The following is a 51468-nucleotide window of genomic DNA, read 5'->3' on the forward strand; positions in this document are numbered from 1 at the left end:
CCAACCTCACAAAGATGGCACAAGAAATCCAAGCGACTATTTTTGTGAAAAATGGCCCATCTGTAGCTGGTCTTGGCTTTGAGAGTGAAGGGTTCACAACACTTACAATTGCCGGTCCGACTGGTGAAGGCTTAACAAGTGCAAAAACATTTACACGTCAGCGCCGCTGCGTCTTAGTAGATGGATTAAGAATTATTTAGTGGGGTGTATTTATTGGCAAAGTCTAAAGAAGAAAAAACCGTCACTTCACAAGAAGAAAAAGCGACAACACCAATATTAGAAGTTACTAAAGGAGGAAATAAAATGAGTCAAGAAGCATTAGGAATGATCGAAACAAAAGGTTTGGTAGCAGCAATTGAGGCAGCAGATGCAATGGTGAAAGCGGCAAATGTTACATTAGTAGGCAGGGAATTCGTGGGTGCCGGTCTTGTTACCGTTATGGTACGTGGTGATGTTGGTGCCGTTAAAGCAGCGACCGAAGCAGGAGCAGAAGCCGCCCAGCGCGTTGGCACACTTCTTTCAGTACACGTGATTCCACGTCCAAACGGCGATGTAGAAGGTATTTTACCGAAAGCAGAATAAGGTGAATTCTAATGGAACAATCCATTGAAAGCTATATTAGAAATCTTGTCAGAGATGTAATTGGCCAAACACTAGGCGGTCTGCAAATTCAAGGTGATCGGCAGACATATGTGATTGCGAATTGGAAAATGAACAAAACGCTGGCAGAAACAGCTGAATTTTTTCAAGAACTCAACAGCAGCAAGGATGTGACGGTGGTCGTTTGCCCGCCAGCCCAGCTGCTTTATCCGGCCCACCTGTTTATTAAACAGTCAGGAAAGCCGGTTCACTTAGGCGCGCAAAATGTCCATTGGGCAGACAAAGGTGCATACACCGGAGAAACATCCATATCGATGTTGAAGGATGTCGGCTGTGAATACGTCATTATCGGCCATTCCGAAAGAAGACAATATGCCGGTGAAGATGATTCATTGGTCAATATGAAAGTAAAACAGGCGCTTTCCGCAGGTCTTACTCCGATTATTTGCATCGGAGAGACGTTAGAACAAAAAAACTCATTACAGACCGAAGAGGTTTTAGCTAGTCAGCTTTTCGGTGCCTTGAATAAGATTGATTCCAGTCAATTTATCATTGCCTATGAGCCTGTTTGGGCGATTGGAACTGGCCAGTCAGCTACTGCTGAATTAGCGCAGCAAACACACACCTATATCCGTTCTGTTTTGAAACAAATTTTTGGTGAAAAAGCAGAGAGTATCTCGATCCTATATGGCGGTTCGGCAAATGAAAGCAATGCAGCCGAATATAGCAAGATGCCGGATATCGACGGAGTGCTCGTCGGCGGCGCCAGCTTGAAGGCTAAGTCTTTTGATGGAATGATCAAGGTATTTGCCAAAGGAGATCAAAATTGATGAAAAAAGTTGCGATAGGTTGCGACCATGGTGGATACGAACTGAAAGAAACCTTAAAAGTCTATTTAACAGAATTAGGCTATGAATATTTGGATTTTGGCTGCAAGGCGGGCGAATCGGTGGACTATCCAGATATTGCCTTCCTTGTTGGTGAAACAGTTGCGACAAATGATGATTATGTTGGCATTATGATTGATGGTGTCGGCATTGGCAGCGGTATGGTGTTAAATAAGATACCTGGTGTCCGCGGCGCAGTCTGCTGGGATTTATCCTCTGTTATTAACAGCAAAGAGCATAATAACGCTAATGTGCTATCGATCGGCGGGCAATTTATTGGCGAGGGATTAGCCAAGCAATTAGTGAAGACATGGCTGGAAACCGAATTTGCCGGCGGCCGTCATGATCGCCGTGTGACAAAAATTATGGAAATTGAAAGCCGGTTTTTACACCGATGAAGGCAGGTAATAAAAATGTTCGTAGCCAAAGTGATTGGTAACATGGTCTGTACCCATAAAAATGACAATTTAAAAGGGCTAAAGCTGCTGATTGTCCAACCAGTTGATGACCAGTTGAAGGATAAGGGTAAACCACTTGTGGCTATCGATACGATTGGACAGTCAGGTCAAGGGGATCTCGTTTATCTAGCGAAAAGCAGAGAGTCCTCCTTACCGCTGAACAAAGATTTGGTCCCATCGGATGCGGGAATTTTAGGAATAATCGACTACTATAACGTAACGAAACGAATGGAGGAATAATAAATGAGCAACGCATTAGGAATGATTGAAACAAAAGGTTTAGTAGGAGCAATTGAAGCAGCAGATGCCATGACGAAAGCAGCAAACGTGACACTACTTGGAAAAGTGAATGTTGGCGGCGGCTTAGTTACTGTAATGGTACGCGGTGATGTTGGTGCCGTTAAAGCAGCTACTGAGGCTGGTGCTGACGCAGCACAGCGTGTTGGCGAGTTTTTATCCGTTCATGTTATCCCAAGACCACACTCAGATATCGAGAAAATTCTTCCTGCAGCAAAATAATGAAACTAGCAAAAGTGGTTGGGAATGTCGTATCAACGATTAAAACACCGAGTCATCAGAATAAAAAGCTGATGGTTGTCATCCCTGTTGATGCAAAAGGCAATGAATGCGGTGAGGCAATGATCGCCTTTGACCGCTTTCAAGCAGGCGTTGGCGACTATGTGCTTATCCTTGAAGAAGGTGGATCGGCACGGGACATCCTAGAAGACCCGAAAGGCTCTTTTGATGCGGTCATTGCCGGAATCGTTGATCGACTACATTAATGTGAGGTGAACAATGGTGCAAATTGAGGCATTAGTAGAACAAATTACAAATCAAATTATGGAACAATTAACAAATAAACAAGCGCTGAAGGAAGCGAAGCCAGCTGTTTCCGGCAACGTGACCTATAAAGAAGGTTCTGCGTCAAACATTATTACTGGTCCATCTGTTGCGCGGATGATTGACCATACGTTATTAAAGCCGGAAGCATCGAAAGAGCAAATTGTGAAGCTTTGCGAGGAAGCGAAGGAGCATAAATTTGCCACTGTCTGTGTTAATCCATATTGGGTGTCTACAGCTGCGAAGGAACTTAAAGGTTCTGGTGTCGGCGTTACCACGGTTGTCGGCTTCCCATTAGGGGCAACAAGCACGTTTGTAAAAACCGCTGAAACTCGTGATGCGATTGCAAATGGCGCGACGGAAATCGATATGGTGATTAACATCGGTGCGCTTAAATCAGGCGACTTCGAAACAGTGAAAAAGGACATTGAAGGTGTTGTGTTAGCGGCAAAAGGACACGCTCCAGTAAAAGTGATTATCGAAACTGGTCTTTTAGAAATTGAAGAAAAGAAAAAAGCTTGTATTCTTGCTAAGATGGCAGGCGCGGATTTTGTGAAAACATCGACTGGATTTGGTCCTGGCTGTGCAACGGCTGAAGATATCAAACTTATGCGTGAAGCAGTTGGTCCAGATTTAGGCGTGAAGGCTTCTGCATGTGTAAGAGATTTAGATACAGCTAGGAAGCTGATTCAAGCTGGTGCCACAAGAATTGGTGCAAGCTCCAGTATTGCGATTATTACTGGCGGACAAGGTACAGGCTATTAATTTTTATGTTGAAATGTTCAAGTTGGATTTTGGCCGATAGGAAAGTATAACTTTCCTATCAGGCATAAGTGCAACTATGCTTCATGAACCGCCTAACGGCTTGCCAATCGGCGAGTTTTCTTTAGAGTTTTTCATCTCGTTGTTGCTGCCAGATGAAAAACTCTTTCCTCTTAATCTAAAAAGTATTGAAAATTTTTAGATATTTTACTATAATTAAATAGACTAAATGTAATCGCTTACATATATGAGGGGTGTTTCGAATGAACAATATTGGACATCAACTAAAGAAAATTAGATTAAACCGTGAAATGGAAATAGAAAAATTAGCGTCTTTATCAGGACTGCACACAGAAACAATCGCAGCAATTGAGGATGGCGAGCTGGATGTACAGGTTTCAACGTTAGCGAAGATTTCGGAAGCGTTGAACTGCATTTTCTCAATTGGAGATGTATCCATTTAATTTATCGGCAAAAGCATTCGTTCTTTATTGGAACGAGTGCTTTTTTATTTTCTACTTAAAAATGATATGATAGGACAATCAGTAAAATGGTCATTCCAAATATGGATGACCGGTTCATAATTAAAGGAAGAGATCCATGACAAGTACAATTACATACATAAAAGAATGGCAGCAAGCACTGCAAAATGAGATTATCCATTTAAAAAAATATGGCAGTAACAAATTCATTGTCTCAAATGGAAGGTTACTATCGAGTGAAGGTTCATTTACCTATTATTTTGATACCGTTTATGCATTACGAATCCCCGTTGGATCTTCAGTTCGTCTTGAATGGGGCAGCATGAAACAAAGTGGACGTGTGCTTTCTTCAGAAGGCAAAGGTGTGATGCTGGCCCTCGAGAAATCATTCGGAGACCTAATCCCCGAGGCATTTCTGTTTCACGATCCATGGGAACTGCTTGAACAACTTATCCAACGGCTAGATGAAATCAAAAAAAATAAACAAAAAAGGTTACGGGTAAAAAAATTGATGGATCCTTCGATGCCGGCAAAGCATCCGGTTGAAAAAATAAAAAGCAATGTTCATGAATTAGTTTTACGTTCAAAATACAATCCTGTTTCCTTTGTTTGGGGGCCGCCCGGAACAGGAAAAACCTACACATTGGCGCGGGCTGCGGCAAATAAATATTTTCAGGAAAAGCGGGTCTTGGTTTTATCGCACAGCAACCAAGCGGTTGATGTCCTCATCGCTGAGATTTCTGCCTTTATTAATAAGAAAAACCGCTTCCGTGAAGGGGATGTTCTTCGCTATGGCACTAATACAGGAGAGCAGCTCGAAAATCATAAAGCGATTACCACAAGTCAGTTATTAGAGAACCAAGATCCCCATCTCGCTAAGGACAAGGAAATTTTACTAGATGAAAGACGGAAGCTAAAGCAGGATTTAGCCCGTTCGTTTAGTAAACGAGACACGAATCATTTGCTGGAGCTTGAGACCAAAATTGCCAGAGTCCTCGAAAAAATTCGGCAAAAGGAAATTCAGTTTGTGAAGGATGCGTTTGTTGTCGGATCAACACTGGCAAAAGCAGCGAGCGACCCGGCAATCTATGAAAAGGAATTTGATGTTGTGATCCTTGATGAAGCAAGCATGGCTTATGTCCCTCAGGCAGCTTTCGCCGCATCACTTGGGAAACGCGTTATTATTTGCGGTAACTTTAAACAATTACCGCCAATTGCCTCCGCAAGGGATTCTTTGGTCACGATGTGGCTGAAGGAGGATATCTTTCACCGGGCAGGTGTAGTTGATTGGGTGAATGACGGAAAGCTGCATCCGCATTTATTTTTATTAAAAGAACAACGGAGAATGCATCCGGATATCTCTGCCTTCACTAATCAGTACGTCTACAATAAGCTTGTGGGTGATCATAAGAGTGTTCTAAAGAGCAGAAATGAGATTGTTGAAAAAGCACCGTTTTCCGGCCGTGCATCGATTCTTGTTGATACAAGCTTCACGGGAGCGCATTGTATGACTGAGCGGACGTCAAATTCGAGAATGAATCTTTGGCAGGCGTTATTATCGTTTCAACTTATTCACGAATCCTACTTGAATGGTTTACGATCGATTGGATATGTTACTCCATATCGTGCCCAAGCCAATTTAGTGGAGCTGTTACTCGAGGATTTATATGAAGAAGAACGGTTAACAGCCGATATTATTGCGGCGACAGTCCATAAATTTCAAGGCAGTGAGCGGGATGTCATGGTTTTTGATACCGTCGATGGAGAGCCGCAAGCGCGTGCCGGTATGCTTTTAATTGGAAAAGATAGCGAACGATTGATTAATGTCGCGATAACGAGAACGAAAGGAAAGTTTATTCAGGTCAGCAATCAATCATTTATTCGAAAGCATGTTTATCATAGTAAAACACTTCGGCAACTTGTAGAGCACCAGGAGAAGCAGAGGCAAACAGTTCGAACGAGAGAAATCGGGACCTGGATTAAGAATCAGCATCCAAGATTGCAATGGATGCATGCGATGAAGTTCGAAAAAGTGTTTCGGGATATAGCAGGGGCGAGATCATCTATTGTCATCTCTATACCATCGCAAACGGCACTTTCGCTGCAATGGAAGGAGAAGCTAAACAATCGGGACAAACGCGTAAAATTAACCGTGATTTCTCCAGAAGCATGGATCGAGCTCTATCCAGATTACAGGCTGGAGGAAAACTTGTCGTTTCCATTTATAATCATCGACCGGCGGCTGCTCTGGCTGGGAATGCCGATAGAGGGAGCAAGAGGTATTCAACCGCCCTTTATTGCAGCAAGACTTGATTCGGAAAAGGTTTCAGAACATTTTTTAGGTCAATTTTTAATGAAAGAGTAGGAATTGCAGAGTTTCAACTCCTTTGGCGGGAATCCTTTAAGGTTTCCCACCTTTTTTTTAGGGAATAAAAACATATGAATAGGGAACGATAAATTTGTTAGTCGTGAAACAAATGGGACATGGCAATTTTCAATGAAAAGGAGACAAGGATGATGACAAACGTTAAATTAGCTGTCATATATTACAGCATGGGTGGAACGAACCATCAGTTATCAATGTGGGCTGAAGAAGGGGCAAAAGAAGCAGGTGCAGAGGTAAAGGTATTAAAAGTGCCTGAACTTGCACCACAATCCGTGATTGAAGGAAATCCAGGCTGGAAAGCACATGTGGAAGCGACTGCGCATGTGCCAGAGGTAAAATTAGATGATTTAGAGTGGGCGGACGCGATTATTTTTAGTGTTCCGACTCGATTTGGGAATATGCCTGCTCAAATGAAACAATTCCTTGATACTACGGGCGGTCTTTGGTTTAACGGCAAGCTGACGAACAAAGTGGTAAGCGCAATGACTTCGGCTCAAAATCCTCATGGAGGTCAAGAGGCAACGATTTTATCCCTATATACAACGATGTATCATTGGGGGGCAATTGTCGCTACTCCTGGTTATACAGATCCAGTTATTTATGGTGCTGGAGGTAACCCCTATGGAACCAGTGTTACCGTTGGTCAGGATGGGAAAATGATTGAAGATGTACAAGCAGCAGTGAAACATCAGGCAAAGCGTACGGTTACCGTCGCAGAATGGATAAAAAAGGCAAACCAATAATAAATTAAGTGCTAATCGATGATATTTCGATTAGCATTTTTAAAATTAAATCTCGAATTCGAGATATTTTTCCTTGACTTGATATCACTTGAGTGGTAAATTGATGATGAGGTTAGCGTTGAGGGGGGAAACGAAATGCGTAATAATACGATTGGGTCGCTAATTTGGTTACGTCTAGTGCGTTTTACTAACCTTAGTAACCAGCTGTCCAACGATTTTTTAAAGCAATTTAATTTAACTACTGCACAATTTGATGTGCTTATGCAAATTCAAGTATATCAGCCGCTCACGCAAATGGAGTTAGCTGAAAAAGTAACAGTCACGCAAGGTGGCATTTCCCGTATGGTTGCTCGTCTTGAGAAGGAAGGCTATATTGTACGCAAGCAAGATTGGAAAACGAAAACGATTAGCCTAACTGTCAAGGGTGAAGCAATCTTAGAAAAGGCCTTCCCAGCTCAACTGGCGTTTCAAACGTCATTTTTTGAAGATGTTTTAAACGAGGAAGAAACGAAAACGTTGTACAGGTTGATGACACGTGTTCATAAATATAGCCAGAAAAAAGAGTTTCCGTCTGAGTAATTTTTTTACAATATCACTTGACTAGTCAAGTCAAGTTAAAAACAAGGAGGAACCACTATGTATAAAATTCCTGGACATCATCATATTTCAATGATTACAAAAAACGCAAAAATGAATAATCAATTTTATCAAAAAGTGTTAGGTTTACGACGTGTTAAAAAGACCGTCAACCAAGATAATCCTTCGATGTATCATCTATTTTACGGAGATTTAACAGGAAGTGCAGGCACAGAGCTATCCTTTTTTGAAATGCCGATGGCTGGAGGAACGGTTCGCGGAACCAATGCCATTACACAAATTGGCTTACTTGTCCCATCATTTGCAAGTCTAGAATATTGGAAAAGGCGCTTTGAGCTATTAGATGTTAAGCATGGAGAAATTACTACCTATGCAGGGCGAGGTGCTTTACATTTTGAAGATACAGAGGGTTTACGAATGATTCTGTTAAATAATAATGGCGAAGAGGTACCAAAATATTGGTCTGCTTGGGAAGATTCCATTGTCGAACAAAAGCACCGCATTTTAGGGATGGGTACAGTGGAAATAACAGTCCGCTATTTGGATCGAACAGCTAAAACGTTAACGGAGATGTTGGGCTATGTAGAAGTTGCCCGTTCAGAAAATGAGGCAATTTATCAGTCTGTTTCAGGGCAAGCATTTGGTGAAATTGTCCTTAAGCAGGAGATAGGGCCGAGTGAAAAGCCAGGTCGAGGCAGTATTCATCATCTGGCGATTCGTGTAAAAAACGAGGAAGAACTACGCTATTGGGAGGAAAAGGTGAAAGAGCGCGGCTTCCATTCTTCAGGCATTGTTGATCGGTACTACTTCCAAAGCTTATATTTCCGTGATTCGAATGGAATTTTATTTGAAATGGCAACAGACGGACCCGGATTTACAGCAGATTCAACAATTGAAGCGTTAGGAAAAGAATTAAATTTGCCACCTTTTTTAGAAGAAAAACGGGCAGAAATCGAAGCAAAGTTAAAACCAATTGATTAAAAGGGAGAGAGCAAACATGGAAAAATATCGTATTAATCCAAAAAAAGGACTTGAATTCGGATTATATTCGATAGGCGATCATACACCCAACCCTTTAACAGGCAGTCGGATCAGCGCCGAACAACGGATTCACGAATTAATTGAGGCAAGTAAACTGGCAGATGAGGCGGGACTAGATGTATTTGCCGTCGGAGAAAGTCATCAAACGTACTTTACAACCCAAGCACATACGGTCATTTTAGGGGCGATTGCCCAAGCGACAAAAAAGATTAAAATTGCCAGCTCGGCAACGGTGTTAAGCACCTCGGACCCCGTTCGAGTGTATGAAGATTTTGCGACACTTGATTTAATCTCACGCGGACGTGCCGAAATTGTCGCGGGACGCGGCTCTCGCGTTGGGGCTTATAGCTTGCTGGGCTATGATGTACATGATTATGAAGAGCTTTTTGAAGAAAAAATGGACCTTCTACTAAAATTAAATACCGAAGAAGCTGTAACATGGGAAGGTCAATTCCGAGCACCGCTTAAAAATGCTTCGATCCTGCCGCAGCCTCAAAATGGCCATATGCCGATTTGGCGTGCTGTAGGCGGTCCGCCAGCGAGTGCTATTAAAGCAGGATATGCAGGTGTACCGATGATGCTAACAACACTTGGCGGCCCGGCGATTAATTTTAAAGTAGCTGTAGATGCTTATCGTGAGGCATTAGAGCGAAGTGGCTTTGACCCGGCAGCACTGCCCATTGCGACAACAAGCTTATTTTATACAGCAGAAAATTCGCAGGATGCTCTCCGTGAATATTATCCACATCTAAATACAGGGATGCAGGCATTACGAGGAGGCGGCTATCCAAAACAACAATTTGCTCAAGCCATTGACCATCGTGATGCATTAATGATTGGCAGTCCGCAGCAAATCATTGAAAAAATGCTCTATCAATATGAACTATACGGTCAACAGAGATTCATGGCCGAAATCGACTTTGGCGGCGTCCCATTCGATAAAATTGCGAAGAATATTGAGCTGATTGCAACAGAAATTTTACCGGCGGTAAGAAAATATACCGCGAAAAATTAGGAGGGACGTAAATTGAAAATCGTCGGCTTATCAGGTTCAAAGGTTGGTTCTAAAACAAGAACAGCGATGAACTACACATTAAAAAAAGCAAATGAAAAATATCCAGATGCAGAAATTACCATGATTGATTTAGCAGAATTTGATGTTCAGTTTAGTGACGGACGTAATTATTGGGAATATGAGGGCGACACAAAGTATGTGACCGAAACCATCATGGGAGCAGATGCGATCATCATTGGCACTCCTGTATTCCAAGCATCAATCCCAGGTACATTAAAAAATATTTTTGATTTACTGCCAGTAAACGCTTTTCGCGATAAAGTGGTCAGTATGCTTGTAACAGCTGGCACTCCTAAGCATTATTTAATGGTCGAGCAACAATTAAAACCGATTTTGGCTTATATGAAAGCACATATTGTTCCAACGTATGTATTTATTGAAGAAAAGGATTTCCTCCGAAAAGAAATTGTTAACGATGATGTTCTTTTTCGAATCGAGCGGTTAGTGGAGGATACTGTAATGCTTGTCGAAGCATATGCAGGAATACGACAAGCGAAAGACGCTGAATATGATTTTTAATTATTATGTGCTGATCGAATATTTTTCGATTGGCATTTTTTGTATAAATATGCCGATTTTTTAAAAGGATAATATCTATGTGTATTGGTAAAGGTAATAGTGTCAAATTTAAATCCTTTGAAAGGATGTAATTTATGGAGAAAAAACTATTAAATGTACTTACTGCTTTATGTATTGTTTCTCTGCCATTTTTATTTAAAGGCTCAAAAATGAGAGAAAATCTCGTTATTTTTTTCTCCAAAGGAGTTCTTTCCACTCTTATTGATGCTTATGTTGTCGGAACCAAAAGGATTGAATATCCATTTCGTCCTTTAGCAAATATTTTCAAAACCAACATTCTTTATGACATGGTGTTTTTTCCAATTTTAAGTGTCATTTGGGTGAAAATATCCTACAATGATAATTTTGGAAAAATCCTATTGAAAAGTTTGATATTTAGTGTCCCGATGAGTATCGGTCAATGGTACTTCGAAAAGACTTCGAGATTATTTAAATGGAAAAAGTGGACAGTACTTCACACTTTTGGAAGTGTAAGTTTTACTTTATTTACGATTAGAGCGTTCGTGGGTTTAATAAAAAAATTAGATAAATTTAAGAGTAATCAAAATATAACCGATTAATAAAGCTAGATATTTGAATAAAACGTATAAGTTAGAAGCTACCTTTGGAGTGTTGCTTTACCTGGTTTCGATAGTGGGAGACCTTCCTAGTAGAAAAGGTAAAATGAGCAGATAATCGGTCTAACCAACAATTCAATAATTTTGTTAAGGGCTAACTTGGAAAAACTCGTTTGCTCTTTTTTAATTTTCAAAAAATTATATTGACATTTTCGCTATTTCTATGGATAATCATAGGAAATTATCAAAAGAAAATGGTATGGGATTAGTAAATCATTGGTATGTGATAGAGAGTGAAACCCAAAGGCTGAAAGGTTTCTCACGGAAAGATGATTGAACCTGCCCTTAAAATGCCGCTTATGTAAACATAAGCCGTCATCCCACGTTACGGGTTCGAGTGGATGCTTGGCATCAATGAAGGTGGTACCGCGGAATCGATTTTTCCGTCCTTTTTTTAAGGACAGAAGAATCGTTTTTTTTTATTTTTTTAAAGGAAGGTTCGAACAGTTATGAAAAAACAGCTTGTGGTGGTGAAGATTGGCAGCAGCTCGCTAACAAATGCCTCAGGGACGATTTCTGATGCTAAAATACGTGATCATGTTGAGGCACTTGCCTTTTTAAAAGCGGAGGGGCATGAGGTCATTTTGATTTCCTCCGGTGCTGTTGCAGCAGGATTTGGCTCACTTGGATACTGGGCACGGCCGAAAAGTACTGCCGGGAAACAGGCAGCCGCAGCTGTCGGGCAGGGACTATTGATGCAGCAATATATTCAGCTGTTTAAAGAGTTCCAAATGATACCAGCGCAGATATTATTAACTCGTGAAGATTTTTACAGCCAGATTCGATTTCAAAACCTCTATTCAACGATCCATGAACTGCTTCAAAGAGGTGTCTTGCCGATTATTAATGAAAATGATTCGGTCTCGATTGAGGAATTGACTTTCGGGGACAACGATTTGTTATCAGCCCTCGTCAGCGGATTTTTACATGCCAATGCGTTGATTATTTTAACAGATATCAACGGTCTTTATGATGGTAATCCAAAACACTCAAAAGAGGCCAAAAAGTTTAATTTTATCCCTGAGGTTTCTGAAGAAATGCTCGATTTTGCCGGTGATAGCGGTTCTTCCGTTGGCACTGGCGGCATGAAGTCGAAGTTACTCGCAGCGAAAAAGGCATTATCCTTGGGTGTCAGCGTCTTTGTCGGAACTGGAACCGGCAAAGAAAAGCTGGCGGATATTTTGGCGGGAAAAGGCGATGGCACCTATATTGGCGGCCCGTTCCAATCACAAATGCAAATGCGAAAGCAATGGATTGCCTATCATTCAAAGGTCGGCGGGGTAATTGAAATCGACGATGGTGCAGAAAAAGCCATTCTGTTCCAGGGAAAAAGTTTATTGCCGGTTGGAGTTACAAATGTCGTCGGAGAGTTTAATGCCCTCGATGTTGTGGTTGTCAGAAATCAAAAGGGGAAAACGGTTGGAAAAGGGCAGATTTATTATTCTTCTAAGGATTTATTAATGGTCAAGGGGTTACCAAGTGAACAATCGAAGGGTTATTCGATTAACAAAAAAGCAGAAGTGATTCATCGGGATAATTGGGTCACCATGCCAAAGGAGTGAGTGAGAGATGGGTGAGTTACTCGAAAAAGCTAGTAAATTAAAAAAAGCAGCGAAACAGCTGGCGATGCTTTCAGCTTCGGAAAAAAACGATGCCTTAGCGAAAATGGCGGACCATTTAATGACTGAGAAGGAATGGATTATAAGCGAAAATGCCAAGGATCTTGCAGTTGGAAAGGAAAAGGGATTACCTGTTCCACTGTTAGACCGCTTGCTTTTATCAGAAGAAAGAATGGACCAGATTGTCGATGGCGTTCGCCAGTTAATTAAATTGGAGGATCCGATAGGTGAAACAATCGATGCATGGGAGCGGCCAAACGGGTTGAAAATTGATACGATTCGGGTCCCGCTTGGGGTTATTGGCATGGTATACGAAGCCCGACCCAATGTTACGGTTGATGCTGGAAGTCTTTGTTTAAAAGCAGGAAATGCTGTGCTTTTAAGAGGCAGCTCCTCTGCGATACATTCCAATAAAGCACTTGTTCATGTAATGCGAGGGGCACTTGCAGGGTCGGCGATTCCAGCTGATGCCGTGCAGCTGCTAGAGGATACGAGCCGCGAAACAGCGGCGGAAATGTTTAAATTAAACGAATACTTAGATGTTCTCATCCCTCGTGGCGGTGCAGGGTTGATTCAATCGGTCATCCAAAATGCTACTGTTCCAGTGTTAGAAACTGGCGTTGGAAACTGTCATGTATTTATTGATGAAACAGCGAAACAGAAAATGGGTATTGATATTGCCATAAATGCGAAGTTGCATCGGCCATCTGTCTGCAATGCAGCCGAAACGTTGCTTATTCATGAAAAATGGCCATATGTCTCAAACCTATTACATGCGCTTCATGATCAAGAGGTTGAACTGCGAGGAAGTGAAGAATTAGCCTCTGCCTATTCTTTTGTCGCTCCAGCAACAGAAGAAGATTGGTACACGGAATTTCTTGCACCGATTTTAGCAGTAAAACTCGTGAGTGACGTGAAAGAAGCCATTGAACATATCGATCAATATGGAACAAAACACTCTGAAGCGATTATTAGTGAAGATACAGGAAATGTGCGTTTATTTTTCAAGGCAGTGGATGCGGCGGTGCTTTATCATAATGCCTCGACTCGTTTCACCGATGGCGAACAATTTGGCTATGGGGCGGAAATCGGAATCAGCACCCAAAAGCTGCATGCCCGCGGGCCGATGGGTCTTAAGGCTTTAACGACAACAAAAGCAATCGTCCAGGGAACTGGGCAAATTCGGTCTTAAAATTTATGTTTAGCGCTGAAAATGCGCTTATTTTTTTTGCTTTCTGTTATACTTAAAAGATACAAACATACATTCTCGTATAGTAAGTTGGTGATCAAATGTCAGATAAAATTCATATATCCGTTAGAACCCTTGTTGAATATGTGTTTCGGAGCGGCAGTATTGATTCCCGTTTCCGCTCCCAATCGACACTTCTAGATGGGACAAGGATTCATCAGAAAATCCAAAAAACGTATCAAGAGGGGGACCAAAAGGAAGTTTATCTTCAAGCTGAAATTTTCCATGATGGCCTTACCTTCCTTATTGATGGCAGATGTGATGGGCTTTTGTTTCGTGATGGCGGGGTAATGGTCGATGAGATTAAGTCGTTCTCGCTGCCACTCGAACAAATCGAAGGGGAAGGTTACCCTGTTCACTGGGCGCAGGCGAAACTGTATGCCTATATGTATGCCAAAGACAACTCACTAAAGGAAATCCTTGTCCAGCTAACCTATGTCAATACGGAAACAGAAGCAAAAAGATACTATCAAAAGAACTACTCCTACTCAGAACTAGAGACATTTGTAGTAGAGGTGATTGATGGCTACGCACCGTATGCAAAGCTGCAGCACAATCATCGAATCAAACGAAATGAGAGTTGTAAAGAATTAGCTTTCCCGTTCGAAACCTATCGCGATGGCCAGCGGAAACTAGCTGGAGCTGTTTATAAAACCATTGTAGATAATAAAAATCTGTTCGCAAAAGCACCAACAGGAATAGGCAAGACGATATCCACCCTCTTTCCTGCAGTGAAGGCGATGGGAGAAGGGCCACTAAACCGCGTTTTCTACCTGACTGCAAAAACAATTACCAGAACAACAGCGGAAGAGGCATTCACCCGGATGCGTACAGGCGGTCTTTGTATCAACACGGTCACCATTACAGCAAAGGACAAGGTTTGTTTCAAGGAAGAAACGATCTGTCAAAAGGATTACTGCGAGTTTGCGGATGGGTATTATGACCGAATTAATGAAGCAATTCTTGATATTTTATCAAATGAAAACGGGATGACCCGTGAAGTTATCGAAGCCTATGCCCGTAAGCATACCGTCTGTCCATTTGAATTTTCGCTTGACCTTGCCTATGCCGTTGATGCCATCATTTGCGATTACAATTATATTTTCGACCCAAGGGTGTCGCTAAAGCGATTATTTGAGGAGCAAAAGAAGTCGACCGTATTATTGGTCGATGAGGCACATAATCTTGTTGACCGAGGGCGGGAGATGTTCTCAGCTTCATTAAACAAAGAGACGTTCCTCCAGTTGAAAAAAGACTTTAAGGGTGTCAACAAAGTGATTTATGAGGCTGCTAGCAAGTTGAATTCCTCGTTCATTTCCTTGAAAAAAGTAAATGCCGATAAAAATGAATTTATCTTAGAGCAGCTGGGTGAAGCGTTTTTAGAACAGCTTGTTCAATTTGTAGAGAATGCAGAACAGCAACTTCTAACAACTACCTCCCAAAGTCTCTTAGAAGCCTACTTCACGGTGAATAATTTTTTAAAAATCGCTCAGCTGCTTGATGAGCACTATGTTATTTACGCGGAGAAAAATAAAAACGATTTGGTGATTAAACTGTTTTGCATCGATCCCTCGAAGCTGCTTAAGCAAATGGGGAAAGGGTATCGCTCAAAGGTGTTCTTCTCAGCAACACTCTCACCATTACCATATTATCAAGATATCCTTGGCGGGAATAAGGAGGATTATGCGCTCTCCATCCCGTCCCCATTTTCAAACGATCAGGTCGATATCTTTATTAAACCATTGTCCACTCGCTTTAGGGATCGGGAACAGACGAAGGATTCGATGGTAACGATGATAAAGTCGTTAATTAAAAACCGGCCGGGTAATTATCTGATATTTTTCCCGTCCTATCACTATTTACTATCCGTTTATGAACAATTCAAGCAATCAGATGAAGAAACGAAAACAATCATTCAATCGACTGGGATGACAGAAGCAGAAAGAGAGGCCTTTTTAGCGGCATTTATGCCTGGTCAAAAAGAAACCCTACTTGGATTTGCTGTTCTTGGCGGAATTTTTTCTGAAGGAGTGGACTTAATCGGCGATCGTTTAAATGGAGTTGTTGTGGTTGGGGTTGGGCTGCCACAGCTTTGTTTTGAGCGAAACCTTATCAAGGATCATTTTTATAAAAAGGATAAGAATGGCTTTGATTATGCTTATGTGTACCCCGGTATGAACAAGGTCTTGCAAGCAGGGGGACGATTGATTCGCTCGGAAACCGATCATGGGACGATTGTCCTTGTCGACGACCGCTTTCTCCAAAAGCAGTATCAATTGCTCTTGCCTCCCGAATGGAGAGAGTATACAATCATTTAGCAATCAGGCGAATTTGCACTAAATAATCGAATTAGAATGAAGTTTGACTATTTAATCGAACTTTTATAAAATTAGACTAAATAATCTAATTAGGGTGTGCGAACCGTGGAAACAAAGCAAAATCCAATCTCAATTTTTATATTAGATGTCAGTAATTCGACGGCCGAAGATATGGGAGATGAACTGACCGTCTATCTAGATGGGATGGTGAAATGGATCACCATTTGGACCAAAAACAACGGACCAGTAAAAGTAAAGCATCGAGCTGGTGATGAAATCATCTTTGTTGGCAATGGCTATTCAACAGCCTATATCATCGCTTTTTATGTAAGCAGGTTTTGGAAATATCGCAATCATAAACCTTATTTTGGTTTGTCTTTTGGGGATATTGATCGAAATTTAGAAGAAGTCGATATCGAGACATGGATCCATCCGTTGATTAAGCAGGCCCGATATGCGAATGATTTGTTGAAACAAGAACAAAATCGGCCTCCCTTTAAATTTGAGCTTGACCAATTTTATTTAGGTGATCGAAATATCCCTGTTTTATACAACCAGTTTCGCTATGAATTCGAAACGTTATTTAACACAATCCTGCAATTGCAGCACACTCTCATCAAAGACCAAACGAACATCCAGGAGCTCGTATGTTCTTTATATCTAATCTTACAGCAGCAAAAAGCAGTTGGGGAACTGCTTGGTAAAACAGCGCCGACTATTTCGAGCCATTTTAAAAAAGGAAAAAGCGAAGAAGTCCTCCGTACCTTTCATGAATTGGTTAACGTCCTAAATTCATTACAGAAAAACACCTTTCAAGGTATAGCGGGTAACCCAATGGAAACAGCTGAGAGGTTACATGATTCGATTAGGAGTCATTTGAAGGACAATATAAACATGCTGCTTATTAACTAGAGAGGAGAAACCATGCTTATTTTAAGTCTCATTCTCGCCCATCTAATTGCTGATTTTTATTTGCAAACAGATAATATGGTGAGGGAAAAATATAAAAACCTTAAGAAGCATCTGGCGCATCATTTTTCTATGACTGCGTTAGTTCTTGGCGGCGATTTGATTTTTCACTTTACCCTATTAAATACCCTTCATTATTTCCTTTTCCCTTTGGTTTTTATTGTTTTTTCTCATTTTCTAATCGACTTCATTAAAATCAAACTGCTGGATACCATTAAAATTACTAACGAGGAGAATATGAAGCGGCTTAGTTTTTTCCTATTGGATCAATTACTTCATCTTGGGATGATTTTGCTTGCATGTCATTTATTTATTGGTTTAGAGATAACAAATATAAGTAAAGTTTTCCAGGAAGGGCATAAGTTAAGCCCTATTAATGCCGTTTTGTTTATCTTCATCATTGTGATTCTAACCACAAGTGTTAGCGGACATTTAATAAGGATTCTTTTAGGGTCGCTGCCGAACCAGCTGTTAAGCTTTGAAGGAAAATATGCATTCAAAGCTAACAGACATGAGGATCAGTTTGCCCATTCAAGGATTGGAAAAAAGGAGCTAACAGAGGAATATCATTACACCATTTTTTCTAAACACGATCTATCTCGCGGGAAATTAATCGGTTATATTGAAAGATTGCTAGTTTTAGTGTTAACATTTTACAGTGCCTACCCAGCCATCGGGTTTATTGTTGCGGCAAAATCGATTGCCAGGTTTAAACAAATGGATGACCGGGATTGGGCAGAGTATTTCTTGCTCGGCACTCTTACTTCAATGTTCATTGGCATCTCACTTGGAATTGTATTACGGGAAGTATTGACTTGAAAATATAGATAAATTCCGTTGAATGTGGATTATTTTCTCTTTTTAAGAGATACTGTTTGAAGGAAGATTTAAAAAATAGGAGGGAACTACTATTATGACTAAAATCGAAGTAGGCGAAATTTTTACAATCAGCGATGAAAATGACCAAGAACAAGAGGTTGAAGTACTAGGAGTAATGACAATTGAAGGAGCTGACTACGTCGCGGTTGGATTTGCGGAAGACGTGCAACAAGAAACGGATGATGATATTGATATCTTCTTTCTAAAGATCGACGAAGATGGGGATTTTACCGCGATTGAAAGCGACGAAGAATTTGACAAAGTGTCGGCGGCGTTTGATGAAATGATGGATGAGGACGAGTAAATTGTTGTAGCATGAGAGGGGGATTTAGCCTCTCTTTTTTTTGAAATCTACTATGACATCAATTGGAAAAAATATGTATGTAACAGGTAACTTATGGCATACTGTTAGGGAGAATATCATCAAAGGAGAGACGTAATGCAAATTGAAGAGGGAACGAAATATCAAATTTCTCAAGGGGTTCAGGAAAATTTTAACTCCGCTGAATCGCTTACGGTGATTGCTTACAATGGAATTACGGTTCAGTTCACACTTGGAGAGGGTAAAGGCCATGGTTCAATGCCCATTGATCATTTATCCTATCTTCTAAAAAAATCAAACCTGACTCAAATACCAAATAAAAGAGCCTTATTGCAAATGGAAAACAATGACGAACAGATTGGATAGTTTCCTTTTTAACCGCCCGTATCCTGCCTAAAAAGAATTCCCAACCGCGTAATGGTTGGGAATTTTCGTTTTAGTTAGAATCCCCTGGCTGGATGCCCATAAATACTCCATCAAAAAAAACGGCCATTAAGACAAGTCCCTTGGAATTAGTAAAAGGAACACCAACCATTATGGTTCCGGTTTCATTATGCTTCATTACTTCGATTGAATTTGCGCCATTCCATTTAAATCCATCTTGATTAAGTTTTTTTTCGACCGTCTTAAATTCATTACAGCTAATTATCTTAGCTACAATTTTATTTCTTTCAGCTCCAAAAAGTTGGGTAACGTCGTGGCAGCCACAATCTTCTGAATCGGTGACTGCTGCTAGATTGGTTGGTCCCGCTGCTTTTGCCGTATTCCCTGTGGTTACGAACAAAGTTAATGCAATTAAGCCTCCACATAATACTGTTAAAAATTTCTTCATCTGTTTTCCTCCTTTTTTTAAACTCCTTTACTTGATTCTCTTTATTGCGACAAAATCCTGCAAAAACTTTGGAAAAATATACGACAACTGCCATAATTTATTACAATTCTGTGTCATTCCTCTTCATTATTGGAGGTTTTATACAAATTCGTGTCGATAATGTACAAGTATAAAAAAAAGCTGTCTCCCAAAAATTTGAGAAGACAGCCTTTTTTTATTTATTTTTCTTTATCGTATAATATTTCACCGGATTATTACTTGAATTTTTCAATTCCGCAGAAATAGTGCTGGTAAGACTGTGTGATCCTTTTGCATCAAGTCCTGCTTCCCACAGCATCATCCCGCCAAAGCCATGTTCAAGCGCTAATTTTGTTTTCTTTTTCATCGTGGTATCCCCATTATAGTAATAGGTCGTCCCATTCATTTTTACTGTATCGCTGGCAGCATTTGCAGGATTATTGTTGATAATTGCTTCATAAGAAACCTGTTTTATTTTAGGATTCTCCGGCTGAGCATAAAGCGGAACACCCAAAACAAGTTTTTCCTTTGATAAATGGTTGGCTTCAAAATAGTTTGCCCAGTAACCTACAATTTTCTCAATGTAGGGATAGGGGGATAAATTAGCGGCGTGGTAGCCGTCATCCCACTGACCATCATAGGCCATGATGTTAACATGATCGACATGTTGAAACATGGCTGTTTCATAATTGACAAAACTGGTTTCGGTCAAGGTTACTGCATGAATTTTTGCATAAACGGCAACCGATAATTCCTTGTGTTTGGGATGAAGCTGTTCGCTTAGCTCTTTAGTGAAAGCGGCTAAGTTTACAGCATCTTCTTGATTGCGCGGATGCTCGAAGTCAATATCAATGCCGTCTACGTTCTCACGGTCTGCAAAACTAGTAAGCTCCTGAACAAGCTTTGCCCGGGTGGCAGGATTAGAAATCGCCGCCTTAAAATAAGGATACGATTCCCCGCCATTGATGTGGAACCAGCCGCCAACACCAAGGATTACCTTTGTGTGATATTTCTTGGCATTTGCAACGGTGGCCCGTAAGTTTTTTAAGGCAGGATCGCCATTGATCAAAATGCCGCCTTCCTTTGTCGGATGGGCAAAGGAGAAAATGACGTGTGTCAGTTTGGCATAATCAATTCCGGTTGGGTCGCGGAAATCCTGAACATAGGCGATAAGCGCTTTTGAACGTTCTTTTTCTATTTCTGGCAATGCTTTTTCTTTGGGTTTTAGTGCTGATTTAGGTGCGTTTACTATATTTTTAGATAGTGTATCATTATTTTCTATTGCATTATTTGTAGAATATAATACTCCGGTTATAATTCCTCCTATGAAGGTAATGATAATTACCAAAGCAAAGAGGAGAATACGTTTGTTCATAGACAGAATTCCTCCTCAATTGTCTTCCTCATAAAAATTGTATCAGAAAAAACAGGTTTTAAGGGTTGGTAATATCAACCTCTATGCTGGGGAAAGAAAAAAATTTGTGCAGCAGGCCGGATTTTTGATATAGTAAATAGGTTAATCATTAATTAAGAGGTGTAAGTGTTCATTATGAATCAAGAATATAGAGTGTTATTGTATTATAAATATGTCGTAATCGAGAATCCGGAAGAGTTTGCGAAAGAACATCTTCAAGTATGTAATGATATTGGTTTAAAGGGTCGAATTATTATTGCGTCTGAAGGAATTAATGGAACGGTGTCAGGCACCATCGAACAGACGGACGCGTATATAAAATACATGGAGGAGCATCCTCTGTTTGCCGGAACAATTTTTAAAATAGATGAAGCATCAGGGCATGCCTTTAAAAAAATGCGGGTCCGTTTCAGACCTGAACTTGTTACTTTACGTTTGGAAGATGATGTTAATCCGAATGTCGTAACTGGGAAGCATTTGAAACCAAAAGAATTTTTCGAGGAAATGCAGAAAGAAGACACCGTGGTTATCGATGCCCGCAATGATTATGAATATGATTTGGGCCATTTCAGAGGTGCCGTCAGACCGGATATTTTGAACTTCCGCGATTTGCCAGACTGGATTCGAGAAAATAAACAGGATTTTGAAGGCAAAAAGATTCTCACGTATTGCACCGGAGGGATCCGCTGTGAAAAATTTTCAGGCTGGCTTCTTCAAGAGGGATTTGAAGATGTGTCACAGCTTGAAGGCGGGATTGTTACTTATGGAAAAGATCCTGAAGTTCAAGGGGATTTATGGGATGGACAGCTCTATGTGTTTGATGAGCGCATTAGTGTACCCGTAAATCGTAAAGAGCACGTAGTTGTCGGGAAAGATTATTTTACAGGTGAACCATGCGAGCGTTATGTGAATTGTGCCAATCCGGCATGTAATAAAAAAATTCTTTGTTCAGAAGAAAACGAACATAAACATTTACGCAGCTGTTCCCACGAATGCAGAGTTCATCCGCGGAACCGCTATATCGCTGAACATGGATTAAGCGAAGAAGAGGTACAGGAAAGATTAACAGCTATTGAAAAGATTTAACCGTATAAGTAAGTATAGGGAAGCAGGCCGGAAATACGGTCTGCTTTTTCTATATATCAACCATTATTATGTAAAACTGATAGAGTATTAGCGGAATTTAATGTAGAATTAAGAATGTTAGAAAAATAAAGGAGCTATATATAGAGATGAACAATAGAGACAGAAGCGGGAGAAAAACGAGAAAAGAACGCCATCAATCAAAAGGGACTGTTCGGTTCGCGATCCTAGCGATTATTTTGCTCCTTGCCGGAGGCTTATTCTACGCTAACAAATTGAAATCAGAAAATGTTTCTAGTAAAGTTTCTCATGCTGGGGGAAAGGCAACAGAAAAGGGAGAAGAAGAGGAGCCGAAACAAGAGGTAGCAGTCGAAGAAAAACCAGAAATCAAGCCGGAACCAGATATAGAAACGACAATCAAAATAAGTGCAGCCGGGGATTTTACGCTTGGAACCGATGAAAGTTTTACCTATAGCGATTCGTTTGTAAAGACGGCGTCTGCCAATGGTCTGGCTTATTTCGTTGAGGGCTTGGATAAAATATTCTTGGAGGACGATTTTACGACCGTGAATTTAGAAACCACGCTCACAAATGCTACGCAAAAGGCCGAGAAGACATTTCGCTTTAAGGGTGACCCATCTTACGCCAAAATTCTTGAATTAGGCAGCATTGAAGCTGTAAATCTAGCAAACAATCATAGCCATGATTACCTGGAGAAGGGATACAATGACACGATTTCCGCATTGCAGAATCAAAATATCGGCTATTTTGGCTACGATCATCAGTATATTACGACCATCAAAGGAACTAAGGTCGGGGCTTTAGGTTATGAAGGCTGGTCAGATACAAAAGAAATCCGTCAAAAGGTGGAACAGGATATAAAAATCCTAAGAAATCAGGGAGTACAGATTATTCTAATCCACTATCACTGGGGAAATGAGAATCAGTACATACCGAATGATTCTCAGAAATCGCTAGCCCGCTTTTCAATCGATAGTGGTGCAGACCTTATTCTTGGCCATCATCCCCATGTAGTCCAAGGAATAGAAGAATATAAAGGGAAATTTATTGTCTATAGTTTGGGCAACTTTATGTTTGGCGGGAATCGAAACCCAAGGGACAAGGATACATATGTGTTTCAACAAACCTTCCATTTGAAAAACGGTGTTCTCACCGATAAAAAGGAAATTAACGTTGTGCCATTTTCGATTTCATCTGTGTCTTCTAGAAATAACTATCAGCCTACTAAATTAACAGGTGCTGAACAGGCGCGAGTGAAGAAAAAAATCATAGAAGGTTCTAACAAAATCAATGGCTCCGATTGGCTTGTCTATGAAAACCAGCAAGAAGTAGTCAAAAAGGATGAATAAAATAGTACACTACTAATTTTATTCGTTACTATTTTTATAACGATCTACGGTAAATATGTCAGAATAATGTTAAAATATGTTTTATTAAATCATTTCTAGGAGGATTCAGTCTATGGATACAAAGTTTAACAAACCAAAAGGTTTTGGGGAAATCCTCGACCATACCTTTAGTTTAACCAAAAATCGCTTTAAAGATTTTTTCTTGATATTACTTATTTTTATGGGTCCGGTCTATTTGCTACAAGCAATCATTCAGCTCGCTGCTGGTACTAGCTTTTTTAGAGAGTTGGGGAGTGGGGATGCCTGGTTTGAGCAAATTCTCTCGGGTTTTACTGAAAACGGAACAATTGAGACAAACGGCTTGGGCCCTGACATTGGCATCATAATAGTAGGCTTGATCGGTGGGATTTTGGGTCTGGTGGCGGAGGCAGCCATCCTATTCGCCATTGCAAATATTCGAAAAAATGATGAATATACCGTTGGTTCCGTCATTAAACAAGCTTTTTCGCGATTTTGGCCGATGATTGGAAGTAGTATTTTATTTGGAATTATCTCGGGTCTGATTATCATTATTCCGATTATCCTTGTTACTGTAACGGCCATATTTGGTTATCAGGCGAATCCGGTTTTAGGGGTTCTCGGGGCCATCGTGCTATTTTTAGGCTTTGCTGTCGGAATTGGGCTGTTATTAACGCGCTGGAGCTTTTACTTTGCTTCCGTCGTGCTGGACAAGGATTCGCCTGGATTAGATCGAAGCTGGAGACTATCCAGAAAACGTACTTGGACATTGATGGGTCTTTATATCGTCTTTTATTTAATTATTTACGCTATTGAGGTCGCCGTCCAACTGACGTTTGGTCTCTTTTTAGGAAATAGTGTGTTGTTATCACTTATTTCAAACCTCGTCACCTTAATTACGACAATGATTTTCTCTGTAGGCTATGCTGTCATGTATCTTGATTTGAAAACGAGACATGAGGGTGATGATTTAAAGGATATGATTGAGAATTACAACAAAAAAACAATCTAAACTAAATACCTAAATAAGTTAGGTGAGGATTATGCTTGATGCTAATAAAGCAAGGGATGAACTGAAAGACATATTAAATACAAAAGAATATCAGATTTATCACAATGAATCAAAAGGCTTGATTGAAACCCTATGGGAAAAAGCAAAACAATGGATAGCCGAGCAGCTGATGAAATTATTTCCTTCCATGGAATCTGCCGGCAGTGCCTCTGGGCCCATACTTATTGTGATTATTGTCGTGGTTGTATTCTTTTTGGCCTTTGCTGCTATTTTTATGATTCGCAATCACAACCGAAATAAATTGTTGCATAACAAAATGCCGCTTCAATCGATGAACGAAATCAATTGGTCGTCCGAAAGGCATTTACTGGAGGCTACAAACAAAGAAAGTTTAGCGGAATACACGCTTGCTACCCGTCACCTGTTTTTAGCCCTGCTCCTTTATTTTCATGAAAAAAATTGGCTTGAGGCACGGATTTGGAAAACAAATTGGGAGTATTATGAGGAACTCCGAAAAGTCAATCAACAATGGGCAGTAAAATTTTATGATCTTGCAGCGTTTTTTGATGAAGTGACCTATGGTGAGCGGAAGGTTCAAGAAAGAGAATATCAACATTTTCAAACGGAAGTTAGAAGAATGCTTGGGGAATATGAGCAAACACTTGGCAGGACGGAGGAGAACACTTGAAGAATCTTAAACCTAAGAGACAGGGATGGATTTGGCTGACAGTTCTGCTCCTCGTTTTTATCCTGATTAGTTTATATGTCAGCTCTCAAAGACCAAAGCAATATCCCAATTTTGTCGCTGATTCTCCTTCTCCAACTGGTGTGAAGGCATTTTATACATATTTAAAGAAGGAAGTTCGTGTTAACAGCTGGACAGCAGACCCTCTGAAGCTGCCGAAACAGGGTGAAGAAAAACTCCTGGTAATGGTTGAACCTTTTTTCACTCCGGAAACGGAAGATATGGATGCCTATAAAGACTTCATGAAGGCCGGCAATACAATTCTTTTATTTCAAACCAATCCTAAAGGAATGTTTGATTTGGATACAGTTCCCGAACTGCCTTCCCCCAATCATGAAGTAAAATGGTATAGGGAAAATCAAGGAACATATAAGGCCGAAATGAACTCCTTCATCCGCTTAGTTACAAACAAGGATGACGCAATTCTCCTTGGTGATGCTGGCGGCGGTGCGATTGCGCTGAAACGACCTGTTGGAAAAGGACAATTGATCGTTGCGATTACACCAGAGTGGCTGACAAATGACAACCTGTTAAAGAATGACAATTTAACACTTGTTCTCAACTTGTTCAATGAAACAAAAACGGGGACTGTCTTTTTTGATGAATACCTTCATGGCAGTCAGAATGGCTCATCGATTATGACGGTATACCCGATGTGGTTTTTACTACTCATTCTCCAAGGAATCCTGCTAATGATGCTTTGGCTATGGTTCAAAGGAAAGCGGTTTGGACCATTGCTTGTTTCAAGGGAAGAGTCGGTTCGTTTTAGCGACGAAGGAATTCGGGCGATCACGGCTTGGTATCTCCGCGGCAGACGGTACCACGATTCCTTATTGATTCAGGCTGACTATCTTAAATTATTGTTACAAGAGCATTGGCGAATTCCATACCGGGTTGAATGGAGGGAGTTGTCTAGTTTCTTGGAGCGACAACACAGTGGGATGCAGGCAAATGAGATTCGCCCATTTTTAATTGGGTTGACCAATATACTTGAAAAAGAAAAAGTAAGCAAACAGGAATTTTTGCTTTGGTCCAGGAGTCTTGAGCAATTACGGAAAGAGGTGGAGGAAGGATGAACGAAGAATTAACATCCTTTTTAGAAAAATATGAGCAGCGGATTTTAGGTCAAAGTCTAAATCTAAGGCTCTTGCTATCGGCGATATTGTCTGGGGGTCATGTCTTGCTCGAAGGGGTGCCAGGCACCGGAAAAACACAAATGGTACGAACACTGGCCAGTCTGCTTGGCGGTGACTTTAATCGTATTCAATTTACGCCGGACCTGCTTCCAAGTGATATTACCGGAAGTACGATTTACAATATGAAGGAAAGCAGCTTTCAAACCTTAAAAGGTCCGATTTTCACGAATATTCTCCTAGCTGATGAAATCAACCGGACACCGGCAAAGACCCAGGCAGCTCTACTTGAGGCAATGGAAGAAAAACAAGTCACAATCCAAGGTGAAACCTATCCATTACCAGAGGTGTTTTTTGTAGTGGCCACCCAAAACCCAATCGAATTTGAAGGGACCTATCCACTGCCGGAAGCACAGCAAGATCGTTTTCTTTTTAAACTGTTCATTGATTTCCCTTCTTTTGAGGAAGAGAAAAATGTCTTAAGACAGGTAATTGAAAACAGTTTTGACGCAAAGCTTGTTTCTACTATTCTTGATTTGGACAGTTTTATTTCGATTAGAAGACAAATTGAAAGAGTTACCGTTGGCGAAAACGTCATCGATTATACGATGCAAATTGTCAGGAAAACGCGGGAATCAGAATCGATTCGCTTCGGTGCAAGTACAAGGGCAGGAATATCGATTGGAAAAGCGGCACAAGCATGGGCATACCTTACAGGCCGGAACTATGTGACGCCGGATGATATCAAAATGGTCGCCAAACCGGCCTTAAGACACCGTATTCAGTTATCCCCGCATGTAGAATTGGAGGGTGCTACCGTTGACCAGATCATTGAAGAACTTGTGGGGTCGGTTCCTGTTCCAAGATAGAGGAGTTTTACCTACCAAACGGTTAATGATGATGGTTCTCATCCTGTCGCTTAGTTTAGTGATTGGTACGGCTTTTTTGGAGATTTCATGGGGATTCATCATCACCGTCAATTTGATTGTTTTTTTGGTCAGTCTAGGTGATTTACTGTTTTCACCGAAGAAAAAGGAGCTTAGCTTTAAACGTTTTCTGCCCTCAGAGCTGGAACGAGGGATACCCTATCAGGTGGAGCTGGAAGTAAGCAATCGCTCTCAGCGTGCTCTAACCTTCCGTTTCATCGATGGATTACCACAGACTTTTGAACGGCCGTTTCCAGTGACTGGAGTCATCCAGAAGGAAGTATCGACAGTGATTACATATGAGACAATCCCCATGGTAAGAGGTAAGTTTGATATAAACAAGCTTTACTTTCGCTATACCAGTTTATTCGGATTATGGGAAAAGCAAACAACAGTCGGATTAGAGGATTCAGTCAAAGTCCTGCCGGATTTAACAGAAACTAAACAATATCTCGAAAATGCTCAGAAATTTCTTGTCTACGAAGGATTGAATATCCGCAGACAACGCAGTGGTGTCGGTGATTTTGCAAAGATTAGAAGTTATGTAGTTGGTGATGATCCTCGTAAAATCAATTGGCGGCAAACAGCGAAGCTGCAAGAAGTGATGACGAATGAGTATGAACCTGAGCACGGCAAATATGTTACCATCTTAATTGATTGCGGGAGAATGATGGGGGCGGAATTGACAAAAGGGAACCGCCTTGAGAGAGTTTTAGAAGCAGCGCTGACCGTAACAGCTGCCGCGCTGCAAAAGGGAGATTATGTTTCTGTGTTGGCTTTTTCGAAGGAAATAAAAGTCTTTGTTCCGCCAGCGAAAGGAATGGCCCATTTACAGACAATTCTCCAAGCGATTTATCATCTGCAGGTGGATGCAGCCGAGTCCAATTATGGGACCGTCCTGCAATATTTAGAAATGGTGCAAAAGAAGCGAAGTCTGCTGTTATTATTCAGCGACGTAAGGACGTTTCTACATGAGGAAAGTGCGCTAATCTTTTTAAAACGCCTCAGACAACGGCATCTTTTTTTGATGATTGGGATTGAGGATCAGACACTTGTAAAGAGAACCAAAGCAGAGCCAGTCGATGTGCAGGCAGCCATGCTGAAAAGTATCGCACAGCAGCAAATTGTTATTAAGAAACGGGAAAAAATAAAATGGGAAAAACAAGGCCTCCAATTAATAGAGGCCCGGGAGGAGAAACTTGCGATTGCGGCCGTTTCCCATTATATCGAAATTATGAATCAAAACCTTTTGTAGTTTTCAGGAGTCTAAGTCTTCCAATGATAACATAAAGGATTAAACCAATTACCGTTACGATGGCAACGATATACTTTAATTCTAATGAGATGGCGGCCGGTGTGATAAAGCCTTCAATCACGCCGGCAATAACAAATAAGGGAATCGTGCCTAACAGGAGCTGCACGGAACGCTTCGCTTGCTGCTTTAGCTGATAGCCTCTAGAAAATTGCCCCGGGACAAAGAGCTTGTAGCCCATTAACAGTCCTGCACCGCCGGCAATGAAAATTGCTGTAAGCTCAATCATTCCATGAGGGACAATATAGGCCCAAAAATCATAGGATTTGCCGTGATGCCAAAACAGAGCTGCAAGTGCGCCAATAAGGATTCCGTTATAAACCATTAAATAGACGGTTAAGAGCCCAATAGTAATCCCGCCGGCAAAGGCTAATATTGCAACCTTTATATTGTTCGTCATAATACTAGCGGACATCAATGAGGAGTCTACCGCACCATCATGGCTTCCCAGCTGCTCAGGGTTCACGCTTTGAGCCATATCCGCCGGAAGAATCGAATAAAGATGGAGCGGGTCATTCATGACTGAGAGGAAGCTCCCTAAGGCACCAATAGTAAACAAAATCAGCGCGATCAAGACAAATTTCCATTGTTCTAACAATAAGCCAATAAATTTTGTGCTGAAAAAATAACGAAGTTGTTTAAAGCTTGAAACTTGATCTTTGTACAACAGGTTATGTGATTTAGAAACCAGTCCGTTCAAATAGTGTGTTACTTCATCTGCGGGAAAATAGGTCTGGCTGTAGGAAAGATTCTGCGCTGCCTTTTGATAGAGTCGATGAAAGAGAGTAATATTGGCACCGGTAATCTTATTTCTCCGCTTCCCTAAAGCGGTCACCAGCTGTTCGAGCTCTTTCCATTCGTCACGATGCAGTTTTACAAATTGCTTTACATTCATTCTGACACCTCTTGTTAGCATTACGCGGCTTTGTATTTTTTTACTATTCTTCTTATTATAATAATTTTAGAGAAAAATAGAAACAGCTATAGAGAAAATCACCTAAGAGAATGGGGGATACCTTATGAATCAAGAACAAATGGAGATTAAAACACCGGAATACGTCTCACTTCAATTTCAAGTCGCTGGTTTAGGCAGCAGAGCAGCAGCCTTTATCATTGACCAAATTCTATTAAACATTGTTAACCTTCTGGCTCTTATTGTTGTATGGCTGATCATGGAAGGAACGTCACCACTGCCTTTTTTTTTCTTTGAGGACACTCTTCCTATAGCGATTACGATTATTGTCTTGTTTATCATTAATTGGGGATATTTTTTTGCATTTGAATTTTTTTCAGGCGGAAGGACGATTGGCAAGAAGCTAATTGGGATAAGAGTTATCCAAGAAAATGGTCACAGTATCACCTTGCTATCGAGCTTTATTCGCAATCTGATGCGGGTTATTGATACCTTGCCGACAGCTTATTTTCTAGGGATTATCATGGTATTTTTCCATTCGAAGCATAAGCGGCTTGGAGATCTTGTCGCTGGAACGATTGTGGTCCATGAGCGAAAGGCGAAACGGAAAAAGAAACTAACTCCGATTGAAAAAGCAATCGCGAGCAGAGGGATTTCAAAGAATGACCTCATAATCGATGAATGGACGTTCAAGGCTTTTACAGCGAAAGATTGGAAGCTAATGAATATATATGCCGGCCGTTTTACGCAATTACCATTGGTAGAGAAGAATCAACTCACGAGACAAATTGCCGAGATTCTGTTTCCGAAAATCGGACAAGATGTGCTTGGGAAAAGCGAACAGGAATTGGAAGATACACTGCTTGTACTCTATTTAAACCTTAGAGATGAATGGGAATTTGAAATCTGAGGATAGACTGCCATTCTTGGTAGTCTATTTTTTTAAGTGGCTCTTTTACTTTGATAGGTTCATAGTGCCCTGGGACAGGGAAAAAGACCCAGACGGGCACTATGAAAAATAAAAACAGCAAACCATTTTAAAAAAGTGTCACATTTTTTAATTGATGACGACTTATGGGTAAGAAAGAAAAAAAGAAGGTGATGGGGGCTTGAGTAAGGACAAAGAAGAGATTGTGATGGAGTGGTATGAACAGTATTATGATGATATTTATCGGTTTATTTTATTTATGATTGGTGATAAGCAATCATGCGAGGATTTGGTTCACGACACTTTTTTACGAGCATTCACAGGACTTGAGCGATTTGAAAACCGCTCCGCTGTGAAGACATGGCTTTTCGGAATTGCGAAGTATTTAGTGTTAGATGAAATTCGCAGACGAAAACGAAAAAGGCTGTTCAACGTGATGGGATTTTCTAATGAAATACCATCTTCAATCGATGTCGAACAGATTATCGAAAATAGGGAAATGATCCTTGAACAAATGCAGTATATTCAATCGCTAAAACCAAATTATCGTCTCGTGATTACGTTAATTAAGATTGAAGATTGTTCAACAAAGGAAGTGGCGGAGATTCTCGATTGGTCAGAAGCAAAGGTGAGAAAAACATTATCAAGGGCACTGCAATCTCTTAGGAAAATGAACGAAAAAGGAGGGGAAATACGTGGCGAACAACCATTTTGATGATCAATGGGAGCTGCTAAAGCAAGTTGGGTCAACTGACACGGAAAAAGATGAAATCAGAAAAAGGATTCGACAATCACTCGCACAAGCCCCCTCTAAAGCTCGTCCATTTAAATTCCTGCAATGGAAAAGCATCGTCGCCGCCTCATTGCTTGTTGTGATTTTTGGAGGATTTCTGTTCATGCTGTTGGAGAAAAACACTAGACTAAATAGTGCTGACTATTTCACAGTTGATGATCAATCATTCAGCTGGAAGCTTGAAGATGTGACTAGTAAAAAATCAGGTAAGAAATTAGAGCTATACTACAAAAATAATCCGATTCCATTTGGGACCGTGATTGAAGTAACCGAAGCAGAAATGAACTCGATTATCCAATCAAAGCCGATGTTTGTTAACAAAGAACTTGAACATTTTCCTAATAAAACCAACATGTATATTGAGCACGTAAAAATGCAGGACGTCGTCATCAGGTATTACTTCTTTATACCATTGAGAGCGGAAAAATGGCTACAGTTTACGTTTGATTATCCAAAGCTTGAGTATGCAAATATTTTTAAAGCGATGTCAACATTAGAACTTAAAGGGAAAACTTCTTATCATCATAATGAGCCGCTTTACGTGACCTATGGCTACGGAAGGATGATTTACCCAGTTGATTTAGAACCAGTTTCCGATACATCTAATAATAACGAAGTATATCGTTGGGAAGGTGCATCCACTAAGGCCTATCATCAGTATGTAGATAAAATTCTCCAGGATGTCAGTTGGCAGAAAAAATCCGAAAAAGGATTGTCAACTACCTTTGTTTCAGTAACCTTCCAGAATGAAGTTACCATCACATTAAATGGCAATGAACTAACCTATGAATATTTCTACCCCGAACAGGATGAATAATTACAAAGTACAGTGTGTAGAGTGAAAATTAATTAAGAAAATTCGTGACCGATTCAACACAAGTTGATTCGGTCTTTTTTTTGAAAGAGCGTAGCGCAAATCATTTACTACCCGTCTATTATGGTGGAGGTGGTCAAATGGGAAGGCCTTCCCACAAAGATAATAACCTAAACTTCTCTAAAGATCCTTCTGCGGCGATTGAAGATATGATGAATCAATACGGTACACTTGTGTTGCGGACTGCCTATTTTTACTTAGGTGATCGTCATCTTGCTGAGGATATTAGTCAAGAGGTATTTATGCTCGCTTATCGAAACTGGACGAAATTCCGTGGCGACAGCAGTGTGAAAACGTGGCTGATAAAAATAACGATTAATCGCTGTCGAGACCATTTACGTTTAAAGCGATCCGCAGAGATCCCATCCGATACTCTTTTCATAAATGAACCAATTACCAGAAACCTTGAAGAAGAAGTTATCAAACGGATGAACAGGACCGAGATTTTAAAGCATGTTTTAACATTGCCCCTACATTATCAAGAGGTGCTCTATTTATTCTATTACCTGGATTTTAATACGATAGAAATTGCCAAAGCTACCGGCAATCCAGAAGGTACTGTTCGCGGGAGACTCCATCGCGCAAGAAAATTATTAGGAGGACTACTGGAAAAGGAGGGGTTTCAGTAAATGACCGATCCGAAAAAAGACATAAAGAAAGTATTCTCGGAAGAGCTAGATCAGACATTATTTGAATCGCTGGTTTTCCATTCGCGGCTTCAAGACGAAGTGAGGAAAAAATTTACTGCAGATAATCAAAAGCGAAGTGGAGCAACCTGGATCGCAATATTTCGAAAAAGAAAAGTTTACAGCACATTGTTAGCTGTTGCAGCTGTTTGTCTAGTCTTCTTTTCTAGTTGGTTATTAAGAGGAGACAATTCAAATCTGGCCCAGCCAAAGACAACATCGGATAACCCTAGCCTATTTCGAAACGAGGGCAATAACTCCACTGATCCACTTGTGAGACAGTCATGGGTTTTGAACAGTGAGAACGAAGCAAAACAAGCATTTGGTACGGATGTGCTGTTGCCGACTTACACTCCGGGTCAATTTAAATTGGATGGGATCCATGGTTATGGCAGCAATCAGGAGCAGATCCATAAGCTTGTTTTCACTTATTTCCATGAAGATCAATCTTATTTAGTCATCATTGAAAGAAACATGTTTGATGGTATTCCACATCGATTTGAAGATGTAGATATTAACGGGACCAAGGGGTATCTGAATCCAGAAGACGGGAATACGGATACTGAGCTTCATTGGTACCTGAATGATGTGCATTATTGGATAGCTGGGCACGTCTCCAATGAAGAAGCCGTAAAAATCGCGAAATCATTTAAATAAAAAATTAGGAGGAACAAAAAATGAAACTTAAAATGCTGATGGCAATTATATTGGGGTTATGCGGACCATTTATGACAACCTTAACGACATCCGCAGCCTCTGAACCAACTGCGGCTATGCTTGAAAAACAAAAAGAGGTCGATAAGATTATTTTTGAAGATAAAAAGGAGGAGTTAGCTGATAAAGGCATTACAGTTACGCATACAGCGCCGCTAGAAAATACAATTGAAATTGGTGTGCAACCGTATAACGAAGAAACAATCCAATATATAATTGAGTTTTTTGGAGAGAAAAATGTCACAGTTGTAGATGGCGGACAGCAGGCTGGGATTATGACCGCAAATAGTAACGAACTGGTACGGGACGGCGGGACTCCTGAAGAAAGTGGCTCAGAGCAAATCTATATTTTAGCTGCGATTATTGTCCTTTTCGGTGGAATAACAGTTATTTTGATTAGAAAAAAACTGCGAAAAAGATAATTTAACGAACCATCTTGGTCATCCATTTTCAAAAAGGAGATAACTAAGATGGTTTCTTTTTTATTCCCAAGAATTCAAAATATACGCTAAGTTACCGAACTGGTATTTGTTTTTAATTTTAGAGGAATAAACTGTTTTTTGTAGAATATTGGTATTTAGAGTTGTTTTTTAACAAGAACAAGTGACCACAAATTACCGAGAATAATGATTACTAGAAGATTGCAGCATGTACGTTTAAGTATGAATAAATGGAGTGTGAAAAATGGGTTCTCAAGAAGAAATCATTCAAGTAATCAATCTAGTGAAAACATATGGCGATTTCACAGCGGTAAAGGGAGTCGAATTTCAGGTTCATAAGGGAGAAGTTTTCGGTCTTCTCGGTCCAAATGGTGCGGGAAAAACCACAACGTTAGAAATGTTGGTAGGGCTTAGAAAACCCGATCAAGGGACAGCGATCGTTGGTGGGTTTGACATCACAAAAGAATTAAAAAAGGTGAAAGAGGTCATCGGTGTTCAATTACAATCAACGTCACTCTTTGAACTGCTTACAGTGGAAGAAATCTTACATTTATATGCAAGTTTTTATCCGAACCAGGTTTCCATTCCTACCTTAATTGAGGAGATGCTGCTAGGCGATAAAAGGAAAAGTCGGATAAAAAGTCTATCAGGAGGACAGAAACAAAGATTGGCCATTGCTCTGGCACTTGTTCATGACCCATGGATCATTTTCTTAGATGAGCCGACAACAGGGCTTGACCCACAGGCACGAAGAACGCTTTGGGATATTATCCTCCTTTTAAAAAAGAAAGGGAAAACCATCGTGTTAACCACCCATTACATGGATGAGGCACATGTATTATGTGACCGAATTGCGATTATGAACCAAGGCGAGCTGATTGCGTTAGACACACCGTCCCAGCTTGTTAAAAACCTTCAGTCAGATAGTGCGGTTGAGTTTCGGTTTGAAAATGAATCCTTTGATGTTGCATTACATGAAATCGAAGGTGTAACAAAGGTTGGGAATCAAAAGGATATTTTTGTTCTATATACAGATGATCTTCAACTTACCTTAACCAGTTTGATTCAGATGGCTTCAGATCAACAGCTTAAATTAACAGATTTGCAAACAAGAACAGCTACATTAGAAGATGTGTTTTTACATATGACCGGAAGGAGATTAAGAGAAGGATGAGAGCTTACTGGCAACTTACATTATCGCAGCTGCGGATTTTCCTTCGAAATCGTCAGGTCTTGTTTTGGACGCTGGCTTTTCCGCTTTTCCTCATGGTGATCATGGGTTCATTTTTAGGAAATGGAAATGGAATTTCTTTAACGATTGGTGTGGTAGACCAAGACCAATCGTTTCAATCAAAGATATTAATAACCACACTAATTGATAACAAAGCATTAACTGTCCAAATAGAAAAGAGCGAAAGTACAGCTTTAAACAAATTGAAAAAGGATGATTTACAGCTAGTTGTCGTCATCCCAAAAGGATACGATGCAAGCTTAACTAGTCCACCAGCAAAAAATGCCCCCTACTTACTTCCTGTTTACTTCAATGAAACGAACATAGCCGTATCACAAGTCGGTCTTCAGGTAGTAAGTAATATAGTTGATGGAATTAGTAAAGACATGCTCGATTATCATCCTGTAGTTGCAATGGATATGAAAGGGGTCGAAACACTAAATTTAAAGTATATTGATTTCTTAGTGCCGGGGATTGTTGCAATGATGATTATGAGTAACAACATGAATGGCGTCGCTGGTCAAATCGCTGCCTGGAGAGAGCGGGGAATATTAAGAAGAATGCAAGGAACCACTCTAAAGGCTTCTACTTTTATTGCGACGCAAATTACTGCCCGCCTTGTATTGAATGGCTTGCAAGCACTTATTGTTTTAGGAGTAGGGCATCTGATTTTTGGTGTTGAAGTCCGCGGGTCGTGGTTTACTTTAATCAGTTTTGTCCTTTTAGGGACACTGGCGTTTATGGCGATTGGATTTATTATTGCAGGCATCGCCAAAACCCCAGAAAGTGCATCGCCCATTGCCGGTTTTCTGTCCTTTCCGATGCTATTTTTGGGAGGGGTGTTTTTTCCGATTAAAAATATGCCAGAATTTTTGCAGCCAATTGTTCAGATTTTACCGATTGCCCATCTTAGCCATGCATTACGAGAAACGATGAATGTTGGAGCATCGTTTATGAGCTTAGGGACAGAGGCACTGATTTTGAGTGGTTGGCTCGTAGGCGCATTTATTATTGCCAGCTATGTGTTTAAATGGGAATAAATGAACGGTTATGATGAATAGGATTGAAAATAGGAAAAGTAAAGGGAGGAAGCAGATGCAAAATCAAGATTATAAATCTCATGTACGAGTGCACCCGATTTATCATTTTGTTTTACAGATATTACTATTAGGGACCTTAATAACTACTATTGTTTTTCTAGTTCGTTCGATTAAACAGGAGGAAAACATTCTACTATCGATAATCCTTTTTCTGATGATGATAATCATTGTAATCATCGCAGTACTTTTACGATTTTATCCATTAAAGGCACAAGATCGTGCAATACGTGCGGAAGAGAATCTTCGTTTTTATGTTTTAACGGGGGAGTTATTGGATCCTAAACTCAGTTTCTCTCAATTGGCAGCTTTACGTTTTGCAAGTGACAAGGAATTTCCAGAGTTAAGTAAGCGGGCAGCAGCGGAAAATTTAAAACCGGATGAAATTAAGAAAGCGATTCAAAATTGGCGAGCAGACTATAATCGAATTTAAATACAGAAAAACACGTTTGATTTATCTCAGACGTGTTTTTTTAATAAAATTTAGGGAATTAATACCTCGTAAAGTAATTGCATGAATATCTTAATAGCTGAGAATCTAGTATTAAGAAAAAATGAGAGGTACACTTACAGGAAGTATATAATATCTACGATAACGAAAATGGTTTTGAATATTACAAACATATCAAAAGATATGTAATCAGTATTAAATCTAGATAATAACACATAATTCTATTATGAAAATTAATATGAAATAAAGGAGTATGTTCATGCATTGGTATGAAAAGTTGAATCAATATTTTCCAGTTGAAGAGATGAAATCAAGAGAGCATATGGAAACTTTGCTTAAAGAGCGTTCTGAAATCTATCATAAAGACGAAGGACCCAATCATGTTTTAATGTATGTGGAGCTCGACAATTTTGTTTTTATCGATTACCTTTTCGTTTCGAAGAATGCCCGTGGCCAGGGTCTTGGTCATAAACTTATGGAAAATATGAAAAGAAAGGGAAAACCGATCATTCTTGAAGTAGAACCAGTTAATTATGAGGACAGTGATACAGAAAAAAGGCTGCGTTATTATAAACGCGAAAGCTTTGAGCATGCGAAATCTATCGGGTACGAGAGAAGATCTCTTGCGACAAATGAGATTAATAAGATGGAAATCCTTTATTGGGCACCACATAATGAATCGGAAGAAATGATATTTGAAGCCATGAAAAAAACCTATGATATGATTCACACCTATAAGGACAAACATTTCTATGGTGAATCCTACGAGCCAGTTGATGATGTTCTTACCTTTAACAAAGAATCCCGGAATAGGAATATATTAGATAATCTTTAAAGAAATTAACTAACTTCAAAAAAGGATAAGCAGAGGTATATAAAAAGGTTAATATCAATTGGAATAAAACTCTATTTTTAGTTATTCCATTAAAGGGCGCTATCCGTTATAAGGAGTAGCGTCCTTTTTGCATGAAAAGGCCATGATTTAGAATGATAATAAAGAGTTTATACCGTAATTAACTTATTCACACCTGGAGACAGCTACACTGGTAATACACCTAGATACTTATTTAGATTTCACCTTGACCCTTATCAGAGTTCATTTCCAGTTTGGCCGCTATACTTGTGCTTATGAGGAGTGGATTCATTAATAGTCGTCGTTCCTTTAAACTCATGATAATGACCTCCAAAAGGAATTTCTATTGCGGGCCCAGTAATACCTTCAATTCGGTGTTCATGTCCATGATTAAAAGATGTCATCGTAAAGTAACGATGAACATGCGGAACCCCACTTTGAGCCGGTTCAGTCCTTCCTAAATAATCATGACGATGATCAACATCAAAGGAAGTAAACCCACTAAATCCATGAATGTGAACCCGTCGGCCGTCAAAAGAAGTCACGTAAAGAACATGGGAATGTTCCCCATTTAAACTCTTATCGTCTGACTCATAAATAAAACCAGTGATCGGGATTTTCATTTTAAACTCCCCCCTCGAAAATTAATAATTCACTTTAAATGTATGAGGAACAAAGGTAAATATGTGTTCTTCTTAAGGTGAATAGTTTCTATAATCTTCCTTGTAGTTAATGATTGGTTTTATTTAAAAAGTGTGAGTTGGCTTTAATAGGTTGGAATCTTCAATAATCGGGCGCTTTGATTTAAAAAAAAGGAGAAAACATATTATACATTCCTAATATGTTTTCTCCTTTATTTTTATGGCTTTTGATAATTTAGGTCTTGATAAGTTAACTTTGGTTCACATTTTTTTATGGACTTTGATTACTTCATAAAAAGCTTAATTTTTTTCAGTCCGTTCTTCACATTTGGATAACGAAACGTTATCAAATAAGGTCGTTTGTTTGAGAACGCTTTTTTGATGGGAAAACGTATCAAAGTTTCCTTTTCCGTGATAGGCGCCAATCCCGCTGTTGCCAACACCGCCAAAGGGAAGGTATGGGGAGGCAAAATGATAAACTGTATCATTAACACAGCCGCCGCCAAAAGAGATGCTATTTAATACTTCCTTTTGTATTGCATTATTTTCTGTGAAAATATAGAGGGCGAGCGGATTAGGGTGACGATGAATTCCTTCCAGTACATCTGAAAGCTCATTATATTCAAGCACAGGCAGAATTGGCCCGAAGATCTCGTCCTGCATAATCGGATCCTCCCAGGTGACATTTGTGAGGACCGTCGGCTCAATCGTTAACTTTTCTTGATTTGCCTTCCCTCCCATATAAAGATCCCCATTGTCGAGAAAGGAGCATAACCGCTGAAAGTGTCTATCACTCACGATTCTCGTGAAATTAACATTGTTTAACGGCTGTTCCCCATACAATTCATTCGTTGTTTCCTTAAATTGTTGAAGGAATTGATCCTTAATGCTTTTATGAAGGTACAAATAATCCGGGGCAATACAGGTTTGTCCAGCATTGGTGAACTTCCCCCAGGCAATCCGTTTTGCTGCCAGCTTTAGATTGGCATCCTCGTGAACGATACAAGGGCTTTTTCCGCCCAATTCTAATGTCACTGGGGTTAAATTTTTTGCTGCTGCTTCCATAATGACCTTTCCAACAGGGACGCTGCCGGTAAAAAAGATATAATCAAATTTTTCATTAAGGAGTGCTCGGCTTGTTTCTACACCTCCTTGGACTACTGAAATGTACTCTTCGGGGTAAATATCATTAATGATATTAGCTAATACTTCAGACGTTTTCGGCGTCAATTCTGAAGGTTTGATAACCGTACAGTTTCCCGCGGCAATGGCACCAATTAACGGGGCTATCGCCAATTGAAAGGGATAATTCCAAGGAGCGATGATGAGCGCAACTCCGTATGGTTCCGAATAAATGTAACTGCGGGAGCCAATATGCGTTACCGGTGTTTTAACCTTTTTTGGCTTTACCCACGAACGTAAATGTTTAAGCGTAAATCGTAATTCCTCTAGGACAAAACCAATTTCAGAGGTATAGGCATCAAATTCGGATTTATTTAAATCCGCCCTCAAGGCATTCATCAGCACTTGCTCATTATTTTTAATAGCGTTTCTCAATTTGTGAAGAGCTTCGAGTCGGTATGAAACATCTTTAGTCATGTCAGTTCGAAAAAAAGCTTTTTGCTTAGCAATTATGGAATTGAAATTTTCCATTTCATTAACCACCTTAGTTCATTGGAGATCCCAGTTATTCTTTTATTAATTGGTAAAGAGCAAATATATCATCCTTATTTAATATCCTTGGAACAGGATATAATGGGTTCGCTTCTTTGAATGCACGCTCAACCATCAACGGTATATCACGATCGACAATCCCACTTACTTTTTTCGGAATCGCCATACTATCATTAAGCTTCTTGATCGCTTCGATAAACTTCACTGCCTTTTGCTCGGCAGTATCCGCGGGTTCACCAATACCAACTAATGCTGCCAGCTCAGCTAAAGGTTTGTGAACGGACTCGCCGTAATACTCCAAGACATAGGGGAGGATAATCGCATTTGCCATACCATGGGGAACTGAATAAAATCCACCAAGCGTATGGGCAATAGCATGGACATAACCAACATAGGCACGTGTGAATGCCATTCCAGCTAAATAGGCAGCTTTCTGCATATTCGTTCGTGCCTGGATGTTCGTCCCGTTTGAATAGGACTCATAGAGATTTTCAAAGATTAGTTTCACCGCATCTAAACTGTATTGAGTGGTTTCCTTCGTGTTACTTTTGCCGATGTATGCTTCAACTGCGTGTGTTAAGGCATCAATCCCGGTTGCTGCTGTAATATGGGGGGGAAGATTAACGATAAGTAATGGATCAAGAACAGCGTAATGTGGAATAAGTGATGTGTCCATTATGGCATATTTTTCATGTGTCTCGCTATTAGATACAACTGCAGCTAAGGTTGCTTCACTGCCTGTTCCGGCTGTGGTGGGAATCGCGAACAGGGGAGGCATTTTTTTCAGTACCTTCAAAACACCCTTCATTTGAGGAATGCTCTTATTTGGTCTTGCTGCCCGGGCACCAACACCTTTCGCGCAATCCATTGGCGATCCACCGCCGAAGGCGACAATCGCCTTACAATTATTTGCCGTGTACATTTGAAAGGCTTCCTCGATATTATCGATTGTTGGGTTTGGGACAGTTTTATCGTATACGTAATAGTCGATTCCTTCAACACCGAGGTCATTCAGGAATTCATTCATGAGACCAACAGAGACGATTCCTTGATCAGTTACAATTAAAACGTTTTCAATTTTATTCCGTTTAATAAGTTTCGGTAATTCTTTTAAACTATTTTCTCCAACTAAGAGCTCAGGTTCCCGCCAAGGCATGAAGGAGGAAGCAATTTTCATCACTCCTTGAAAAGACCTGCAATACACCTTATACATACCATAACCTCACTTTTTTTGAAAAATTAAATGTAACCTTTATTGCAGTCTACGAAGTTAAAAAACTATCAGCCGGATACCCAAAAGACCCAAAAAGAGGGGGGTAAAACCCAAAAAGCCCAAAAATCTATAATACTTTTATAGCGCATTTATTTTAGAGATGTCAAGGAAAATATTATGAATATAATTAATATTCAGAAAATAAGGTGGATCTTACTTTTGAATTTGAGAAAAAAAGCCGCCTTCATATATTTTAGGCTGGCTAAGAATTGTTAACTTTGTTTAATAAACTCAATTAAAAGGTCCAATTCAACTGAATCTAGTTGATTGGTATTATCAAAAAACTGTTTTACTAATGTGATCATTTCAGGGCTTAGTTCCTCACGAACAGACTGAATAATCATTCCGACAACAGCACCAACAAACACTGACAGCTGTACTTTTGATTCCTGTGATGAATTCACTACATTAACAGTTAAATCCTTTATAGCATCACCGAGGCTATTTAAAAATAAAATGAGCACGCAAAGGAAGTAGGCACAGAATTTAAGCTTAACATCGACGGTTTTCATTAACTCCAATATAGTATTGATTGCATCCATCAACGGGAGATCTTGGTGGTTTTTAATTAAGTCTGTTACCTCGTCAAGAATCATTTCCCATTCATCTGGATTTGAAGTTTCTTTTCTTTCTTTTTGGAACAGATGACCAGCCAGATCTGTAGGGGAGAAGACGACAACGGAGCGGCCAGTTTCATTTTCATTGGCATTATACGTTCTTTTTAAAAGTCCTTGACTTTCCAGGCTTTTCAACACATCATAGGCAGTCCATTTACTCACACCAATTGCTTCGGCCACGTCCGAATAATGAACAGGATGATTGGTGGTCTTATATTGATGCCAAATTTGGTCTAAGAATTCCCGTCTTCTTTTTGTTAAAGAGATTATAGCAGCCACCACCCATTAGCGTTGTTTTGGAAGTGATTTTACATAATCTAGAACCATCTCAACTGTAACGTGTTTTCTTATTGGGATAAATCGTAAGTTAAGTTTATTTATTTTTTTTGGGACTTCATTTATTTTTTCGGTTGAGAAGGGAATACCCTGTTTACATAATGCTATTGCTTCCTCAATGAAATTTTCACGTTGTTGATCCAGAGCAAGAAACTCTTGATATGTTTTGTTCTGATTAGCAGCATGTTTGATTAAATCTTTATGTACACTCATGATCTCACTCCTAAAATAGTTGACTTTATTAATAATACCATAGTTTTGAAAAGGAGGAATTTCTAAATTAATTGATTTATTGGAAATATAATTAGCCCTCCAATAATAAAACCTCCAAGGGATTTGGTGACTTTATTATGAAGTTAAACGGCTCTATTAGCGATAAAGATAAACAGCAATCTTATTTTACAGCTGGTCATTCGAAATTCCGAAGGAGTCGTATAATCCTGCCTTGCCCGCCTTTGTAATCTTAAGAGCCCGATCAGGCAGTTTTTCAATCCAATGTAATTCTAACAACCGCATTAAAACGGCATGTCCTAATGACCCTGCTAGGTGGTAACGTCTTTCGCTCCAATCCAGACACTTTCGAGCGAAATGTCTTCGTTTTATTCGTAAAGCATCGAGGTCAATTTTGAAATCACGAAAGAATTTCTCTCCTTTATCCGTTATAAGAAAATCAACTTGATCCTCAACCAAATATCCTTTTTCTATGAAGGCTTCAGTTAATGATACCCCGAGTTTTCCAGCCAGATGGTCATAACAGGTTCGGGCAATTCGAACCTTTTCGACACGTGAAGAATCTTTCAAGGAATTAATTCTTGGAGCTGGCGCAATAACAGTCAACATTTCTATCGCCTGGGCAACATCAGTGCTAGCTAGACGAAAATAGCGATGGCGACCATGTTTTTCTACATGGATCAGATTTCCTTCTACCAATTTTGCCAGATGGCCACTTGCCGTTTGCAAAGTGATATTTGCTTCCCTTGCTAACTCATTTGCTGGAAGCCCGTCAAGCCCGAGGAGAGCTTCTAACATAGCAGCCCTTGATGAATCAGCCATTAGTTTTGCAACGTATGAAAAATCAGGTTTACTTCCCATTCATCGTCATCCTCCAAATAACATTTATACTTCGATTATAACCGAAGTTTTTACGTGATAAAATAGTGGAAACGTGATAGGAGGAGTTAATAAATGAACGTATTTGATTTAATAATATTAAACTTTGAAGAAGTTAGGCGGAGGAGTATTAAAGTATGGAAAGCAATACCGCAACAAATGTTGAATTGGAAGCCTGACGAAAATGCTTTAACTTGTGCTGAAATGATCAGACACATACTGGAAGGCGAGTATCTTTATCACCAAATTCTTATCGGAAGAGGTAGTCAAGCGTTATCTAATTTAACTAATCCATTTGAGACAAGAGAATTTGCCACAGTAGATGATGAACTTGCATTCGCTCAGCCGTATCGTGAAGAATTCTTGAGATACATAAACACAATAAGTCTATTCGATTTGGAAAATGCTGTAATAGACCGTTCCGACGTAGGCTATAGAAGAACACAAGGAGATATGTTATTGCGAATTGCTTACCACGAATCCGTTCATACCGGACAGTTGTTAGACTATATGAGAACAATGGGGATTGATCGTCCTTTGATATGGGATTGATAGTTTGGCTTTTATTGTTTAAATCTAAAAATTTTTTTCTTACAACTAAGTAGATTTATGAATGTAAAGATTTATTTTCATATTAGAAAATATGACTTCTAAGCATTGTAATGAATCTGGTTTTATTGAAATGAAAAAGGCAAGTTCCAATAATATGCTATAATGTTGGTACCTATGGGTGAAGTCATTCGTCAAGAAGGAGAATTACACACAGGCTTAGCTCATGTTATTCAATTTGTCGTCCAAAAACCAGAATAATTTGCGAAGGTGGGAGCGAATATCGACGTTATCCAAATTGGTTCTTTCCCTATCATGATGAGATGGGTTATTCTCGGAATGGCTTTTGTGGTGGGATTTACTTTTCTAAAGATCTGGCTGCTTCGTTCACAAAGTAAAGATTTAGGTAAAAAAATATTCGATGCAGTATTAAATAGTGTTTTTGGGGGCTTTCTAATCTGGAAAGGCAGTTTATTGCTGCTAGAGCCAAAATTAGTTATTGATAGTCCCTTGTCGTTATTGTATTTTACCGGAGGGACTAAGGGATTAATTTTAGGGATAATTGGAGCAATCATTTACTTCTTTTTAAAAGCAAGGAAGCTAAAGTTAACTAACTTTATGATCCTGCAGCCCACTCTTATTTTTTTGTTTGCTGTTATGAGTGGGTATTTTTTATTGAACCTTGTTTTAACTGAAAAACACCCGAATGTAAGTACTTCAAGTACAATAAAAGCTGAAAAAATTGGACTTGAAGAAGGAAATATGGCTCCTGATTTTCAATTAATGATGATTGACGGCACAGAAATCAAACTGTCTAATATGAGAGGGAAAAAGGTTATTTTAAATTTTTGGGCAACCTGGTGTCCGCCATGTAAAGCTGAGATCCCACACATGCAGGATTTTTATGAGGCCCAGGATAATAATAAGGTTGAACTACTGGCGATAAATCAAACCTCATCAGAAAAAAATACACAAAGCGTTAAGGAATTTGTAAAAGAACGTAAATTAACTTTTCCTGTTTTACTCGACCAAGAAGGTGACATTGGCAGCCGATTTCAAGCAATTACGATTCCAACAAGTTATTTGATTGATTCTAAAGGTATTGTCCGCAAGAAAATAGTAGGGCCGGTGGATAAAAATATGATGCACCAATTAATAGAAAATGTTGATTGATAGGTGAGAAGGTAGCTGCCATTTTTGCTTGCCATATATTAAAGAGGTTGGACTTTCCAATCTCTTTTTATATTCCCAAAGCGTACATTTTTTCATCTGTTGGAACAGAAAATTAGAAATATTTCTGGATAAATGGAGAAAAATTATACGGAGAAACAGGATTGTCCTATAACCAGACAACCCTTTTTGCTGTTATTTATTCAATTCAACCGTTTCATTAACATCTGTCGATTTAGAACTTTTCCCTGTCATGCGTTTATAGAGAAAGGCGATTTTCTTCGTAAAATTACCGGTTTCCCAATATTCGGCTGCTTCCGCTTTTACTTTTATCAAGACAACGTTAGGATCATCATAAGAAGTTTGCATAATTTTCTCATATGCCTTGCTCCACAATTCCTTTTTCTTGTCTAAATCATCAACGATTTCTGCTCTTCCACGAACAGAAACATAGGATTTACCTGCATAAGCCACATTAACTTCTTGATCATGTAAAATTTCTTCATATTTATTAGTCTCTTTTTTAGTGAAAAACCATAAGTCACCATCAAACTCTACTTCTTGTGTTTTCATAGGACGAGAAACAAGCCCTACTTCAGTTACCGTAGTCAGCATGGCCGTGTCTACGTCTTTGATTAACTCTCTTAATGTTTCCATTTCTTCTTGTTTCATCATGTTAGACATTTCCATCACCTCATTAATGTTCATAGATGTAATCTACCCTTTACACCAACTTTTATTCAGAAATAGAAAATGTTGATTGATAGGTGAGGAGGTAGCTGCCATTTTTGCTGGCCATATATGATAGAGGTTGGACTTTCCAATCTCTTTTTATATTCCCGAAGCGTACATTTTTCATCTGTTGGAACAGAAAGTTAGAAATATTTCTGAAAAAATAGAGAAAAATAAAACGGAGAAACGGAAAGGTCCAATTAACTGGGGGGACATCATGGCGAACATCTGGAAGGTAGTTCCGGCAACACTATTAGTCCTTATTATATTTAGTGGAATGGATTCAGCGGGAATAAGTACGGCTGAGACAATAGTTCCACAAATTGCGGGAGAGTTTGGAGTGGCCATAGATGTTGGAACTAGCGAGATTCTTTACAATAAAAATGCCCATTCAAAAGCTTATCCTGCGAGTATGACTAAAGTGTTAACGGCAACTATTTTAGATGAACGAATGGATGATGGTGAAATATTAACGGTTAGCCCAAATGCTGCAGGTCAAGAATGCATTTGTCTAGGGTTAAAAACTGGAGAGAAGATTTCTAAACAAGATGCTATGAAAGCTTTATTATTAGTAAGTGCTAATGATGTCGCCGTTACAATTGCAGAAAATGTAGGTGGCAGCGAAGAAGGATTTGCTGAGCTTATGAATCAGAAGGTAAGAGAATTAGGTCTCAAAAACACCCATTTCGTTACTCCAAGTGGTCTGCATGATCCAAACCACTTTACAACTCCATATGATATGGCTCTTATTACAAAAGAAGCCGTTCAACATCCGAACGTACTAGAGGTAATGTCTACGCAGGCCGTTAAAATAAAAACAAGCATGCAAGAAAAAAACATCAGTAATCTAATTAAACTTCATACCATGCCGAATGTCATTGCTGGTAAACCCGGGTTTACAAATGCAGCTCATCATACGCTTGTAGAATATTTAAAAAAGGATAATAAAGAGGTCATCTCTGTTGTCATGAAGTCAGATAAACAATCAAAATACATCGATGTTCAAACAATGGCAAACTATTCATTTGCTCATATGCAAAATACAAAACCAGTTTCTGAAGAAGATATAGCAGAGTAATTTTAATTATGGGTAGATGAAACCCTTGCGATTCTTTAATAACGAAGAATCGCTTTTTGCTTTTTGAAGTAATGTGGCATTTAATTCCCTAAGCAGGAAATCTGCACATGGGCATTGAACTTTATAGAATGTGGCTTAATAACTAAGGATATTGGAGTGTGTTTTTGTGAGAAAAGGAATGATTATTGTTCTAAATGGTGCATCAAGTTCAGGCAAATCAACTTTAGCAAAGGAGATAGCAAAGTTACTTCCTGACTTTTTTACTTTTAGCATAGATGATTATGATTTAGTCATAGAAAAAATGGAAGATAGAGATAACCAGCGGCTAATACCTATTGAAACAGAATATTTTTATTATAGAAATGTGGCAATGTTCTCAGACCGAGGTATTAATGTAGTACTTGATCAAATTCTCCATGACCCTAAAACATTACAAAATTTTTATGAAACTCTGAACTCTTACCCAATACTTCTTGTGGGAGTTCATTGTCCTGTCGAGGAGCTAAAGCGCAGAGAACAGTCCAGAGGAGACCGCCAAATCGGGCAAGCAATTTCTCAGCTCAGTTTTGTGCATCAGCAAGAAATTTACGATGTTGAATTTAATACATACACCCAATCAATAACGGAATGTGCAAGAGAAATTGTGGACCGATTGGAAAGTGATACACCATTATTAGGATTTAAAAAATCGCTTGAGGAATTCGAATCTTCAAAAGTATTATCAAATAATTATGATTAAATACTTTGTATAGAACTTAGGGTTTTCTTTGCGATTGTGAAAAACATTCTTTAAAGGGTGCGATCATTAATAGCCGTATCTGTTTTTACTTTCCTGAGACTTGAACTTTTAGCCTTATAAGAAATCAATGGATTAATGATTATTAATAAATACCCACGGTCCTCCAAGTAGTGAACAACTGAGGAATGATAATGTCCTGTTGCTTTTAGGACGATGGGCGGTACAAAATTAGAATGAATAATGAATTCATTAAAACACAAATTAACAAACTAAGACCAAATGATTCGCACATGAGGTGGGTATGATGAATCGGGTCGGAAAATATGCCATTCAAAAAGATATGGACGAAACGGGCTTATTAAAAACGGCGCTTGAACTTCCAGAAAAAGACAAAATGTTAATGTGGTCAGAGGGGTATATCGACCTTGTTATTGATAAATTACCGGAGTATGGTAAGGATATTTTGGTGAATCGCAAAGATAAATGGGAAGATACGAAAGCTTATTTTCAAGACCAACTTGACAACATCCTTTCTAAAGAAGAAGTAAAAGTGAAAATGAAGAGCGAACGAAAAGAATTCGCTCTTTTTGTCATCGAGAATTTTAAGGAGTTTCAATCTTTACTCTTTTTGTGTTATGACGGGAATTTAAAAGACCTTGATTTAAGAAAATTCGTTTACCGAAAGAGATATGGAACAAGAAAAATTAACTCGTAGGTAAATTATTTCACTTAAAGAAAGGGGTGCTTAAATGGAATAAGAAGAACCCAGGGCCGTCAAAAATGGTCCTTTTCTTTTTATTTCATACAGAACATTTTCGAATGTTATTCAGCAATCGGGCCATATTCTTGAATAAAAAATTGTGGAAATAATGGCATTTTGAGATGATTGTTATTAAGTTAAGGTTAGTTTAAAACATCAGGAACTTTATTCAGAAATAAATGCTGTAAATAATAAAAAAAGGTTGGCCGAGATACAATATCTAAATCATTAAAGGGAGGAAGAATTATGTCCAATAAAGCAAGATCTAGAAGAATAATTATAGATTTAGCAGTTACTTTAGATGGTTTTATTGAAGGGAAAAATGGGGAAGTTGATTGGTGCATCATGGATTCTGAGATGGGGTTTATTAATTTCTTAAATCAAATTGATACTATTTTGTATGGAAGAAAAAGCTACGATTTATGGGGACAATTTACTCCAGAAATTGAAGATACTGATACTGAAAAAGAAATATGGAAATTAATTCATAGCAGGGAAAAATATGTGTTTTCGAAGGCTCAAAAAGGGTTTGATAATAAAGCAATATTCATAAATGATAATATTCTTGAAGAAGTAAACAAATTAAAGAATAAGCCGGGTAAAGACATCTGGTTATATGGTGGATCAAGTCTTATTACAACTTTTATCAATTTAGGGCTTGTTGATGAATTTAGATTATCTGTTCATCCTGTTATTTTGGGAGAAGGAAAACCGTTGTTTATTGATATAAAACAGAGATTGAATTTAAAAATGGTTAATACAAGAATGTTCTCCTCTGGCGTTGTGCAGCTAATCTATCATTTGAATAGATAATCTTGCACATTCAAAATTATGTTGGTGGGCTAAAAACAACGGTTGAGATGGGGCAGCGAAACGGCTTAGTATATTCAGTGGATTACAAGAGCAGTCAATAACAAATTGAGGGGAGGTTTATATTAGCCAAGCCTCAAAAAGATAATTACGTAAAATATAAATTTGACGTAATTATGTGCATTATGTAAAATGTAGAAGTGAGGTGATTTTATGGTAAATCAAGCGAAGCAGCAAAATTTTAAAAAATTGCAAGTCTTACTTAATGGATTACCCTGGTATGTTGATGAGTACATTAATCATAAGCTAAGAAAACTTTCTACAGCGTCGCTGTTTAATTATTGTCATGATTATAAAATATTTTTCAACTGGATGGTTAGTGAGCAATTAGCGACCTGCAGTGTTAAGGAAATCCCCTTAGGCCGTTTGGAGCAACTAACCGTGCTAGAGGTCGAAGGTTTTTTAAACTTTCTTCACTATGAATTAAATAATAAAGAACTAACGGTGAATCGGAAGCTTTCCGCGTTAAAATCGCTGTTTAATTACCTGCAAAACATTGCTGAAACACCTGATTTAAAGCCTTATATTAACCGGAATGTGATGGCGAAAATTGAATTCAATGAAGTTAAAGACAGCATGGAAACAAAAGCGAATAAGATGGAAGGCAAGATTTTACTTGGTGATGAATATGAGAAGTTTCGCCTTTTTGTTGCCAATGAATACGGAGAATTGAATAAAGACAATAAGAAACTATTTAATTTTTATCAATTTAACAAAGAACGCGATACCGCAATTGTCTCGTTAATCTTGGGATCTGGGCTGCGTCTTTCGGAGTTAATTGGCATTGATTTAGATGATCTTGATTTTAGCAAATATTGTGTCCGGGTCATTAGAAAAGGAAATAAAGAACAATTCGTTTATTTTAGCCAGGTTGCTATGGCTGATTTGCAAGAATACCTATCTATTAGGACGGCTAAGTACCAAGTAGATAAGACTAATAAGGCATTATTCATTTCTGCGCCAATCGGTCCAAAAGGAAAATCACGCAGGCTAACGGCTAGATCTGTTGAGAAACTCATTGAAAAATATGCAGCGGCATTTGGCAAACCATCGTTATCGGTACATAAGCTTAGGCATTCATTTGCTACCAGATACCATGCAGAAATCAATGATGTGCCAAAATTACGACGCCAATTAGGTCATTCATCGATACAAACAACAATGATTTACACGCATATTAAGAATGATGATCTAAAAATTGCTGTTGATAAGATGGATATACCAAAAGAACAAATGGAATAAACTACTATTGCTGCCACTATTGGCAGCTTCATTTTTTCATTTTTATCAGTTTACATAATATTATTACAGTAATAAAAATTAGAACCGTCTCAATTCCTAAGTATACTTATCAATACCTAATTTCAACAAATATTCTATAATACTCAATAAATACATATTAAACATGTCTATTATGTTAAATATCTCATTTTCTTGAGTATACTTGTTAGTGAGACAGAACTAAGAAAAATTTTTATATTTTTTAAGGTATTCTTATCTTTAATATCTCATTTTCTTAAGTATACTTGTAGTGAGACGGAATAAAGAAAAATTCATTATTTTTAGGGGTATACTTATCTTAAATTTAGACTTTTAACACTTCCTCCCCCCCATCATTAGAGTGTATTAGGCAATAATAATATGTCGTTTATGGCAGTATATTTTTACATAAAAAATCATCCTGTGTTATGATTACAGTCATAAAAATGGGGAGTTCAATAGCTTTGACCGTTGTTATCTTTTCTAATGTATCCTTAAATATATCAAAAACTTCTTCGAATGAAATGGGTGAATTCTGTTTCGACCGTTCTGAAATTTTTTTCGCAACATAATGTAAAAAATCCAAGTTTTTATCGTCTTTCATCTTCATACTCCTTTTTACCAAAATCAAATTTCCCTACCTTGGTCTTTATCTTCTTTCTCTTTCAAATAGTTTTCATAAGCCTCTTTTACTTTATCTGATTTTGGTGCATCTTTTGATAGCATTTTATGGATGCCATTTAAAAGGTACAGACCTCTAAACAATGAACCTGCAACTATGCCGAAAGCAAGGAAACCACCAACCAAAGGACCCATCATAAGCAATATATAACCTAATATAACCGATAAAATAATTGATATTATTAAATACAAAGCAAATCCCCCTTTTTATTCTATTTATCTGTAAATAATCATATCCTTTAATTCCCATACTTTTAATATATAAAACCTACTTTAAAAACAACAAATTTTACGAAAACAGCGTTTATAAATAATATTTTTCCAAGTCCTTAATTATTTGTTCAATCAATTTATTACTCCCTAAAGCCAAAGGATATATATCTGAATCTTCATAAACATTCAAAACGGCATCTTTATAATTGTCTGATGATTCTATAGCAAATGTTAAGGACTGCACTTCAAGTCGTTCATTTCGAGTTCCTTCTATATATATGTGTTACTGACGTTCTATTTTGGCAAGAAATTGACGGTATTATTTGTCCTAAATCTGACGGAGATATTGGCCGATAGAAAGGGGAAGCCAGTAAGTTCCTTTAGCTTCCCTCTCAACTAAATATCAACCTGATAGGTTTCGTTTTGTTTTAAATAAAATTTTGTCTCATTCCTACCAACGATAATATACCAATCCCTTCCGAGTTCAATACGGCAAGAA

The 51468-nt window shown here is 39.0% G+C and carries 59 protein-coding genes, 2 pseudogenes and 1 other annotated feature (1 of these 62 only partly in view); of the genes and pseudogenes, 47 read left to right on the plus strand and 14 right to left on the minus strand.

The features are described from left to right. The 23 genes from ACIQCO_RS09605 to ACIQCO_RS09715 all read left to right on the plus strand — a co-directional run. Nucleotides 1–200 carry the end of an aldehyde dehydrogenase family protein gene (locus ACIQCO_RS09605; protein ID WP_400427825.1) on the plus strand. The gene continues 1228 nt to the left of window position 1, outside the view, so 200 of the gene's 1428 nt are visible here — the last part of the coding sequence; the start codon falls outside the window, past its left edge; its stop codon occupies nucleotides 198–200. 103 nt (nucleotides 201–303) lie between these two features. After that, nucleotides 304–582 carry a BMC domain-containing protein gene (locus ACIQCO_RS09610; protein WP_066096547.1) on the plus strand — a complete coding sequence of 93 codons (279 nt, stop codon included), beginning with the start codon at nucleotides 304–306 and terminating at the stop codon, nucleotides 580–582. 11 nt (nucleotides 583–593) lie between these two features. Then, nucleotides 594–1430, plus strand: coding sequence for a triose-phosphate isomerase (gene tpiA, locus ACIQCO_RS09615; RefSeq protein ID WP_400427827.1), 837 nt, complete (start codon nucleotides 594–596; stop codon nucleotides 1428–1430). Continuing rightward, nucleotides 1430–1885, plus strand: coding sequence for an RpiB/LacA/LacB family sugar-phosphate isomerase (locus tag ACIQCO_RS09620; RefSeq protein WP_066087425.1), 456 nt, complete (start codon nucleotides 1430–1432; stop codon nucleotides 1883–1885). Before tpiA ends, ACIQCO_RS09620 begins: the two co-directional genes overlap by 1 nt. 15 nt (nucleotides 1886–1900) lie before the next feature. After that, entirely contained in the window at nucleotides 1901–2185 is a 285-nt protein-coding gene (locus ACIQCO_RS09625; protein WP_400427828.1) for a EutN/CcmL family microcompartment protein, read from the plus strand. Nucleotides 2186–2188: 3 nt separating this feature from the next. After that, nucleotides 2189–2464, plus strand: coding sequence for a BMC domain-containing protein (locus ACIQCO_RS09630; RefSeq protein ID WP_024028003.1), 276 nt, complete (start codon nucleotides 2189–2191; stop codon nucleotides 2462–2464). Continuing rightward, entirely contained in the window at nucleotides 2464–2727 is a 264-nt protein-coding gene (locus ACIQCO_RS09635; RefSeq protein ID WP_400427831.1) for a EutN/CcmL family microcompartment protein, read from the plus strand. Before ACIQCO_RS09630 ends, ACIQCO_RS09635 begins: the two co-directional genes overlap by 1 nt. A gap of 175 nt (nucleotides 2728–2902) precedes the next feature. Beyond that, nucleotides 2903–3550 (plus strand): deoxyribose-phosphate aldolase, encoded by a 648-nt coding sequence (gene deoC, locus ACIQCO_RS09640; RefSeq protein ID WP_066096542.1) that lies wholly within the window; start codon nucleotides 2903–2905, stop codon nucleotides 3548–3550. A gap of 260 nt (nucleotides 3551–3810) precedes the next feature. Further along, on the plus strand, nucleotides 3811–4011 hold the full coding sequence (locus ACIQCO_RS09645) for a helix-turn-helix domain-containing protein (RefSeq protein WP_400427832.1): 201 nt from the start codon (nucleotides 3811–3813) through the stop codon (nucleotides 4009–4011). A 136-nt stretch (nucleotides 4012–4147) separates the two neighbouring features. Beyond that, nucleotides 4148–6394, plus strand: coding sequence for an AAA domain-containing protein (locus ACIQCO_RS09650; protein ID WP_400427835.1), 2247 nt, complete (start codon nucleotides 4148–4150; stop codon nucleotides 6392–6394). A 152-nt stretch (nucleotides 6395–6546) separates the two neighbouring features. Next, a complete protein-coding gene (gene wrbA / locus ACIQCO_RS09655; RefSeq protein WP_400427838.1) occupies nucleotides 6547–7158 on the plus strand; it encodes an NAD(P)H:quinone oxidoreductase in 612 nt (203 codons plus the stop codon). A gap of 135 nt (nucleotides 7159–7293) precedes the next feature. Beyond that, a complete protein-coding gene (locus ACIQCO_RS09660; protein ID WP_400427840.1) occupies nucleotides 7294–7737 on the plus strand; it encodes a MarR family winged helix-turn-helix transcriptional regulator in 444 nt (147 codons plus the stop codon). A gap of 57 nt (nucleotides 7738–7794) precedes the next feature. Beyond that, nucleotides 7795–8736 (plus strand): ring-cleaving dioxygenase, encoded by a 942-nt coding sequence (locus ACIQCO_RS09665; protein WP_400427842.1) that lies wholly within the window; start codon nucleotides 7795–7797, stop codon nucleotides 8734–8736. 16 nt (nucleotides 8737–8752) lie between these two features. Beyond that, a complete protein-coding gene (locus ACIQCO_RS09670; protein ID WP_400427844.1) occupies nucleotides 8753–9811 on the plus strand; it encodes an LLM class flavin-dependent oxidoreductase in 1059 nt (352 codons plus the stop codon). A gap of 12 nt (nucleotides 9812–9823) precedes the next feature. Next, a complete protein-coding gene (locus tag ACIQCO_RS09675) occupies nucleotides 9824–10390 on the plus strand; it encodes an NADPH-dependent FMN reductase (protein WP_400427845.1) in 567 nt (188 codons plus the stop codon). Between the two features lie 134 nt (nucleotides 10391–10524). Beyond that, the gene (locus ACIQCO_RS09680) at nucleotides 10525–11010 is read left to right on the plus strand and encodes a CBO0543 family protein (protein WP_400427846.1); all 486 of its coding nucleotides are present in this window, start codon (nucleotides 10525–10527) and stop codon (nucleotides 11008–11010) included. 243 nt (nucleotides 11011–11253) lie between these two features. Then, nucleotides 11254–11461, plus strand: a binding site (T-box leader). A 55-nt stretch (nucleotides 11462–11516) separates the two neighbouring features. After that, the gene (gene proB / locus ACIQCO_RS09685; RefSeq protein WP_400427849.1) at nucleotides 11517–12629 is read left to right on the plus strand and encodes a glutamate 5-kinase; all 1113 of its coding nucleotides are present in this window, start codon (nucleotides 11517–11519) and stop codon (nucleotides 12627–12629) included. A 7-nt stretch (nucleotides 12630–12636) separates the two neighbouring features. After that, nucleotides 12637–13878: a glutamate-5-semialdehyde dehydrogenase gene (locus tag ACIQCO_RS09690; RefSeq protein ID WP_400427851.1), complete on the plus strand. Its 1242-nt coding sequence runs from the start codon at nucleotides 12637–12639 to the stop codon at nucleotides 13876–13878. A gap of 98 nt (nucleotides 13879–13976) precedes the next feature. Further along, nucleotides 13977–16253, plus strand: coding sequence for an ATP-dependent DNA helicase (locus tag ACIQCO_RS09695; protein ID WP_400427854.1), 2277 nt, complete (start codon nucleotides 13977–13979; stop codon nucleotides 16251–16253). Nucleotides 16254–16358: 105 nt separating this feature from the next. Continuing rightward, a complete protein-coding gene (locus ACIQCO_RS09700) occupies nucleotides 16359–17165 on the plus strand; it encodes a hypothetical protein (RefSeq protein WP_400427856.1) in 807 nt (268 codons plus the stop codon). 12 nt (nucleotides 17166–17177) lie between these two features. Next, nucleotides 17178–18041 (plus strand): DUF3307 domain-containing protein, encoded by an 864-nt coding sequence (locus ACIQCO_RS09705; protein WP_400427859.1) that lies wholly within the window; start codon nucleotides 17178–17180, stop codon nucleotides 18039–18041. A gap of 94 nt (nucleotides 18042–18135) precedes the next feature. Further along, entirely contained in the window at nucleotides 18136–18405 is a 270-nt protein-coding gene (locus ACIQCO_RS09710) for a DUF1292 domain-containing protein (RefSeq protein ID WP_400427861.1), read from the plus strand. Nucleotides 18406–18540: 135 nt separating this feature from the next. Beyond that, a complete protein-coding gene (locus tag ACIQCO_RS09715) occupies nucleotides 18541–18789 on the plus strand; it encodes a hypothetical protein (RefSeq protein WP_400427863.1) in 249 nt (82 codons plus the stop codon). A gap of 70 nt (nucleotides 18790–18859) precedes the next feature. Here ACIQCO_RS09715 and ACIQCO_RS09720 read toward each other — a convergent pair whose 3' ends face one another. Both ACIQCO_RS09720 and ACIQCO_RS09725 read right to left on the minus strand, forming a co-directional pair. Next, a complete protein-coding gene (locus ACIQCO_RS09720) occupies nucleotides 18860–19255 on the minus strand; it encodes a hypothetical protein (protein ID WP_400427866.1) in 396 nt (131 codons plus the stop codon). Between the two features lie 214 nt (nucleotides 19256–19469). Continuing rightward, nucleotides 19470–20648, minus strand: a complete 1179-nt coding sequence (locus ACIQCO_RS09725; RefSeq protein WP_400427868.1) for a glycoside hydrolase family 18 protein — start codon at nucleotides 20646–20648, stop codon at nucleotides 19470–19472. 174 nt (nucleotides 20649–20822) lie between these two features. On the opposite strand from ACIQCO_RS09725, the gene trhO reads away from it, so the two are divergent. The 7 genes from trhO (at nucleotide 20823) to ACIQCO_RS09760 (ending at nucleotide 28229) form a co-directional block, all read left to right on the plus strand. Continuing rightward, on the plus strand, nucleotides 20823–21773 hold the full coding sequence (gene trhO / locus ACIQCO_RS09730) for an oxygen-dependent tRNA uridine(34) hydroxylase TrhO (RefSeq protein ID WP_400427871.1): 951 nt from the start codon (nucleotides 20823–20825) through the stop codon (nucleotides 21771–21773). A 146-nt stretch (nucleotides 21774–21919) separates the two neighbouring features. After that, nucleotides 21920–23140 carry a CapA family protein gene (locus ACIQCO_RS09735; RefSeq protein ID WP_400427873.1) on the plus strand — a complete coding sequence of 407 codons (1221 nt, stop codon included), beginning with the start codon at nucleotides 21920–21922 and terminating at the stop codon, nucleotides 23138–23140. Between the two features lie 112 nt (nucleotides 23141–23252). Continuing rightward, on the plus strand, nucleotides 23253–24170 hold the full coding sequence (locus tag ACIQCO_RS09740) for a hypothetical protein (RefSeq protein WP_400427875.1): 918 nt from the start codon (nucleotides 23253–23255) through the stop codon (nucleotides 24168–24170). A gap of 31 nt (nucleotides 24171–24201) precedes the next feature. After that, nucleotides 24202–24858 (plus strand): DUF4129 domain-containing protein, encoded by a 657-nt coding sequence (locus ACIQCO_RS09745; RefSeq protein ID WP_400427877.1) that lies wholly within the window; start codon nucleotides 24202–24204, stop codon nucleotides 24856–24858. Beyond that, nucleotides 24855–25991, plus strand: coding sequence for a DUF4350 domain-containing protein (locus ACIQCO_RS09750; RefSeq protein ID WP_400427879.1), 1137 nt, complete (start codon nucleotides 24855–24857; stop codon nucleotides 25989–25991). The genes ACIQCO_RS09745 and ACIQCO_RS09750 overlap by 4 nt, the downstream gene beginning before the upstream one ends. Beyond that, nucleotides 25988–26917, plus strand: a complete 930-nt coding sequence (locus tag ACIQCO_RS09755) for an AAA family ATPase (RefSeq protein WP_400427881.1) — start codon at nucleotides 25988–25990, stop codon at nucleotides 26915–26917. Before ACIQCO_RS09750 ends, ACIQCO_RS09755 begins: the two co-directional genes overlap by 4 nt. A 25-nt stretch (nucleotides 26918–26942) precedes the next feature. Continuing rightward, complete coding sequence (locus ACIQCO_RS09760) at nucleotides 26943–28229, plus strand: DUF58 domain-containing protein (RefSeq protein ID WP_400427970.1); 1287 nt, start codon at nucleotides 26943–26945, stop codon at nucleotides 28227–28229. On the opposite strand, the gene ACIQCO_RS09765 is transcribed toward ACIQCO_RS09760, so the two are convergent. After that, a complete protein-coding gene (locus ACIQCO_RS09765; protein WP_400427883.1) occupies nucleotides 28207–29181 on the minus strand; it encodes a stage II sporulation protein M in 975 nt (324 codons plus the stop codon). The two genes, ACIQCO_RS09760 and ACIQCO_RS09765, sit on opposite strands and share 23 nt — an antisense overlap. A gap of 124 nt (nucleotides 29182–29305) precedes the next feature. On the opposite strand from ACIQCO_RS09765, the gene ACIQCO_RS09770 reads away from it, so the two are divergent. The 10 genes from ACIQCO_RS09770 (at nucleotide 29306) to ACIQCO_RS09815 (ending at nucleotide 37248) form a co-directional block, all read left to right on the plus strand. Beyond that, nucleotides 29306–30109 (plus strand): RDD family protein, encoded by an 804-nt coding sequence (locus ACIQCO_RS09770; protein WP_400427885.1) that lies wholly within the window; start codon nucleotides 29306–29308, stop codon nucleotides 30107–30109. Nucleotides 30110–30308: 199 nt separating this feature from the next. Beyond that, nucleotides 30309–30842 carry an RNA polymerase sigma factor gene (locus tag ACIQCO_RS09775; RefSeq protein ID WP_400427887.1) on the plus strand — a complete coding sequence of 178 codons (534 nt, stop codon included), beginning with the start codon at nucleotides 30309–30311 and terminating at the stop codon, nucleotides 30840–30842. After that, nucleotides 30823–31737: a hypothetical protein gene (locus ACIQCO_RS09780; protein ID WP_400427890.1), complete on the plus strand. Its 915-nt coding sequence runs from the start codon at nucleotides 30823–30825 to the stop codon at nucleotides 31735–31737. The genes ACIQCO_RS09775 and ACIQCO_RS09780 overlap by 20 nt, the downstream gene beginning before the upstream one ends. A gap of 137 nt (nucleotides 31738–31874) precedes the next feature. Next, nucleotides 31875–32423 carry a sigma-70 family RNA polymerase sigma factor gene (locus tag ACIQCO_RS09785; protein ID WP_400427892.1) on the plus strand — a complete coding sequence of 183 codons (549 nt, stop codon included), beginning with the start codon at nucleotides 31875–31877 and terminating at the stop codon, nucleotides 32421–32423. Beyond that, a complete protein-coding gene (locus ACIQCO_RS09790) occupies nucleotides 32424–33137 on the plus strand; it encodes a DUF4367 domain-containing protein (RefSeq protein WP_400427894.1) in 714 nt (237 codons plus the stop codon). A 20-nt stretch (nucleotides 33138–33157) separates the two neighbouring features. Beyond that, complete coding sequence (locus ACIQCO_RS09795; protein ID WP_400427895.1) at nucleotides 33158–33616, plus strand: hypothetical protein; 459 nt, start codon at nucleotides 33158–33160, stop codon at nucleotides 33614–33616. A gap of 262 nt (nucleotides 33617–33878) precedes the next feature. Continuing rightward, nucleotides 33879–34808 carry an ABC transporter ATP-binding protein gene (locus ACIQCO_RS09800; RefSeq protein ID WP_400427897.1) on the plus strand — a complete coding sequence of 310 codons (930 nt, stop codon included), beginning with the start codon at nucleotides 33879–33881 and terminating at the stop codon, nucleotides 34806–34808. Next, nucleotides 34805–35905 (plus strand): ABC transporter permease, encoded by a 1101-nt coding sequence (locus ACIQCO_RS09805; RefSeq protein ID WP_400427899.1) that lies wholly within the window; start codon nucleotides 34805–34807, stop codon nucleotides 35903–35905. Before ACIQCO_RS09800 ends, ACIQCO_RS09805 begins: the two co-directional genes overlap by 4 nt. A 55-nt stretch (nucleotides 35906–35960) precedes the next feature. Beyond that, on the plus strand, nucleotides 35961–36395 hold the full coding sequence (locus ACIQCO_RS09810) for a DUF6526 family protein (protein WP_400427900.1): 435 nt from the start codon (nucleotides 35961–35963) through the stop codon (nucleotides 36393–36395). Nucleotides 36396–36672: 277 nt separating this feature from the next. Beyond that, nucleotides 36673–37248, plus strand: a complete 576-nt coding sequence (locus tag ACIQCO_RS09815) for a GNAT family N-acetyltransferase (RefSeq protein WP_400427902.1) — start codon at nucleotides 36673–36675, stop codon at nucleotides 37246–37248. 254 nt (nucleotides 37249–37502) lie between these two features. Here ACIQCO_RS09815 and ACIQCO_RS09820 read toward each other — a convergent pair whose 3' ends face one another. The 6 genes and pseudogenes from ACIQCO_RS09820 to ACIQCO_RS09845 all read right to left on the minus strand — a co-directional run bounded on the left by ACIQCO_RS09820 (nucleotide 37503) and on the right by ACIQCO_RS09845 (nucleotide 42899). After that, nucleotides 37503–37889: a YmaF family protein gene (locus ACIQCO_RS09820; protein WP_400427903.1), complete on the minus strand. Its 387-nt coding sequence runs from the start codon at nucleotides 37887–37889 to the stop codon at nucleotides 37503–37505. Nucleotides 37890–38191: 302 nt separating this feature from the next. Continuing rightward, a pseudogene (locus ACIQCO_RS09825) lies at nucleotides 38192–39560 on the minus strand (aldehyde dehydrogenase). A gap of 34 nt (nucleotides 39561–39594) precedes the next feature. After that, nucleotides 39595–40794 (minus strand): iron-containing alcohol dehydrogenase, encoded by a 1200-nt coding sequence (locus ACIQCO_RS09830; protein WP_400427906.1) that lies wholly within the window; start codon nucleotides 40792–40794, stop codon nucleotides 39595–39597. Nucleotides 40795–41066: 272 nt separating this feature from the next. Continuing rightward, entirely contained in the window at nucleotides 41067–41750 is a 684-nt protein-coding gene (locus ACIQCO_RS09835; RefSeq protein ID WP_400427909.1) for a LexA family transcriptional regulator, read from the minus strand. Nucleotides 41751–41756: 6 nt separating this feature from the next. After that, complete coding sequence (locus ACIQCO_RS09840) at nucleotides 41757–42020, minus strand: DUF2533 family protein (protein WP_400427912.1); 264 nt, start codon at nucleotides 42018–42020, stop codon at nucleotides 41757–41759. A gap of 186 nt (nucleotides 42021–42206) precedes the next feature. Next, nucleotides 42207–42899, minus strand: a complete 693-nt coding sequence (locus ACIQCO_RS09845; RefSeq protein ID WP_400427914.1) for a helix-turn-helix domain-containing protein — start codon at nucleotides 42897–42899, stop codon at nucleotides 42207–42209. A gap of 93 nt (nucleotides 42900–42992) precedes the next feature. Between ACIQCO_RS09845 and ACIQCO_RS09850 the strand changes: the two genes are divergently transcribed. Together ACIQCO_RS09850 and ACIQCO_RS09855 are read left to right on the plus strand one after the other, a co-directional pair. Beyond that, nucleotides 42993–43469 (plus strand): DinB family protein, encoded by a 477-nt coding sequence (locus ACIQCO_RS09850; protein WP_400427915.1) that lies wholly within the window; start codon nucleotides 42993–42995, stop codon nucleotides 43467–43469. A 348-nt stretch (nucleotides 43470–43817) separates the two neighbouring features. Then, nucleotides 43818–44639: a peroxiredoxin family protein gene (locus ACIQCO_RS09855; RefSeq protein WP_400427917.1), complete on the plus strand. Its 822-nt coding sequence runs from the start codon at nucleotides 43818–43820 to the stop codon at nucleotides 44637–44639. A 192-nt stretch (nucleotides 44640–44831) separates the two neighbouring features. On the opposite strand, the gene ACIQCO_RS09860 is transcribed toward ACIQCO_RS09855, so the two are convergent. Next, nucleotides 44832–45320 (minus strand): pyridoxamine 5'-phosphate oxidase family protein, encoded by a 489-nt coding sequence (locus tag ACIQCO_RS09860; protein ID WP_400427919.1) that lies wholly within the window; start codon nucleotides 45318–45320, stop codon nucleotides 44832–44834. A 265-nt stretch (nucleotides 45321–45585) separates the two neighbouring features. On the opposite strand from ACIQCO_RS09860, the gene ACIQCO_RS09865 reads away from it, so the two are divergent. Together ACIQCO_RS09865 and ACIQCO_RS09870 are read left to right on the plus strand one after the other, a co-directional pair. Further along, nucleotides 45586–46446, plus strand: a complete 861-nt coding sequence (locus ACIQCO_RS09865) for a D-alanyl-D-alanine carboxypeptidase family protein (RefSeq protein ID WP_400427921.1) — start codon at nucleotides 45586–45588, stop codon at nucleotides 46444–46446. A 166-nt stretch (nucleotides 46447–46612) separates the two neighbouring features. Next, nucleotides 46613–47185 (plus strand): chloramphenicol phosphotransferase CPT family protein, encoded by a 573-nt coding sequence (locus tag ACIQCO_RS09870; RefSeq protein ID WP_400427924.1) that lies wholly within the window; start codon nucleotides 46613–46615, stop codon nucleotides 47183–47185. A 77-nt stretch (nucleotides 47186–47262) separates the two neighbouring features. On the opposite strand, the pseudogene ACIQCO_RS09875 reads toward ACIQCO_RS09870, so the two are convergent. Beyond that, nucleotides 47263–47406: pseudogene (locus ACIQCO_RS09875) on the minus strand (IS110 family transposase); the annotation flags it as partial. A gap of 83 nt (nucleotides 47407–47489) precedes the next feature. Between ACIQCO_RS09875 and ACIQCO_RS09880 the strand changes: the two are divergent. From ACIQCO_RS09880 to xerS, 3 genes are all read left to right on the plus strand, one after another. Beyond that, on the plus strand, nucleotides 47490–47900 hold the full coding sequence (locus ACIQCO_RS09880) for a hypothetical protein (RefSeq protein ID WP_400427927.1): 411 nt from the start codon (nucleotides 47490–47492) through the stop codon (nucleotides 47898–47900). A 291-nt stretch (nucleotides 47901–48191) separates the two neighbouring features. Continuing rightward, entirely contained in the window at nucleotides 48192–48758 is a 567-nt protein-coding gene (locus ACIQCO_RS09885; RefSeq protein WP_400427930.1) for a dihydrofolate reductase family protein, read from the plus strand. A gap of 210 nt (nucleotides 48759–48968) precedes the next feature. Next, nucleotides 48969–50057: a tyrosine recombinase XerS gene (gene xerS, locus ACIQCO_RS09890; protein ID WP_400427933.1), complete on the plus strand. Its 1089-nt coding sequence runs from the start codon at nucleotides 48969–48971 to the stop codon at nucleotides 50055–50057. A 406-nt stretch (nucleotides 50058–50463) separates the two neighbouring features. On the opposite strand, the gene ACIQCO_RS09895 is transcribed toward xerS, so the two are convergent. The 3 genes from ACIQCO_RS09895 to ACIQCO_RS09905 form a co-directional block, all read right to left on the minus strand. Next, nucleotides 50464–50679 (minus strand): hypothetical protein, encoded by a 216-nt coding sequence (locus ACIQCO_RS09895; RefSeq protein WP_400427936.1) that lies wholly within the window; start codon nucleotides 50677–50679, stop codon nucleotides 50464–50466. A gap of 23 nt (nucleotides 50680–50702) precedes the next feature. Continuing rightward, nucleotides 50703–50948: a hypothetical protein gene (locus tag ACIQCO_RS09900; RefSeq protein ID WP_400427939.1), complete on the minus strand. Its 246-nt coding sequence runs from the start codon at nucleotides 50946–50948 to the stop codon at nucleotides 50703–50705. A 417-nt stretch (nucleotides 50949–51365) separates the two neighbouring features. Then, nucleotides 51366–51458, minus strand: coding sequence for a hypothetical protein (locus ACIQCO_RS09905; protein WP_400427973.1), 93 nt, complete (start codon nucleotides 51456–51458; stop codon nucleotides 51366–51368). Nucleotides 51459–51468 lie beyond the last annotated feature (10 nt).

Source organism: Neobacillus sp. NPDC093127 (assembly GCF_044754175.1).
Taxonomy (GTDB): domain Bacteria; phylum Bacillota; class Bacilli; order Bacillales; family Cytobacillaceae; genus Neobacillus.

Bases quoted from the DNA above. Each gene is read 5' to 3' on its own strand.
- ACIQCO_RS09800 (WP_400427897.1), top strand. From the start codon at position 33,879: ATGGGTTCTCAAGAAGAAATCATTCAAGTAATCAATCTAGTGAAAACA.
- trhO (WP_400427871.1), top strand. From the start codon at position 20,823: ATGAATCAAGAATATAGAGTGTTATTGTATTATAAATATGTCGTAATC.
- ACIQCO_RS09845 (WP_400427914.1), bottom strand. From the start codon at position 42,899: ATGGGAAGTAAACCTGATTTTTCATACGTTGCAAAACTAATGGCTGAT.
- ACIQCO_RS09625 (WP_400427828.1), top strand. From the start codon at position 1,901: ATGTTCGTAGCCAAAGTGATTGGTAACATGGTCTGTACCCATAAAAAT.
- ACIQCO_RS09895 (WP_400427936.1), bottom strand. From the start codon at position 50,679: ATGAAAGACGATAAAAACTTGGATTTTTTACATTATGTTGCGAAAAAA.
- tpiA (WP_400427827.1), top strand. From the start codon at position 594: ATGGAACAATCCATTGAAAGCTATATTAGAAATCTTGTCAGAGATGTA.
- ACIQCO_RS09670 (WP_400427844.1), top strand. From the start codon at position 8,753: ATGGAAAAATATCGTATTAATCCAAAAAAAGGACTTGAATTCGGATTA.
- ACIQCO_RS09665 (WP_400427842.1), top strand. From the start codon at position 7,795: ATGTATAAAATTCCTGGACATCATCATATTTCAATGATTACAAAAAAC.
- ACIQCO_RS09705 (WP_400427859.1), top strand. From the start codon at position 17,178: ATGCTTATTTTAAGTCTCATTCTCGCCCATCTAATTGCTGATTTTTAT.
- ACIQCO_RS09690 (WP_400427851.1), top strand. From the start codon at position 12,637: ATGGGTGAGTTACTCGAAAAAGCTAGTAAATTAAAAAAAGCAGCGAAA.
- ACIQCO_RS09770 (WP_400427885.1), top strand. From the start codon at position 29,306: ATGAATCAAGAACAAATGGAGATTAAAACACCGGAATACGTCTCACTT.
- ACIQCO_RS09725 (WP_400427868.1), bottom strand. From the start codon at position 20,648: ATGAACAAACGTATTCTCCTCTTTGCTTTGGTAATTATCATTACCTTC.
- ACIQCO_RS09785 (WP_400427892.1), top strand. From the start codon at position 31,875: ATGGGAAGGCCTTCCCACAAAGATAATAACCTAAACTTCTCTAAAGAT.
- ACIQCO_RS09720 (WP_400427866.1), bottom strand. From the start codon at position 19,255: ATGAAGAAATTTTTAACAGTATTATGTGGAGGCTTAATTGCATTAACT.
- ACIQCO_RS09830 (WP_400427906.1), bottom strand. From the start codon at position 40,794: ATGTATAAGGTGTATTGCAGGTCTTTTCAAGGAGTGATGAAAATTGCT.
- ACIQCO_RS09820 (WP_400427903.1), bottom strand. From the start codon at position 37,889: ATGAAAATCCCGATCACTGGTTTTATTTATGAGTCAGACGATAAGAGT.
- proB (WP_400427849.1), top strand. From the start codon at position 11,517: ATGAAAAAACAGCTTGTGGTGGTGAAGATTGGCAGCAGCTCGCTAACA.
- ACIQCO_RS09620 (WP_066087425.1), top strand. From the start codon at position 1,430: ATGAAAAAAGTTGCGATAGGTTGCGACCATGGTGGATACGAACTGAAA.
- ACIQCO_RS09695 (WP_400427854.1), top strand. From the start codon at position 13,977: ATGTCAGATAAAATTCATATATCCGTTAGAACCCTTGTTGAATATGTG.
- ACIQCO_RS09880 (WP_400427927.1), top strand. From the start codon at position 47,490: ATGAATCGGGTCGGAAAATATGCCATTCAAAAAGATATGGACGAAACG.
- ACIQCO_RS09610 (WP_066096547.1), top strand. From the start codon at position 304: ATGAGTCAAGAAGCATTAGGAATGATCGAAACAAAAGGTTTGGTAGCA.
- ACIQCO_RS09710 (WP_400427861.1), top strand. From the start codon at position 18,136: ATGACTAAAATCGAAGTAGGCGAAATTTTTACAATCAGCGATGAAAAT.
- ACIQCO_RS09745 (WP_400427877.1), top strand. From the start codon at position 24,202: ATGCTTGATGCTAATAAAGCAAGGGATGAACTGAAAGACATATTAAAT.
- xerS (WP_400427933.1), top strand. From the start codon at position 48,969: ATGGTAAATCAAGCGAAGCAGCAAAATTTTAAAAAATTGCAAGTCTTA.
- ACIQCO_RS09885 (WP_400427930.1), top strand. From the start codon at position 48,192: ATGTCCAATAAAGCAAGATCTAGAAGAATAATTATAGATTTAGCAGTT.
- ACIQCO_RS09795 (WP_400427895.1), top strand. From the start codon at position 33,158: ATGAAACTTAAAATGCTGATGGCAATTATATTGGGGTTATGCGGACCA.
- ACIQCO_RS09680 (WP_400427846.1), top strand. From the start codon at position 10,525: ATGGAGAAAAAACTATTAAATGTACTTACTGCTTTATGTATTGTTTCT.
- ACIQCO_RS09815 (WP_400427902.1), top strand. From the start codon at position 36,673: ATGCATTGGTATGAAAAGTTGAATCAATATTTTCCAGTTGAAGAGATG.
- ACIQCO_RS09740 (WP_400427875.1), top strand. From the start codon at position 23,253: ATGGATACAAAGTTTAACAAACCAAAAGGTTTTGGGGAAATCCTCGAC.
- ACIQCO_RS09860 (WP_400427919.1), bottom strand. From the start codon at position 45,320: ATGTCTAACATGATGAAACAAGAAGAAATGGAAACATTAAGAGAGTTA.
- ACIQCO_RS09865 (WP_400427921.1), top strand. From the start codon at position 45,586: ATGGCGAACATCTGGAAGGTAGTTCCGGCAACACTATTAGTCCTTATT.
- ACIQCO_RS09755 (WP_400427881.1), top strand. From the start codon at position 25,988: ATGAACGAAGAATTAACATCCTTTTTAGAAAAATATGAGCAGCGGATT.
- wrbA (WP_400427838.1), top strand. From the start codon at position 6,547: ATGACAAACGTTAAATTAGCTGTCATATATTACAGCATGGGTGGAACG.
- ACIQCO_RS09765 (WP_400427883.1), bottom strand. From the start codon at position 29,181: ATGAATGTAAAGCAATTTGTAAAACTGCATCGTGACGAATGGAAAGAG.
- ACIQCO_RS09805 (WP_400427899.1), top strand. From the start codon at position 34,805: ATGAGAGCTTACTGGCAACTTACATTATCGCAGCTGCGGATTTTCCTT.
- ACIQCO_RS09635 (WP_400427831.1), top strand. From the start codon at position 2,464: ATGAAACTAGCAAAAGTGGTTGGGAATGTCGTATCAACGATTAAAACA.
- ACIQCO_RS09660 (WP_400427840.1), top strand. From the start codon at position 7,294: ATGCGTAATAATACGATTGGGTCGCTAATTTGGTTACGTCTAGTGCGT.
- ACIQCO_RS09715 (WP_400427863.1), top strand. From the start codon at position 18,541: ATGCAAATTGAAGAGGGAACGAAATATCAAATTTCTCAAGGGGTTCAG.
- ACIQCO_RS09810 (WP_400427900.1), top strand. From the start codon at position 35,961: ATGCAAAATCAAGATTATAAATCTCATGTACGAGTGCACCCGATTTAT.
- ACIQCO_RS09650 (WP_400427835.1), top strand. From the start codon at position 4,148: ATGACAAGTACAATTACATACATAAAAGAATGGCAGCAAGCACTGCAA.
- ACIQCO_RS09630 (WP_024028003.1), top strand. From the start codon at position 2,189: ATGAGCAACGCATTAGGAATGATTGAAACAAAAGGTTTAGTAGGAGCA.
- ACIQCO_RS09760 (WP_400427970.1), top strand. From the start codon at position 26,943: ATGATGATGGTTCTCATCCTGTCGCTTAGTTTAGTGATTGGTACGGCT.
- deoC (WP_066096542.1), top strand. From the start codon at position 2,903: ATGATTGACCATACGTTATTAAAGCCGGAAGCATCGAAAGAGCAAATT.
- ACIQCO_RS09840 (WP_400427912.1), bottom strand. From the start codon at position 42,020: ATGAGTGTACATAAAGATTTAATCAAACATGCTGCTAATCAGAACAAA.
- ACIQCO_RS09645 (WP_400427832.1), top strand. From the start codon at position 3,811: ATGAACAATATTGGACATCAACTAAAGAAAATTAGATTAAACCGTGAA.
- ACIQCO_RS09735 (WP_400427873.1), top strand. From the start codon at position 21,920: ATGAACAATAGAGACAGAAGCGGGAGAAAAACGAGAAAAGAACGCCAT.
- ACIQCO_RS09790 (WP_400427894.1), top strand. From the start codon at position 32,424: ATGACCGATCCGAAAAAAGACATAAAGAAAGTATTCTCGGAAGAGCTA.
- ACIQCO_RS09850 (WP_400427915.1), top strand. From the start codon at position 42,993: ATGAACGTATTTGATTTAATAATATTAAACTTTGAAGAAGTTAGGCGG.